This window comes from Frateuria sp. (assembly GCF_035695185.1).
In the GTDB taxonomy this organism is placed as follows: Bacteria; Pseudomonadota; Gammaproteobacteria; order Xanthomonadales; family Rhodanobacteraceae; genus Frateuria_A.
Genome location: NZ_DASSES010000123.1, coordinates 1 through 42,929, shown reverse-complemented (window position 1 = coordinate 42,929; position 42,929 = coordinate 1). Strand labels below are relative to the sequence as shown.

Below are 42,929 nucleotides of genomic sequence, written 5' to 3'. Positions count from 1 at the left end.
GTGCTTGAGGTGGTGGGAGATGTATTCGGTAAGACCGCCCTGCGGCTCGCTTGCCATGTGTCAACCCTTGAATCGAAACGCCAGCAGATGAACCGCGTAAGCAGCCGCCAGCCCCGTGATGGCGGCCAGCGGCGGCAGTTTCAGTTTGATCAGGATCACGCCCATCCCCCCGATGACCGCGATCCACTTGAGGACCATGCCCACCAGCAGCCGGCCCAGCGCCACACCTGCCCCGTGCAACCCGGCGAAGGCCCGCGCGCCAAGCAGCGCGTTGCCCAGCGCCACCACGAGGGCGCCTGCAAGGGCCGCCAAGGCTTCGCGGCGCCCCTGCATCAGGAAGACGAGGCCAACCAGTGCTGCCACGGCGACCTGCCACATCACGATGCGCAGGGCCAGGCGGCGACCGGAGGCTGGACTGTTGAGCACGTGTGTTCCCGCGCGGTTTCGCACCAGGCGTCACCCTTGCAGCTGCGGGCCACGATCCAATCCGCAAAAGTATATCAGCCGGGCATTTGCAGGGACAAGCCGCGGGCGATGCGACATCTTGTCGTGCGGGCGTCCGCGTTCACTTTGGGATGGGGCGCAAGTTCTTGCAGGCGCGTGGCAAAAAAAAGGCCGGACAGCTGTCCGGCCTTGGGGAGTACGGGGCGGGAGGAACAACGGCGCGCGGCAGCAAGCCCTTACCTGGCAGCAGCCTTGCGGCCACCCCCGGCGCTTGCGACAGCCGCGTCGTTGGCAGCCGCAAGCGGCTGCACCAGCGCGCCGAGCGACTCGGCGGTCTGGCGACCCACGGCAGCAACGCCCTGGGTCAATGCCACGGCCTGCTCGGCCTGGGCGCGGCCCAGCGCCACGCCCTTGTCCCACAGGCCACGCAGGGCCTCGGGGTCACGCGCGTCGCCAGCGGCGAGCAGGAAATCGGCGGCGGCGCGGGACTGCTGCTCCAGCGCACCCAACTGCAGGACGGCGACCTGCTCCAGGCCCTTGAGTACCAGCGCCTGCGCCTTGAAGGCGTGGTCGGCGAACTGCCGGGCATAGGCGAACGCCTGGGAATCGAACGGCTTGGTCATGGCATGTCCCTCGCGGGCATCTTGGGGTGGGACCAAAGCCTAACAAAGGAAATTGTGCATTGCAACATCAGACCAGATGAAGCTACGCAATAGCTGCCCGCTTGCTCTTATTGCGCCGCGTCAGAAGCTGCCGCGACTACAGCTGGCGCCCGAGGTGCAGGTCTCATGGACCACCACGCGATCGAGCCCCGGCAGGCGCGGCTCCAGGCGGCGGAAGATCCAGCGCGCGAGCATTTCGCTGGTCGGGTTCTCCAGCCCCTCGATCTCGTTGAGGTAATGGTGATCCAACTGCTCGAACAGCGGAGCGAATGCGGACTTGACGTCGGCGAAGTCCATCACCCAGCCCATGGCAGGGTCCGGTTCGCCTTCGACATGAACCTCCACCCGGAAAGAATGCCCGTGCAGCCGTGCACACTTGTGCCCGGGCGGCACGTTGGGCAGCCGATGCGCCGCCTCGATCTGGAACACTTTATGGATGTGCATGACGAGCCATTGTATGCCCGGCCCACGGCCAGGGCCCGGGCGGGCAAGACTGGTAGGATGCGGGAGGCGCGACGCCGCAGGCGTGGTGGCTATGGGTGGACTCGAACCACCGACCCCAGCATTATGAGTGCTGTGCTCTAACCGGCTGAGCTACATAGCCAAGGGGCGTCGCCGGCGTCGGACGCCAACGGAGCCCGGCAGTGTAATCGGCACGTCCTGCCGGTTCAAGCCTCTTCGCTTTCCAGCGCGGCGCGCGCTATGGTTGACGCCGGGCTTAAGGCCGCTGCATGCGCGGCATGCGGGCTTGAGGAGGCGACATGATCGACGCGGATGGCTATCGCCCGAACGTAGGCATCGTACTGCTGAACGGCGAGGGCCGCCTGTTCTGGGCCCGCCGGGTCAGCCACGACGGCTGGCAGTTCCCGCAGGGCGGCATGCGCAGCGACGAGACCCCGCTCGAGGCCATGTACCGGGAGCTTGCCGAGGAAACGGGGCTTGCACCCGAGCATGTGGAGGTGGTGGCCAGCACCCGCGGCTGGCTGCGCTACCGATTGCCCAACCGTTACGTGCGCCATCACCAGCGGCCTACCTGCATCGGCCAGAAGCAGGTCTGGTTCCTGTTGCGTCTGGTGGGGGGCGAGGACGCGCTCAAACTCGATGCCTGTGACAAGCCGGAATTCGACATCTGGCGCTGGGTCGACTTCTGGTATCCCGCAGGACATGTGGTCAGCTTCAAACGCCAGGTGTACGAGCGGGCGCTGCGCCACTTCGCGCCGCTGGTGGAAGACCTGCTGAGCCTCAAGCTGGGCACGTTGCCTCGCGCCGCGGAGGGCGCCCGGCCCGGCAACCGCGCAGTTGCCTGAACAGCGGGACGGGGATCTGTTTGACAATCATTCGCATTCGCGATGGAATGCGCGCATGTACATCTGCCTCTGCAACGCCGTGACCGACGGCGACATCCGCCGCGCCGTTGCCGACGGCGTCCGCACCTTTCCCGAGCTGCAAGCGCGTACCGGCTGTTCGGACTGCTGCGGTTGCTGCGAACCGGAAGCGCGCGCCACCCTCGACGCCGCGCTGGCGCAGGTGGCGTTCCCGTTGCCGCTGGTCACCGCCTGAGGGGGCGAAGCCCAAACCGCAACCATTCGCGTTTCTTCCCGCGCACGGGCGAGCCCGTATAGTCGCCGGTCGAACCGGATGGAGACCTCCCATGAAAGGCGACGCCAAGGTCATCGAGTACCTCAACAAGGTGCTCTATAACGAGCTGACGGCCATCAACCAGTACTTCCTGCATTACCGCATGTTCAAGGACTGGGGTTACGGCGAGCTGGCCGAGCACGAGTACAAGGAATCGATCGAGGAAATGAAGCACGCCGATCGCCTGATCGAGCGGATCCTGTTCCTCGATGGCCTACCCAACCTGCAGCACCTGGGCAAATTGCGCATCGGCGAGAACGTCCTCGAATGCATCCGGGGCGACCTGGACCTGGAGCTGGCCGCCGCGGTCGACCTGCGGGCGGCGATCGCGCACAGCGAGGGCATTGCCGACTACATCAGCCGCGATCTGTTCAAGACCATCCTCCATGACGAGGAAGAGCACATCGACTGGCTGGAGACCCAGCTCAGTCTGGTCGAGGACATCGGTGCCGAGCGCTACCTGCAAAGCAAGATGGGTAGCTGACCGGCGCATGGAGCGGGCCGGCCGGAGCCCGGCACCACACGCCCACGCAAAGCGTGCGGCCGTTCCTTGACGCTTTCGTCACACTGCGGCTATATCGGTCACCCCAGCAGTTCCGGATTTCCACATGGCCTCACGCCCGCCTCCGCGCTTCGTCGTGCGCCCGCACGATGAGGCCAGCCTGCGCCGCCGCCGGCTGTGGCTGGGCGCGGCCTGGCTGGCCAGCGTGGTGCTGACCGGGATTGTGGTCGGCACGCTGGCCTGGCGCACCACGCCGGCCGCGGTCGACCATCGCGAGGCCAGGCACCTGGCTGCCGAGAACGAGCAACTCAAGCAGCAGGTCGCCAACCTCAAGCGCGCGCAGCAGGTGACCGACATCGCCACGCGCTCGCTGCGCGGCACGCTCACCGAGCGCGACGAGGAGATCAACGGCTTGCGCGCGGACCTAGGCTTCTATTCGCGCCTGGTCGGCGGCAACGCCCCGCGCGAGGGGCTCAAGGTGCAGGAAGTGCAGTTGCGTCCGGTGGCCGGTTCGCACGCCTGGAACCTCGCCCTCAGCCTGACCCAGAACGCCAAGCGGGGCAGCGACGTCAGCGGCACCGTCACGCTCAGCGTGGAAGGCGTGCGCGGCGACAAGGTAGAGGCGCTGGGCTGGTCGCAGCTGGGCGATGCTGCGCAGCGGGACGGCATGCCTTTCCGGTTCCGTTATTTCCAGCAGTTGCATGCGACGTTCATGCTGCCGGCCGACTTCAAGCCGACCCGGCTGCGGCTGCACGTCAAACCAGGGGATGCCGACGCCGTCGACCGCACCGTGGCGTGGAGCGATGCGCTGTCTGGCAACCTCACCACGATCGAAGGGGGAAACTGACCATGCTCAACCGTCGACGCACCGACCGCACCAGCGGCAGCAACGACACCAGCCTGATAGCCCGGGGGACCGTGATCCGCGGCGATCTTCGCTTCAGCGGCGCGCTGCACCTGGATGGACGCATCGAGGGCGCCGTGCTGGCCGAGGGCGAGGACGCGGTGTTCACCCTGAGCGAGCACGGCCAGGTGCAGGGGGACATCCACGTGCCGCATGCGATCGTCAACGGCTCCGTCGAGGGCGACATCCATGCCGGCGAGCGGCTGGAACTGGCGCCGCTGGCGCGGATCACCGGCGACGTGCACTACCGCACGCTGGAGATGGCGGCCGGCGCGCAAGTCAACGGGCGCATGAGCCATCGGGTGGAACCGGTGGCGCGCGAACTGCCCGCCCCCTCGCAGCCGGACGCCGAACTCGACGAGGCCGTACCCGCCTGAATTCCGGCCGCTTGCCGGTATCGGCAGCCTGTTCCGGACTGCGAGGCCCGCCAGGCGCTATCCTTGAGATCGCGCCTTCGCAACCGCACATTCGCCGCATGGAAACCCTCGTCTCGATACCCGACTACCGCCAGGCCGGCGCCCCGCTGGTCTTCACCGAAGCCGCCGCGCGCAAGGTGCACGAGCTGATCGTCGAGGAGGGCAATCCCGCGCTGAAGCTTCGTGTGTACATCACCGGCGGCGGCTGCTCGGGTTTCCAGTACGGCTTCACCTTCGACGAGGCCCAGGCCGAGGACGACTTCGCGCTCGATCGGGAGGGCGTAACGCTGCTGGTCGACCCGCTTTCGCTGCAATACCTCACCGGCGCGGAAATCGATTACGCGGAAAGCCTTTCCGGCGCGCAGTTCGTGATCCGCAACCCCAACGCCAAGACCACCTGCGGCTGCGGCTCCTCGTTCTCGACCTGAGCTGCCGATGGCCGCTGCCGTCACCAACATCTTTGCCGGTCTGAGCCTGGTGCTCGACCGCATGGCCGAGTGCCGCGACCACCAGGCATGGGTCGCCGAGCAGGCCGGCCGTGGCGAGGCGCGCTACCTGCTGCTCGATCCTTCGGGCGACAGCTACCTGCTCCCCGAAACCGACGGCCTGCGCTGGGTCGACGAGACCGAGCGCCGCGAGCTGTTCCCCGATGTGCCCACCAGTCTGCTGGGGGTCGCGCAGGAGCGGCCGCACTTCCTGCTCGCGCTCGACGAAAGCCACCCGTTGGAGTCGCTCGAAGCGCGCCTGGCGGCACGCCGGATCGGCCTGCGCGAGGCGGGCCTGCGCCTGCCTGCCGCCGAGGCGGGGTTGTTCGCCTACGCCAAGGGCCTGGCGCACTGGCAGCGTGAGACGCGCTTCTGCGGCAGCTGCGGCGCGCCCCTGGAGCGGGTTGCCGCCGGCCATCGCATGCGCTGCACCCGCCCGGCGTGCGCACGGCTGCATTTCCCTCGTACGGATGCCGCGATCATCGCGATCGTCGAGCATGAGGGCGCCTGCCTGCTCGGGCGCCAGGCGAGCTGGCCAAGGGGCCGCTGGTCGGCGCTGGCCGGCTTCGTCGAGCCCGGCGAATCGCTGGAAGACGCGGTCCGCCGCGAGGTGGCCGAGGAGGCCGGCGTGCGGGTGGGCGCGGTGCACTACCACTCCTCGCAGCCGTGGCCGCTGCCGGCCTCGCTGATGGTCGGGTTCCTCGCCGAGGCGGTCGATCCGGCCATCCGTCTGCGCGACGGCGAGCTCGAGGACGCGCGCTGGTTCACGCCGGGGCAGATCGTGGAAGGCCTGCGCGAGGGCACTTTCGCCACGCCGACGCGGCTGTCGGTGTCCTACCAGTTGCTGGCGCACTGGTTGCGCGAGCGCGCCGGACTGGAGCTGGACGCGCTTACGACCGCCCCTCGCTAGCGTACCGGCCTTGCGCGATGCGCCCCGGCACGGTGGTCGCGCCGGCTTCCACGCCTGCAGTACAGGCCGACTGTGGCGCTGCCCTAGAATGGCCGGGTCCCCAAGGAGTCTCCGATGGCCCTCAGCCTGCTTGCCGCCCTCATCGCGCTTGGCCTCCTGCACCTGCTACCGCAGCTTGCGCAATGGCGCGGGGACGGCGTGTTCCGTGGCTGGGTGCGGCAGCTGGACGATACCGCCGGGCGTGGCCGCGTGCTGCTGACGCTGGTGGTGCCGGCCGCGCTCTGCCTGCTGCTGGCCGAGCTGCTCGGGCACCTGCCGCTCGGCGGCTTCATGCAGCTGGCTTTCGCGGTGGTGGTGCTGCTCTACGGGCTCGGGCCGCATGCGTTCGAGGCCGACCTGGAGGCCGTCCTGCACGCACCCGATCCAGTCACTCGCCTGGCGGCGGCGCAGCGCCTGGCCGAGCCGGGCGGGCAGGTGGCCTGGAATGCCCACGCCCTGGGGGAAGCCGTGGCGCTCGCCGCACTGCGGCGGCGCTTCGGGGTACTGTTCTGGTTCTTCGTGCTGGGCCCGGCCGGCGCCCTGCTCTACCGGCTGGCGCAGGTGCTGGGCCATGACGACACGCTGGCGCTCGATAGCGCCAGCCGCAGCCACGCGCGCTACGTGGCCAACGCGCTGGACTGGCTGCCCGCGCAACTGCTGGTGTTCACCCTGGCGCTGGTCGGCCACTGGGATGCGGTGATGGCCGCCTGGCAACGCTGGCGCCTGCATGCCTCGCCGACCAGCTGGTACACCGAGGGTCCGGACTTCCTCGCCGCCGCGGCCTGTGCCGACATCGAGGTGGAGATCGAGGCGGGCGACGGCTTCGCCGAGGAGCGCAGTGATCCGCTGCTCGAGCTGGCCCGCATGCGCAGCGCGTTCCTGCGGGCGTTGCTGGCCTGGCTGAGCGTGGTGGCGCTGATCGTGCTCGGCGGCTGGTTTACCTGACGTACGGATCCAGCCAGGGCTGCCCGTCCTGCGGTTCCGCAGTGGGCGAGCGCACGGGCACCTATGCCAGCGTGCCACGCAGTTCGCGTACGCGCGCCTCCAGCGCATCCAGCCGCAGCCGCTCCGGTGCCACCGGCGCATCGACCACCAGTTCGACCCGCGCGCGGAACCGGCGTGGCAGGCGCGCGCGGCCCAGCCGCGTGTCGCGCCGGCTCCATACGCTGCCCCACAACCCGCGCAGCACCATCGGCACCACCGGCACCGGCCGGCGTTCGAGAATCCGCAGCACGCCCGGCCGGAACGGGCCGATCTCGCCATCGCGCGTGAGCCCGCCCTCGGGGAAGATGCACACCAGCTCGCCGGCGGCCAGCGCCTGGTCGATCGCCTCGTAGGCGGCGGCCAGCACCGCCGGATCCTCCTTCTGGCCGGCAATCGGGATGGCTTTGGCGGTGCGGAAGATGAACCGCAGCAGCGGGATGTTGAAGATGCGGTAGTACATGACGAAGCGCGCGGGCCGGCGCAGATGGGCCATCAGCAGCAACGGGTCCATGAAACTGACGTGGTTGCACACCAGCAGCGCCGGGCCTTCTTCCGGCACGTGGCGCATGCCCTCCACGCGCACGCGGTAGAGCGTGTTCACCAGCACCCAGGTGACGAAGCGCATCGGGAACTCGGGCACCAGCGTGAAGATGTAGGCCGCCACCGCCACGTTGAGCAACGCCGCGGCGAGAAAGGTTTCCACCGCATCGAGGCCCAGCGCCCCCAGCGCCAGCCCGAAACCGGCCGCCAGCACGATCAGCAGCGCATTGACGATGTTGTTGCCGGCGATCACGCGCGAGAGCTGGCCGCGCGGCGCGCGCGCCTGCACGAAGGCGAACAGCGGCACCACGTAGAAGCCGGCGAACACGCCGATCAGGGTCAGGTCCAGCGCCACCCGCCAGCTGCCCGCACCACGCAGGAAGGCCAGCCAGTCCAGCCCATGCGCCAGTGCCGCACCGTGCCGCGCGAAAAACAGGTCCACGCCGAACACGGTCAGCCCGAACGCCCCCAGCGGCACCAGGCCGATCTCCACCCGCCTGCCGGACATCCGCTCGCACAACAGCGCGCCCGCGCCGGTACCGATCGAGAACAGCGTGAGCACCAGGGTATTGACCGAGCCGTCGCCACCCAGCGTCTCGCGCGTGTAGTTGGGCAGCTGCGCGATGAGCACGGTGCCGAAGAACCAGAACCAGGAGATGCCCAGTACCGCGTTGAACACGGCCCGGTCGCTCCGCACGATGCCGAGCACGCGGGCAGTCTCGCGGAACGGGTTCCAGTCGAACCGCAGCTCCGGGGCCGTCGCCGGGGCCGGCGGAATGCGCCGGCTCGCCAGGTAGCCGGCCACCGCCACCGCGATCGTCGCAGCCGAGGCGAGCCATGGTCCCGCGCCGGCGATCAGCATCAAGGAATTGCCCGCGATCATGCCGACGAGCATCGCCAGCTGCGTACCCATTTCGACCAATCCGTTGCCGCCGACCAGCTCGGCCGGGTCCAGCGCCTGCGGCAGGATCGCGTACTTGATCGGCCCGAACATGGTGGAGTGCAGTCCCATCAGGAACAGCACCACCAGCAGCAGCGTGGTGTCGTGGGTATGGAAGCCGATCGCCGCCAGCGCCATCGCGCCGATCTCGAACAGCTTCACCGCGCGGATGATGCGCGTCTTCTCGTATTTCTCGGCCAGTTGCCCCGCAGTGGCCGAGAACAGGAAGAACGGCAGGATGAACAGCGCCGGCGCGAGGTTGGTGTAGAGCGACACGCTCCGGTCGCCCAGGCCCATCTGGAACGCCACCAGCATCACCATGGCGTTGCGAAAGGCGTTGTCGTTGAAGGCCCCCAGCGCCTGGGTCCAGAAGAACGGCGCGAAGCGACGCTGGCGGAGCAGGGCGAACTGGCTCATGCGTGCTCCACCGGCGCGGCCGCGCGACCCATGACCGCTTCGAACAGCTCTTCAGGGCGCTTCTTGCCGAAGCGCGGACTCTTTCCGGCCGCCGGCGCGGCCATGGCCAGCCAGGCAAGCACGGCCGCTTTCGCCGTCGGTACCCAGTCGGGGTCGTGGACCAGGCGCTCCTCCAGCTCGTCGAACCCGAGCCACACCACACTGCCTTCGGCATTGTGCTGGATGTGCCGGCGCCCTTCGGCGTCGATCGCACAACCAAGGAACGCCACCTGGACGAAGCCGGTGCTCAGCTCCTCGAGGATCACCTTCGGGGTCGCGTCCTTGATCAGGATCGCGGCCCGCGTTTCTTCGTAGACCTCGCGCACCGCCGTATGCCTGATGTGCTGGCCGTCGCCCTCGCGGCCATCGATTCCCGGTGGCCAATAACCCCCGCCGATGGTGTGCAGGCACGACGGGTAGGTGGCCGAGGTCTCGGCGCGCCGGTGCAAGAGGATGCTTCGCGTCTCGGCGCAGACCACCAGCGCATTGGCGCTGAGCACCCGTGGCGGGTGGCCGTCTTCGGGCAGGGCCCTGAGGGCACACAACTCGGCGTAATCGATCGGGCGCAAATGGAACGACGGCGGGTCGTCCGCCCACATCACCGCGTTGACCACGAGGGCATGCGGGTCGTTGGGCGCCACGTTCCGGAGTTGCTCGCGCCGCCGGTCGGCAAGCTCCCTTGCGCCGGCGCCGAGCGGGTGCCGCGGCAGGATCCGCAGCGCCGGCTCCTCCACGTAGGGGCCGTGCAGGACCGCGAGGTGCCCGAGCAGCCCGTTGATGCGTTCACGATGCCGTGCGCTCAAACCGCCGGCGCGGGAGCCACCTCGTGGCTTCTTCAGACCGTCGAAGTACGCCGGTATCCGTTCGTCCAGGCCCAGCCATTTGACGAGTTTGTCGAGCAGCCACAACACGATATCGACCATACGCTCCTGTCCCTGACGGCCCCGTGCCGCATGGCCCGCGTGCTGGCGCACGTTCGGCCCGAGAATTCCCGATGCACATCCTAGAGGCTGGAGCGGGACGCGGCGACAGGCGACCACCAGCACCGAAGGTGGCCGCTCCAGGCGTGGCGTCCATGCGATCCGTCTTGCCGCCCCGGCACATCGGGCATACCGTTGCGGCGGGGAGGCGCGGAGGTTGGGGCGGACCGTCCATCTGGCGAGGCCCGTTTGCGAAGTCCCCGGCGCTCGTGGCGCCCGCCTACCTGGCGCCTGCGTTCCGAGAGGGGAAGACACCATGGACATGAGCCGGAGATATCTGGTCTGGTCGCTGTGCTATGCCGCCATCGGCATGGGGCTGGGCATCTACATGGCCGCCTCGCACAACCACGGGCAGCTGGTGACGCACGCCCATGTGCTGCTGGTTGGCTTCGTGCTTTCGCTGGTCTACGGGATCATCCACCGGCTGTGGCTGGAAGCCCCGCGCCGCGCGGTCGCGATGACCCAGTTCGTGCTGCACCAGGCGGCGGCCGCCGTACTGCTGGTCGGCCTGTTCCTGCTTTACGGCGGCAAGGCGGGCGAGGACACCCTGGCCCCGCTGCTGGGTATCGGCTCCATCGGCGTGCTGCTCGGCATGCTGCTGATGCTCTACATGGTGCTGCGGCCGGGCACGGCACGCAGCGCCGAGCCGGGCGCGCCGGGCCGCGCGGCCGCCTGACTTGCCGGCCCGGGCGGACTCCGCCGCCCGGGCCCCTGCGCCTAGCTCCGCCGTAGCGCGCGGTGGGCGATGTCGCGCCGGCAAAACGCGCCGTTGAAGTGGATCTTGGAGACCGCTTCGTAGGCGTGCTCACGCGCGGCGGCGAGATCGCTGCCCAGGGCACAGACCGTCAGCACGCGCCCGCCGGCGGTGGCCACGCGGCCCTGCTCGTCGAGCCGGGTGCCGGCATGGAACACCTTCACCGTGGGATCGAAGGCCGCGTCGAGGCCACCGATCGGGTCGCCGCTGCGCACGCGGCCGGGGTAGCCCTCGGCCGCCACCACCACGCCGATGGCCGGACGGCCATCCCACTGGGCGCGGGTGTGGTGAAGCTCACCGTCCAGTGCAGCCTCGATCAGGTCGACCAGATCGGACTTCAGGCGCAGCATGATCGGTTGCGTTTCCGGATCGCCGAAGCGCACGTTGAATTCGATCACTTTCGGCGCGCCGGTCTTGTCGATCATCAGCCCTGCATAGAGGAAGCCGATGAACGGCGCACCCTCGGCGGCCATGCCGCGCAGGGTCGGCTCGATGACTTCCTTGAGGATGCGCTGCTCGACCGCAGGGGTGACCACCGGCGCCGGCGAGTAGGCGCCCATGCCGCCGGTATTGGGACCGAGGTCGCCCTCGTCGCGGCGCTTGTGGTCCTGGCTGGAAGCCATCGGCAGCGCGTGGCTGCCGTCGCTCATCACGATGTAGCTGGCCTCCTCGCCCTCGAGGAACTCCTCGATCACGACGCGGGCCGAGGCGTTGCCGAAAGCGTGGCCGCCGAGCATGTCGTGCAGCGCCTGCTCGGCATCGGCCAGGGTCAGCGCCACCACCACCCCCTTGCCCGCGGCCAGCCCATCGGCCTTGATCACGATCGGCGCGCCGTGCTGCCGCACGTAGCCCAGAGCGGCGTTCAACTCGTTGAATACCGCGTAGCGCGCGGTCGGGATGTTGTGCCGGAGCAGGAAATCCTTGGCGAAGGCCTTGGAGCCTTCCAGCTGCGCGGCGATCGCACGTGGCCCGTAGATGCGCAGTCCGGCGGCACGGAAACGGTCGACCACACCGGCGACCAGCGGCACCTCGGGACCGACGATGGTGAGTTCGATCTTCTCGGCCCTGGCCAGCGCGAGCAGTCCGTCCAGGTCGTTCATCGCGATCTCGGCATTGCGCACGCCGCGCTCGCGCGCGGTGCCGGCGTTGCCCGGGGCGACGATCACCTCGCTGACCCGCGGCGACTGCTTGAGCTTCCACGCCAGCGCGTGTTCGCGCCCGCCGCTGCCGATCACCAGAACCTTCATGCGCGCTCCCGAAGCGTGTGGTGCGCCCCGTGGCGCCGGCGCGCATTGTAGCGGAGCGCCCTCTCTTCCCGGCCCCATCGAGGGAGCGCAAGGGGATGGGCGTCGGCGGTGGATCCGGTTGAACTCCACGCGAGCCCGCCCCGCACCCAACCATCCCCAAGGGGGAGGCGCCTCACCCCGCGATGGTGTGGTGGCGGGCGAGCAGCTCGAGCAGCGCGGCGCGCGGCAGCTTGCCGGTCTCGTTGCGGGGAAGCGCGGCCACCCGGATCAGCGGACGCGGCAGGAACACCGCGTCGACCGCCCGCCGCAGCGCGTCGAGGATGGCGTGTTCGTCCAGCTCCGGCGCCACCGCCAGCGCGGCGATCCGGTGCACACCCAGCGTGTCGCCGTCATCGAGCTGGAACACCACGCCGTCCTGCACGCCCGGTATGGCCAGCAGGCGCCGGGTCAGGTCCCCGAGCGAGGCGCGCTTGCCGGCAATCTCCAGCATGTCCGCCTGGCGACCGCGCAGGCGGAATGCCCGGCCATCGCCCGACAGGCTGACGATGTCGGCCAGCAACCGCGGCGCGTCGAGCTGCGGTGCAGCGACCTGGGTGCCGTCCGGCTGCGGATGGAGGTGGACGCCCGGATAGAGGGTCCAGTCCGCCTCGCAGGTGGTGCGACGGCTGGCGAACACGCAGGTCTCGGTGGAACCGAACACCTCCAGCAGTGGTGCGCCGAAGCGCTGTTCGGCCGCCTGCGCCAGCTCGGTCGGCATCGGCGCGGTGGCCGAGACCATCGCCGCCAGCGGCGGCAGCGCGATGCCCGACTCGACCAGCGCGCGCAGGTGCACCGGGGTGGTCACCAGCACGCGCGGCTCCGGCACCTCGGCCAGGGCGGCGGCGACGTCGGCCGGGAAGAACGGCCGACCGGCATGCACCCCGATGCCGCCCAGCAGCGGCAGCAGCACGCTCATCTCCATGCCGTACATGTGCTGCGGCGGCACCGTCGCGACCGCCGAGAAGCGGTCGCCGACCGCGCCACGCAGCATCGACAGGTTGCCCGCGTTGCTGGCGTGGAAGCTGCGCCAGGTCTTGAGGTTGGCACTGGGCACGCCGGTGGAGCCGGACGTGTAGCCGATCGCCACTACCTGGTCGGCCGGGATCTGCGGCCAGCGCTCGACATCGTCGTCCAGCACGCCCGCGGACAAGACCGGCAAGCGGTGGTAGCCGGCGGGCGCCGGGTCGAGCGGCTGCTCGCCCAGCGCGTAGCTGCCCGGGTGCGCGGCCATCACCTCGTCCACCGCCTGGGGCGCGCGCGAGGAGGGCAGCAGGTTGGTCTGCCCACGCAGCACGATGGCGCAGAAGGCGACCAGGAAGGCGTAGCGGTCCTCGCACAGGTTCACCGCCGCGCCGGCGCTGGGCAGGGTGGCGGCGACCTGGCGCACGTGGGCCAGGAACTGTGCGGCGCTGACCGGCTCGCCGCCGCGCCAGGCCAGCACACGCGCGGGTGTGTCCGCATGCAGCAGTGCCAGGCGCTGCGGCGCCTCGCGCTGGAAAGTGTCGTAAACGATGGCCAAGCCGCTTATCTCCCAGTTCGCCATGCGCCAGACGCACACAGCATGGCGACCGACGCACGGAAGTCGGCGTGAAGCGCGCATGTGCTGCAATCCCGCCGCGAGCCAGCCGGCCCGGGGCGCCCCCCTGGACGCTCAGGACCGGATGATAGCGCCCGTGAGGGCATCGCGGATCACCGTCGGGCGTTCCTGGCCGCCGAGCGGGGCATCGAGCACGCCGTCCAGCGCCTCGCCGAAGTAGTCCTGCACGGCCTGCGCGCTGCGTGCCGGGGGCGAACCGTGGGGGTTGGCGCTGGTCGACACCAGCGCGCCGCCCCAGGCCCGGCACAACGCGGCGGCGGGCTCGTGGGCGGTGACCCGCAGTGCGATGCCTTCGTGTGCGCCGGCCACCCAGGCTGGCACCTCCGCGGTGCGCGGGAAGATCCAGGTGTTCGGGCCCGGCCAGCTCGCCTTGACCTGCGCCAGTACCTCGGCCGGGACCCGGGCCAGGTCGATGTAGCGCTCGACCTGGGCAAAGTCGGCCGCAATCAGCAGCACGCCCTGCGTGGGCGGGCGCTGCTTGAGCGAGAACAGGCGCTCGAAGGCGGCCCGGTCACGCGGATCGCAACCCAGGCCGTAGACCGCCTCGGTCGGATACGCCAGCACGCCGCCGCGCCGCAGCAGCGCGGCGGCGGCATCGCAGTCGGCCAGGGTGAAGCGCGCGGTCATGCTCAGGCGCCGGTCGTCTTTTTCGCCACCGCCTTCTTCACTGCGGTCTTCCCGGTCGCCTGCTTGGCGGCCGTCTTCTTCGCCGCGGCCTTCTTCGCGGGCGCCTTCTTCGCGGCGGCCTTCTTGGGCGCGGCCTTCTTCGTGGCCGGCGCTTTCTTCGCGGCCGCCTGCTTGGTGGCGGTCTTGCGGGTGAAGCGGCCCTTCTTGACCGGTGCGGCGGCGAGCAGCTCCAGGCACTGCGCCTCGGTCAGGTCCTTCGGCTCGGTGTCCTTGGGAATGCGTGCGTTCTTCTCGCCATCGGTGATGTACGGCCCGTAGCGGCCGTTGAGCACCTGCACGCCGTTGCCGAAGTCGGCAATCACCCGGTTGGCCAGCATTTCCAGCTTCTCGCGCACGATCTGCAAGGCGCGCGGCAGTTCGATGGTGTAGGGATCGTCCTCGGCCTTCAGCGAGGCGTACGTGCTGCCCTGCTTCACGAACGGGCCGAAGCGGCCGATGCCCACGCTCACTTCCTCGCCGTTCTCGGCCTGCCCAAGCTGGCGCGGCAGCTTGAACAGCTCCATCGCCTCCTCGAGAGTGATGGTGTGCATGCTTTGCCCCGGCCGCAACGAGGCGAACTGCAGTTTCTCGTCGGTGTCCTTGTCACCGATCTGCGCGTACGGCCCGTACCGGCCCAGCCGTACGGACACCGGCTTGCCGCTCTTGGGGTCGATGCCCAGCTCGCGCGCGCCGGTGGCTTCGCTGCGGTCGACCGACTCGGTCTTCTCCTCGACCTGGGTCTTGAACGGCTGCCAGAAACGCTCCATCAGCGGCACCCAGGCTTCCTCGCCGCGGCTGACCGCGTCCAGCTCGTCCTCCAGCCTGGCGGTGAAGTCGTAGTCGACGTACTGGTTGAAGTGCTGGGTCAGGAACTTGCCCACCGCGCGGCCGACATCGGTCGGCTTGAAGCGACGGTTCTCGAGGAACACGTACTCGCGGTTCTGCAGCACCTGGATGATGCTGGCGTAGGTCGACGGACGGCCGATGCCGTATTCCTCCAGCGCCTTGACCAGGCTGGCCTCCGAATAGCGCGGCGGCGGCTCGGTGAAGTGCTGGTCGGCCAGGATGTCGGCCAGCGCAACCTGCTCGCCCTTGGCCAGGCGCGGCAGGCGACGGCCTTCGTCGTCGTCCTCGGCGCTCTTCTGGTCGCGGCCTTCCTCGTACACGGCCAGGAACCCCGGGTCGACCACGGTGGTGCCGGTGGCGCGGAATGCGGCCGGGCCGCCGGCCGTGTCGGGCAGCTCGAAGTCCACCGACACGGTGTTGAGCGTGGCATGGATCATCTGGCAGGCGACCGTGCGCTTCCAGATCAGCTCGTAAAGCTTGCGCTGCTCCTCGTTGAGGAAGGCGGCGACCTGGCGTGGCGTGCGCATCGCCGAGGTCGGGCGGATCGCCTCGTGCGCCTCCTGCGCGTTCTTGGACTTGGTGCGGTAGACCTGCACGCCGTCGGGCAGCGCGCCGCGGCCGAAGTCGCGCGCGATCAGCGCGCGCAGCTCGTCCGTCGCCTCGTTGGAGAGCGCGGTGGAGTCGGTACGCATGTAGGTGATCAGGCCGACGTTGCCTTCGCTGCCCAGGCTCACGCCTTCGTACAGGCCCTGGGCGATCTTCATCGTGCGGCTGGTGCCGAAGCCGAGCTTGCGTGCGGCCTCCTGCTGCAGCGTGGAGGTGGTGAACGGCGCGGCCGGGCGACGCTTGCGCTCCTTGGAGGTGACGTCGCTGACCGTCAGGTGGCCGCCAGCGGCGGCTTTCAGGGCGCCGCGCGCAGCCATCGCATCGGCTTCGTTGGTGAGGTCGAACTGCTCGAACTTCTTGCCGTTGAGCTTGGTCAGGCGGGCGCCGAAGTCGCCCTCGGCATGCTTGAGCCTGGCTTCCACCGTCCAGTACTCGCGGGCGACGAAGGCTTCGATCTCCTCCTCGCGCTCGACGATCATGCGCAACGCCGGACTCTGCACGCGCCCCGCGGACAGGCCGCGCTGCACCTTGCGCCAGAGCACCGGCGAGAGGTTGAAGCCGACCAGGTAGTCCAGCGCGCGGCGCGCCTGCTGGGCGTCGACCATGTCGTGCGACAACTGCCGCGGCTGCGCCACGGCGGCCTTGATCGCCTTGGGCGTGATCTCGGAGAACACCACCCGGTGCATGCGCTTGCCCTCGGTCAGGCCGCGGTCCTTCAGGATCTCGCTGATATGCCAGGAGATCGCCTCGCCCTCGCGATCCAAGTCGGTGGCGAGGTAGATGTCGTCGGCCGCCTTGGCGGCCTTGGCGATCGCGTCGACGTGCTTCTCGTTGCGCTCGATCACCTCGTACTTCATGGCGAAGCCGTTGTCGGGGTCGACCGCGCCCTCCTTCGGCTTCAGGTCACGCACGTGGCCGTAGGAGGCCAGGACCTGGAAGTCCTTGCCGAGGTATTTGTTGATCGTCTTGGCCTTGGCGGGCGACTCGACGATGAGGAGGTTCTTGGCCATGGGGCGGGGGGTTTCCGGAACGTTCCGTGCCGCCGGCTGGCGGGCACACTCTTTATTAGTTGAGCCATGCGCTCGCCGGGACTGTCAAGCCGGATCGCGTGAAACCGCGACGCGGCGCGGCTTCCGCCGGCACGACCGATATCCGCGCGACCGGCGCCCGTGGGCTAGGCCACGCACTGGTAGCGGTTGCCGGGCAGGCTCTCCACCTGCCCGTCCAGTTCCAGCATCAGCAACATGGAGGACAACGCGGCCGGCTGCAGGCCAGTGCGCGCCGCCAGCTCGTCGAGCGTGGCCGGATCGTGGCCCAGGGCCTCGCGCAGGCGGTGCTGCTCCGGATCGGCCGGCGCCGCAGCGGGAAGCCCATCCGGCGCCGGGACCGCGGCGAGCCGTGCCGCCAGCTCCAGGCCCAGTGCACGTGCCGCGGGGGCCAGCGTCTCGACGAGCTCGGCCGGCTCCTCGACCAGGCGCACGCCCTCGCGGATCAGCCGGTGGCAACCGCGCGCCAGCGGGTTGTGCACCGAACCGGGCAGGGCGAAGACCTCCCGGCCCTGTTCGCCCGCCAGCCGCGCGGTGATCAACGACCCGGACTTCAGCCCCGCCTCGATCACCAGCGTGCCCAGCGACAGCCCGGCGATGAGGCGGTTGCGGCGCGGGAAATGGTCCGCCCGCGGTGGCGTGCCGGGCGGGAACTCGCTCAGCAGTGCGCCGCGCGCCGTGATCGCCTGCGCCAGCGCCTGGTGCTTGCGCGGGTAGACCCGGTCCGGCCCGGTGCCGACGACCGCGATGGTCGGCGCATCGACCGCCAGCGCGGCGGCATGGGCCGCACCGTCGACCCCGTCGGCCAAGCCGCTGGTCACCACGAAACCGGCCTGCGCCAGCGCCGTGGCGAAACGGCGCGCATGCGCCAGCCCGCCCGCGGTGGCGCCGCGCGCGCCGACGATCGCCACCTGCGGGCGCAGCAGCAGCCCGGCATCGCCGGCGACGAACAACGCTGCCGGCGGCTGCGGGATGTGCTCCAGCAGCGGCGGGAAGTCCGCGTCGGTACAGCACAGCAGCCGATGGCCGGGCGCGGCGAGCCAGGCCAGGTCGGCGGCCAGGCGCGCCTCGTCCGGATGCCTGAGCCAGGCACCGGCGGCCTCGCCCATGCCGGCCGGCGCACGCTTCAGATCGGCCAGCACGGCCTCGATGTCGCCCGTCCCCGCGGCGAGCCGCTCGCGCAATGCGGCCAGGCCCAGGCCAGGGGTGCGCAGCAGGACAAGCCAGGCGCGAAGTGCGTCCGTATCACTCATCCGGACAGTTTAGGTTCGCGCCAACGAAAAACGGCGCGGCCAAGGCCGCGCCGTCCTGTCGGGCAACACCGAAGCGGAAGCTACTCGGGCATCACGAGGCGGTCGCCGCGATGCACCGGGCGAAGGCCATCCATCACCAGGCCGTAGCTCACGCGATCGAAGGTGCGGAACACCATCACGTGCCCGATGAATTCCTCCGGCAGCGTGACGTGCTCGCCGCTGCCGCGGCGCCAGCTGCTGCTGGCCACGTCGTCGTGGATCGTCTCTCCGGGCTGGAAGACGGCAAAGGTCTGGCCGTTGTCCACGCCATCCTTCGCGCCGATCGACAGCGCCACGACCTGGCGTGGGCCGGCCGCATCCATCGCGTCGGCGAAGGCGATCACGCGGGCATTGGCCGGCACCGAACGGGGCGCGTGCGGGTAGTAGTAGGGATCATAGGCCGGGCCATCCACGGGCAGCACGCGGTCGCCGCTGCGGATTTCCTGGGTGGCATCGAGCAGCAGCAGGGTGGACGGGTCGCCCGCGCGCAGCGTTTCGGCGGTGCCGATCACGCTGACTTCCACCCCCAGGTCCTCGCCGCGACCGAAGTGGTGGTCATTGCGGAAGTCCTCTTCCCAGGGCGAGTTGACCATCGCCACGTCGCTGTCCATGCCATGCCCGACGATCTCGTTCCCGGCGTCGGCCGGATCGTCCTGCTCGAAGCCGCGGAAGACATGGCTCGGCCGCACGATCACCCAGCGCTGGCCCGGCTCGCTCCTGAGGCCGCGCACGTACAGGTTCTGCCCGACCGCGCCGCGCAGCCGCGCCTCCTCGAAGCCGACCACGTAAGGCGCCGAGCTGAGCTGGCTGGAGTCCATCACGCGCATGTCCTTGAGGAACAGGCGCAACTCGTCCAGCGGAATGGCCGGCACGGCCTGGGCTTCGCGGTGCGCGCTCGGCTCGAGCTTGAGCCGCGGCCCGTTGATGAAGGACAGGTTGAGCACGTCGCCCGGGTAGATCAGGTGCGGGTTGTTGACCTGCGGGTTGGCCTGCCAGATCTCCGGCCACAGCCACGGCTTGGACAGGAACTTGGCCGAGATGTCCCACAGCGTGTCGCCACGACGCACGGTGTAGGTGTCGGGGTGATCGGCACGCAACTGGGCCCCGGCGGCGTACACGGCCACGGTGACCAGCATGCCGGCCAGCAGCCCGATGGACTTCTTGATCATATGCTCAGATTCCCCTACCCCGAGGCTCGGGCGAGTGTAACCGAATGGTGAAGGCCCGCAACCGGGAGCAGTTGGCAAAATCGCCTGCCGCACGGGAGCTTGCCGCCGTACAATAAGGCCCATTCTAGTTTGCGCCGGGGCTTCGGTTACGCCGATTCGCCCGCATCTTGAGGCGCCGAGGTAACCGACATGTCCGTGCTGACCATCCTTGAATTTCCCGACCCCCGGCTGCGCACGCAGGCCGCGCCGGTCACCGCTTTCGATGCCGAACTGAAGCAGTTCGTCGCCGACATGTTCGAGACCATGTACGCCGCCAACGGCGTCGGCCTGGCGGCGACCCAGGTCAACGTGCACAGGCGCGTGCTGGTGGCCGACATGAGCGAGGAGCGCAACCAGCCGCTCGCGCTGATCAATGCCCGGATCGTGGGCAAGGAGGGCACGCAGGTGTACCAGGAGGGGTGCCTGTCCTTCCCGGGCATCTATGCCGACGTCACCCGCGCGCTCAAGGTCACGGTCAAGGCACAGGACGTCGAGGGCAGGGAGATCACCGTCGAGGCGGAGGGTCCGCTGGCGGTGTGCATCCAGCACGAGCTGGACCACCTGGCCGGCAAGGTGTTCGTCGATTACCTCTCGCCACTCAAGCGCAACATGCTGCTCAAGCGGATGGAGAAGCAGCGCAAGCAGGCGGCGAGCGCTTGAGGATCGTCTTCGCCGGCACGCCGGAATTCGCCGTCCCCTGCCTTGAGGCCTGCCGCGCCAGCGGCGCGCAGGTGGTGGCCGTCTACACCCAGCCCGACCGGCCGGCCGGACGTGGCCGCAAGCTTGCGCCCAGCCCGGTAAAACAGGCGGCGCTGGCCGCCGGCCTGCCGGTGGAACAGCCGGAGTCGCTGAAGTCGGCCGAAGCGCAGGCCACGCTTGCCGCCTGCGCGCCGGACCTGATGGTGGTGGTCGCCTACGGGTTGATCCTTCCGCGCAAGGTGCTGGCGATCCCGCGGCAGGGCTGCTGGAACGTGCATGCCAGCCTGCTGCCGCGCTGGCGCGGCGCGGCCCCGATCCAGCGCGCGATCCTGGCTGGCGACACCGAGAGCGGCGTGGACCTGATGCGCATGGAAGCCGGCCTGGACACCGGCCCGGTCCTGCTGGAAAGGCGCACGCCGATCGGTCCGGACGACACCGGCGGGACGCTGCACGACCGCCTGTCGATGCTGGGCGCCGAGGTGCTCGCCGAGGGCCTGCGTCGCACGCTGGCCGGCGAGGTGCTGGTGTCGACGCCGCAGCCGGACGAAGGCGTGACCTACGCGCACAAGCTGGACAAGGCCGAGGCGAGACTGGATTTCGCGCGCCCGGCGATCGAACTCGAGCGAACCGTGCGCGCCTTCGATCCCTGGCCGGTCGCCGAAGGCGCGATCGCCGGCGAGCCGGTACGGATCTGGGCCGCACGTGCAGTCGATCGCCCGCACGATGCGCTCCCCGGTTCCGTGCTCACGGCCAGCCGCGACGGCATCGAGCTGGCTTGTGGCGGTGGCGTGCTGCGGGTGACCGCATTGCAGCGCCCCGGTGGCAAGCGCATCAGCGCGGCCGACTACCTCAACGCCCGCCCCGAACTGCGCGGAGCGGCCAAGTGAGCACGCCGATGCGCCCTCTCCCCCTGCGTTGGTCAACGATGGGGGAGAGGGTCGGGGTGAGGCGTCAAGGCTTGCGGGGGATCGCAGCTGAAGCGTGGGTCCGGAGCAAGCGCCGCAACAGCGGACTTCCGGGCGAGCCCCGGCCCCTCTCCCCGGCGGGGAGAGGGAGCAACGTGGGCGGTGTCGGCAGGGCGGCGGCGCACGCGGGCGGGTGGTGCCCATGACCGACACCCGTGCCCTGGCCGCGACCGCCCTGGCGGAGATCGCGCTGCGCGGCGCCTCCCTGCGCGAGGCGATGGAGCGTCACGCGCCGAAACTGCCCGACCCGCGCGACCGCGCGCTGCTGATGGCCCTGCTGAGCGAAGGCGCCCGCTGGTGGCTGCGCTTCGATCCAGCCCTCGATCGCCTGCTGGCGCAGCCGCTGCGGCGCAAGGAGCCGCAGGTGCATGCGCTGCTGGTGCTCGGGCTGGTGCAGCTGGAGATCCTTGGGCTGCAGGACTACGCCGCCGTGGCCGCCACCGTCGAGGCCACCCGTGCGCTCAAGCGTCCGCGACTGGCCGGGCTGGTCAACGCCGTGCTGCGCCGCTGGCAGCGCGAACGCGCGCAGCTGCTGGTCGCGCTCGACGCCACACCGCCGACGCGCCACGCGCACCCGGCCTGGCTGGCGGACGCCATCGCCCATGACTGGCCGGCCCAAGCCGATGGGGTGCTCGCCGCCGACAACCTCGAACCGCCGCTGATGCTGCGCGCCAACCGCCGCCGCACCACGCGCGGGGGGCTCCTCGAGCGGCTCCGCGCGGACGGCCAGGCAGCCCAGCCGCATCCGTGGCTCGCCGACGCCATCGTGCTGCCACACAGCGGCGACGTCACCCGCCTGCCCGGCTTCGCCGAGGGCCTGTTCGCGGTGCAGGACGGCGCCGCCCAGGTCGCCGCCGACCTGCTCGATGCCCGGCCGGGCCAGCGCGTGCTCGATGCCTGCGCCGCGCCCGGCGGCAAGGCCTGCCACCTGCTCGAACGCACCGACCTGGCGCTGACCGCGCTGGATGCGGATGCCGCCCGCCTGCGCCGGATCGGCCAGAACCTGGACCGGCTCGGCCTGCATGCGCACCTGCAGGCCGGCGATGCCGCCATCCCGGCCGGCTGGTGGGACGGCCAGCGCTACGACCGCATCCTGATCGACGCGCCCTGTTCGGCCACCGGGGTGCTGCGTCGACGGCCCGACGTGCGACTGCACCGGCGCGCGAGCGACATCCCCACGCTGGCCGCGCTGCAGCAGCGCATCCTCGCCGCGCTGTGGCCGCTGCTCAGGCCGGGCGGAAGGCTGCTCTACGCCACCTGCTCGCTGCTGCGCGCGGAGAACGAGGCGGCGGTCCAGTCGCTGCTCGCCACCGCCCATGACGCACAAGCGGTGCCGTTCACCTTGCCGGCGGGCCAGGCCGCCGGCACCGGCTGGCAGATCCTCCCCGGCGATGGCGACCTGGACGGCATGTACTATGCCCTCCTCGAAAAGCGGCTCAGCACCGGGTAAGCGCAGCCCGGTTAACGTTCGCTGCACCGCACGGATCGCCCATGTCCCCTGTCCCCGCCAGCCTGCAGGACCGCCGCCGCTTCTGGCTGCTGATGCTGATTGCCCTGGTGGTGGTCGGCGCCGGCATCGGCTTGCGTGATCCGTGGCCGTCCGACGAACCGCGTTTCACGCTCGCCGCCAAGCAGATGGTCGAGGGCGGCGACTGGCTGTTCCCGCACCGCGGCAGCGAGCTGTACGCCGACAAGCCGCCGGTACTGATGTGGACCGAGGCGGTCAGCTTCGAGCTGGTGCGGAACTGGCGCATCGCCTTCCTGCTGCCCTCGCTGCTCGCCGCGCTCGGCACGCTGGCGCTGATCTACGACCTGGGCCGGCGGCTGTGGGACCGCCAGACCGGCCTGTACGCGGCCGCCGGGCTGTTGCTGGCGTTCCAGTTCGTCTATCAGGTCAAGCGCGCGCAGATCGACCCGCTGGTGATGTTCCTGATCACCGCCGGCAACTGGGGCCTGTTGCGGCACATGCTGCTCGGGCCGAACTGGCGCGCCTACTGGCTGGGCTGCTTCTGCGCCGGGCTGGGCGTGATCACCAAGGGCGTGGGCTTCCTGCCGCTGTTGCTGCTCGTCCCGTATGCCTTTGCACTGCGGCCAGGCTGGAACGGCGTCGTGCGCATGGAGCGCGGCCAGGCGCTGCGCTGGTGGCTGGGCCTGCTCGCCGTACTGGCGGCGATCGCGCTGTGGCTGGTACCGATGCTGCTGGCCGCGCATGCGCATACGGACAACCCGGCCTACGCGGGCTACGTCCGGGACATCCTGTTTCACCAGACCGCCGATCGCTACGCCAAATCGTGGGGACACATCCACTCGCCGCTGTACTACCTGCCGATCGTGCTGTTCAGCTGGTTGCCGCTGTCGCTGACCTATCCGGGCACGCTGCCGCGCTGGTGGCGCGCACTGAAGGCGAAGGACGCGCGCCTGATGCTGCCGCTGGCGTGGGTCGCGCTCGTACTGGTGTTCTTCTCGATCCCGGCCGGCAAGCGTGACGTCTACATCCTGCCGGTACTGCCGATGGTCGCGCTGGCCAGCGCGCCGTTCCTGGGCGAGCTGCTGCAGGCGCGCTGGCTGCGTGGCGCAGGACTCGGGTTCGTCGCGCTGTTCGGCACCTTGTTGCTGGCGGTGGGTGCCTACGCGCTGCTCGCGCACCCGCCGTTCGCCACCCAGTGGGCCGAGCGACGTGGTTTCGACGGCGGCGCGCCGGCGCTGTTCGGCTGGCTGGCGGCCATTGGCGCGGTGCAGCTGGCGCTGGTGGCTGGCCTGCGCCTGCGCGGTGCTGTCTGGGCGGTCGCCGGCGGCATGGCGGCGCTGTGGCTGGGCTGGAGCATCGGCATTGCGCCGCTGCTCAACGACTCCAGTTCCGCCGCCGGCCTGATGGCCCGTGTGCGCACGCACCTGGGCCCCGGCGACCAGCTCGGCCTGGTCGCCTGGAAGGAACAGAACCTGCTGATGCTCGACCGCCCCGCGGTGGACTTCGGCTTCGCCCAGCCATGGCCGCGACAGTACGCCGACGCGATCGCCTGGCAGGCGAAGGACCCGGCGCACCGCTGGCTGTTCGTGCAGGAGCCGGCCATGGGTGACTGCGTGCGCCGCACGCACGCCATCCACCTGGGCCACGCCAACCGCCGGGAGTGGTGGCTGTTCAAGGCCGACGCGGTGATCCCCGGCTGCGTGCCGGCGGGCGTGCCGTCCGGCGACGACGACAACGACGGCCTTTGACGGGCGTTCGCGAACCAGGACCTGTCGTGCCCCCAAGTACCGTTTCCGAACCCTTCTCGCCGCCGCTGGACCGCCTGCGCGCCGGCCTGCTGCATGCGGGCCGCTGGTGCGCCGTCGCAAGCCTGTTCGCCGCGCCGCTGAACAAGCCCGCCACCAACATCGCCATCGGCCTGAGCCTGCTGCTGTCGCTGCTGGGCACCGATGTGCGCCCGCGCTGGCAGGCCGCCGTGTCGCAACCGGTGGTGCGGGGCGCATTGGCGTGGTGGGTCGTGCTCATGCTGAGCGCCCTGCATGCGTGGTACCTGACCTCGCAGTTCCCGTCGCTGGGCACGTTCGTCTGGGCTTGCTGGTACCCCCTGTTGTTCGCGTCCCTGCTGACGACACGGATGTGGCGGCACCGCGCCTTCATCGCGTTCTGCCTCGCGGTCGGGCTGGTCATGCTGGTGTCCTACGGCATGGGGGCCGGGCTGATTCCGCAGCGCGAGCTGGTCGCGTCGGTACCGGCCATGCGCAACACGGTCTTCAAGGAATACACCCAGCAGGGCCTGTCCACCCTGATCTTCGCCGCGATGGCGCTCGCCTTCGGCATGGACAGCCCGAAGCGGAGTGTCAAGGCGACCCTTTACGCCCTCGCGCTGATCGCGGTGGCGAACGTGGTGTGGATGCTGGAAAGCCGCACCACCTACGTGACCCTGATCCCCCTCCTGGTGTTCTGGGCGTGGCGACTGCTGGCCAGGGAGCAGCCGACCTGGAAGGCGTTCGCCGGTACCTGCGTGCTGGTTCCCGCCGCCGTGGCGGTGCTGGTGTCCGTGCCGCCGGTGCGCGAGCGGCTGCTGCAGTCGGTGTCGCGCGAAACGGCGCTCTATCTCAACGACCACCAGCCCACCGCCACCGGCATCCGCCTGGAGCTGTGGCAGCACACGGTGCCCATCATCGAATCGGCACCGGTGTTCGGCCATGGTCTGGACCAGTGGGAGCCGCTGTACCTGCAGACCCTCTCCCCGGCGCGGGCAGGCAGCGGGTTCGTCATGGGCCACCCGCACCAGGAAATGCTCCTGATCCTGGCCGAACAGGGGGCCGCGGGGTTGCTGGTCTACCTGGCACTGCTGGGCGCCCTGGCCTTCTATGTGCTGCGGCTCGAGCCGCCCGAACGCGACTTCTACATCAGCCTGCTCCTGGTCTACCTGACCGCCGGGCTGGCGAACTGCCTGTGGGCCGATTTCACCCACCGCCACGTTTTCATGCTGTTGCTGTGCTGCATTCCCCCCGCGAAGACCCGACCCCGTGCACTGCGAACCCACGCCCCCGGCTGACCTGGACCAGGTAACGGTCGTCAGCGTCACCTACCAGAGCGAGCCTGTCGTCGAGGCGATGGCGCGCACCCTGAAGCCGTTTCCGCATGTCGTGGTGGTGGACAACGGGAGCTCCGATGCGACCGTGCCCCGCTTGCGGCAGCTGTTGCCCGGGGCCACTGTCATTGCGCGGACGCGCAATGCCGGCTTCGGGGCGGCGAACAACCAGGCGATGCAGGAGGTCACGACTCCATTCGTGCTGCTGCTCAACCCCGACTGCGAGATCGCGCCGGCCACCGTGGCGACGTTGCTTGCCGCGCTCGAGCGCTATCCGCAGGCCGGAGTGGTGTCCCCGCAGACCTGGCAGAGCGACCGCGCGCCGCAGATGTGCTGTCGCCCGGCCTTCTTCGAACCCCATCCCGGCGGTCCCTACCGGGTGCCCGACGGCATCTGCAGCACCCGCTGGCTGCGCGCGAGCTGCCTGCTGATCCGCAGCGACGCGTACCGGCAGATCGGTGGTTTCGACGAGCGGTTCTTCCTCTATTACGAGGATGACGATCTCTGCCTGCGCATGCAGGAAGCCGGCTACGGCTGCCTGCTGGAGCCGGCCGCCAACGTACGCCACGCCGGTGGCGGATCATCCCGGCCCAGCTGGCGGACCACCTTCCGCAAGCACTTCCACTACGCGCTGTCCCGCCACCTGGCCATCGGCCGCTATGTCGGCCGGCCGGCGGCCCGCCGCTATCTGCTCAAGACCCTGTGGGGCGCACCACTGGCAGCGCCGCTCTACCTGTTGCTGTTGCGGCCTCACTACGCGCTCAAGTGGCTCGCCTGGGGCTGCGCGATGTGGTCCCATGTCCTGCATCCCAGGCGCGACCGCGCCGCCTGACGCATCCCTCGCGTCCGGCGCCCGCATCACCGGCCCGGCGCAAGCGCGCGCAAGCGCCACGCACTGCAGAATGCCCCTTCACGACCACGGGCCGACCCGATGAAACGCCGCTACCTGCTGTTCGCCGAATTGTCGTACGCCTTCGAAATCCTGCGCCCGTTGCAGGAAGCGGCCTGGCGCCGGGGCGACGAGGTCGCCTGGTACCTCAACGGGCCCGACCCGGGCCAGCTGCAACCGGGCGAACGCCTGCTGCGTACGGTGGCCGAGGTGAAGGCCTTCGCACCCGACGCCGTGCTGGTCCCGGGCAACGAGGTGCCGCCGTTCTTTCCCGGGCTGAAGGTGCAGGTGTTCCACGGCCTGGGCATCGAGAAGAAGGGCCACTTCCGCATCCGCGGCATGTTCGACCTGTTCTGCACCTTCGGCCCGCTGACCACCGCTCCGTTCGAGCGCCTGGCCCGGCAGCACGGCTGGTTCAGGGTCGTGGAGACCGGCTGGCCGAAGACCGACCCGCTGTTCGGCCCGGCCCACGACCCGGCGGCCGGCAGCGACGCACACATCCTGTACGCTCCCACCTTCAGCCCTTCGCTGACCTCCGCCCCCTTCCTGGCCCCGGTCATCGCGGACATCGTGGCGCGCCGGCCCTGGCGCTGGACGGTGAAATTCCATCCGAAGATGGACCCGGAACTGGCCGCGCCGCTGCGCGCCATCCGCGCCGACAACTACGCCATCGCCGAGGGCGAACAGCTGCTTCCGCTGCTGCGCGAGGCGACCGTGATGGTCACCGACACCTCCTCCGCGGCCGCCGAATTCATGTTGCTGGGCAAGCCGGTGGTCGCCTTCCGCAACCGGGCCCCCGGGCCGCACCTGGTCAACATCAGCGAACCGGCGCAGCTGGAGGGTGCGCTGGCCGCCGTACTCGAGGGACGGGATCCCTCCCTGGAAGGCCGCGAGCGCTATGCGGCCGACATGCACCCCTACCGCGACGGGCGCTCGAGCGAGCGGGTACTCGACGCCGTGGAGCGGATGCTCGAGCACCCGGACACGGGCCTGAAACGCAAGCCATGGAGTCCGCTGCGCCGGTTCAGGTACTGGCGCCAGCTGCGCTGACCCGGCCCCGCGACGCATCCACCGGCCCACGCACGACAGGAGCGGGGGCGGCAGGCGATACTTGCGAAATGCGCAAAGTGATCCTCACCTACGGCACCTTCGACCTGTTCCACGTCGGCCACCTCAACCTGCTCGAGCGGCTGAAGGCGCTGGGTGATTACCTGGTCGTGGGCGTGTCGACCGACGAGTTCAATGCCGGCAAGGGCAAGCAGACGATCGTGCCCTTCGAGGACCGGCTGCGCATCGTGCAGGCGATCCGCTGCGTGGACCTGGCGATCCCCGAACAGTCGTGGGCGCAGAAGGTCGAGGACATCCGCCGGTACGACGTGTCGGTCTTCGGCATGGGCGCGGACTGGAAAGGCAAGTTCGACGAGCTGGAGCAGTACTGCGAGGTGGTGTACCTGCCGCGCACCGAGGGCATTTCAAGCACCAGCCTGAAAGGACTGCTGCGCGTACTGGACAAGACCCACGTGGACGAGCTCAAGCAGGCGCTGGGCATCATCTCGGCGATCGTCGAACGCTTCGATTGAGGCGGCTTGCGCTGCCAAGGTATCCGCAATGCAGACCCTTCCCCTGACCCTGGTCGTGATGACCCACAACGAGGCGGCGACGATCGCGCGCTGCCTGGACAGCGTGCCGTTCGCGGCCGAGAAGCTGGTGGTCGATTGCGGCAGCACCGACGCCACCTGCGAGATCGCGCGCGCGCATGGCGCCCGCGTGGTTCACCAGGATTGGCTCGGCTTCGGCCCCCAGCGCAACTTCGGCACCACCCAGAGCGCGCACGACTGGATCCTGGCGCTGGACGCCGATGAATTCCTTTCGCCGGCGCTGGCCGGCGAAATGGCTCAGGCCTTGCCGGGGCTGATGGCCTCCGACGTGGCCGTCGGCGTCCTGCGGCGACGCACGCTGTACATGGGCCGGCCGATGCGCTGGTACCGGCCGATGGTCGGCGAGAAACTGGCCCGGCTCTACCATCGCGGGCGGGCACGCTGGCGCGACGTGCGCGTGCACGAGTCGCTGGAATGGCGCGGGCGGCAGGTGCTGTTCGGGGCTCCTTTCGAGCACGTCAACAACCCGACCCTGGTGCACAAGGGCCTGAAGGTGCTGCGCTACGCCGAGCTGAAGGCACGCGACTGGCACCAGCGCGGCCGCGCCCCGCGCATGTGGGACTGCCCGCTGGTCTTCGCCAGCACGTTCATCAAGGACTACCTGTTCCGGCTGGCCTGCCTGGACGGCTGGCGCGGCTTCATCGTGGCGCAGACCAATGCCGCCTACGCGGTCTACAAGCGGATGCGCTACTACGAAATGTGCCGCAACCCCGACTCGGTGGCCCTGGCGCAGACGGCACTCGCGCGCCACCGCCTCGACCGTTGACCGGCGGCCCGGTCCCCACCGGCTAGAATCGACCCGTTTTCCCGACCCGAGCCGCCCGTGCCGCCCAACGCCTACCGTCGAACCGAACACCTGCGCGCCCTGTGGCCCTGGCTGCCGTTGTGGGCGGCCGCGGCGCTGCTGGCCATCTTCTCGCATGGCCCGATGCCGCTGTACTCGACCCGCACGCTGGCGGTGGCCTGGGAGATGTGGCACCACGGCCACTGGCTGGTGCCGTTCAACAACGGCGAGCCCTATAGCGAGAAGGCGCCGCTGCTGTTCTGGATGATCCACGCCGGCTGGCTTGCATTCGGCGTCACCGACGTGTGGCCACGCGTGCTGGAGGTGCTCTTCGGCGGCACCCAGCTGGTGCTGCTCGCGGCACTGGCACGGCGGCTGTTTCCGGACCGCCCGTGGGTGGCGCGGGCCGCGCCGTGGATGTTGCTGGCGCTGGCCTACGCTTTCCTGTTCGGCCTGCAGATCATGTACGACGTGCTGCTGGCGGTGTGGTCGCTGGCGGCGCTGCTGTGCCTGACCCGAACGGGCACGCGTGACGAACCGCGCTGGTGGCTGTTCGGCCTCTGCCTGGGCTTCGGATTGCTCACCAAGGGGCCGGTGATGGCGCTGCACGTGGTGTTCCCTTGGCTGCTCGGGCCGCTGTGGAACGACTGGGCCAACCAGCATCGTGTGCGCTGGTACGGGCGCGGGCTGCTCGCCTTCCTGCTCGGTTTCGCCATGCTGCTGGCGTGGGCGCTGCCGGCCGGCTTCAGCGGCGGCGAGGCCTACCGCCAGCGGTTGTTCTTCACCCAGACCGCCGGCCGCGTGGTGCATGCGTTCGACCATGCGCGCCCGCTGTGGTGGTACGTGCTGGCACTGCCGCTGCTGATGTTCCCGTTCAGCGGCTGGCCGCGCGCCTGGGTGGCGCTGGCCATGCTGCGCCGGCCACTGGACGCCGGCGTGCGCTTCGCGCTGTGCTGGGTGGTGCCGGTGTTCGTCACCTTCTCGCTGATCAGCGGCAAGCAGCTGTACTACCCGCTGCCCGAATTCGCCGGTGCCGTGCTGCTGCTGGCCGGCGCCATCGCGTTGCTGCGCGAGCGGCATCCGGCATTGGCGTCCAACGGCTGGCTGGGCACCTGGCCGCTGGCACTGGGTGGCATCGCCTTTGGCGTGTTCCTGTTCGTGCTGCCCTGGCTGGTGGCGGCCGGCCGGCTGCACGGCGCGTGGTTCGATACCACCGCGGCGTACAGCCGCTTCTTCGCCGTGGTGTTCCTGCTGCTGGGGGCGCTGCTGCTGCTGCGCAGCCGCGGCGAGATGCGCCGGCTGGCGTTCGCCGGACTGCTGGGCACGCTGGCGATCAACACGCTGTTCACCCTGACCCTGTGGCCGCGCTACGACCTGACGCCGACGACCCGGCTGCTGGGTGCCGCCGACGCGCAGGGCCGTGCGATCGGCTACGCCGGGGTGTACGAGGGCCAGTTCCATTTCGCCGGCCGGCTCGACCGGCCGATCGTCGAGTTGCACGGCAACGACGCGATCGCCGCCTTTGCGCGTGCCCATCCCGACGGCCTGATCGTCACCCATCCGAGCCGGCTCGACGCGGCGGCGGTGCGCTATCCGTTGCTGGCGCAGCCGTTCCGCTCCACCTGGGTGGTGGTCTGGCCGGCAACCTCGCTCGCCGACCTGCTCGCCGGCCACCGGCCACCCGAGCCGGCCCAGCCCACGCGTGTGTTCCCCAATCCCGACGGCCGCGCGCGTTCGCTGCCATGAGCGCCGCGCTGATCGCCAGCCTGCGTGCGCAGTGCGGCGGTCCGCGCGACGGTGCCCTGCTGCGTTTTTCGCTGGGACATGCCTTGCTGGGCGAGGGGCAGGCCGCCGAGGCCGCCGAGGAACTGCGCCGGGCGCTGGCTTTCGACCCCGCCTATTCGGCAGCCTGGAAACTGCTGGGCAAGGCCTGCCTGGCGATGGACGACCGCGCCGGCGCCGCCGATGCCTGGCGCCAGGGGATCACCGCGGCAAGCCGGCGCGGCGACAAGCAGGCAGAGAAGGAAATGACCGTCTTCCTGCGCCGGCTCCCGTGAGGGTCACCCGCGGCAGCGGCGCCTCGGCCCGCCATCCGCCCGCCGCGGCACGCCGTCAGCGGCGATAGGGGTCGGGCAGGCCGTGCCCGGACCAGCGGTGGTAATGCCACTGGTACTGCACGAAGGCGCGCTCCACGCAGGCTTCCACGCCCCGATTGAGCGCTGCGCAGGCTTGCCTGGGATCGGCATCATCCAGCCCCGGGGGCGCCGGCAGCAGATGGATGCGGAAACCCTCCCCGCGCGGCAACCGCTCGGCGAAAGCGAACAGCACCGTGGCACCGGTACGCGCGGCCAGTCGCGGCAGCAGCACCATGGTCAGTGCGTCGCGGCCGTAGAACGGTGCCAGTTCGCCTTCGCCGGCGCGCGGCTTCTGGTCGGGCAGGATGCCGATCGCACCGCCGGCGGCAAGGCGCTTGTACAGCGTGCGCACGCCCGCGCCCTCGGCGCGCACCTGTTCGGGCGCCAGTGCGCCGCGCACGCGCCGCAGCAGGGGCTCGATCGCGGCAAGGCGCGGCGGCCGGTACAGGATCGCCATCGGCATGCGGCTGCACAGCCAGTAATTGAGCAACTCCCAGCACCCCAGGTGCGGCGCGGCGATGATCACGCCCTTGCCCGCGGCCACCGCGGCCTCCAGCAGCTCGGCACCCCGCACCTCGCGCACCATGGCCAGCGTCTTTGCCGGGCCGGCGCCCCACACCTTGGCGATCTCGGTGATCGACTTGCCGCCCTCGGCCATGGCCTGGCGCAGCAGCGCGGCGTGCGCCGGCCGGTCCAGCCCCGGCCGGGCGATCGCCAGGTTGACCGTGGTGTCGTGCGCGGTGCGCCCGTGCAGCCACAACGAAAGCCGACCCAGCGCCCCGCCCACGGCATGGAGCAGGCGCAGCGGGAGCAACCCGAACAGGCGCAGCAGGAGGTAGAGCAGGTAGATGTCGGGGCGCATGGAGGGTTGCCGCTTGCCGCGCTCTCGGGCGCTAAGGTAAAGGGAACGCCGGCCTGGCCGTTAAGCGCAGGACCAGGACGCTCCGCCGTTCTTGCCTATTCTTGCAGGGAACGCCCTGTCCACGCCCGCCGCCACCCATGATCAGCCTCATCCAGCGCGTGCTCTGTGCCAGTGTCGATGTCGACGGCACCACAGTGGGCGCGATCGGGCCCGGCCTGCTCGCCCTGGTGGCGGTGCAGCCGGACGACGGCGAGGTGCAGGCCCGGCGCATGCTGGAACGCCTGCTGGGCTACCGTGTGTTCGCCGACGAGGCCGGCCGGATGAACCGCTCGCTGGCCGACACCGGCGGCGGGCTGCTGCTGGTCAGTCAGTTCACGCTCGCCGCGGACACGCGCTCGGGCATGCGCCCGAGCTTCACCCGCGCCGCCCCGCCGGAGCATGGCCAGCGCTGGTTCGAGCGACTGGTGGAGCTGGCGCGCTCCACGCACAGGGGCGGGGTGGAAATCGGGCGCTTCGGTGCCCATATGGAGGTCAGGCTCGTCAACGACGGCCCGGTCACCTTCTGGCTTGAAGCGCCCTGATCCGGGCCCTGCGATTCGATGGCACCCGACACGCACCGTCCCACGCAAACGCCTGTCTGGCGCGATTTTTGCGTGTAGGGCGTGAGAAAATTCTTCCCTTTAAACTGGTCAAAAAAGCGCCACATCGCTATACTGATCGGTTCCTGCATCCGCGGCGGTAGGTATGAACAGCAAAGCTCCCGAGCAACAGTCCGAAATCAAGGCGCTCATTTCCAAGGGCCTGGAACAGGGCTACCTGACCTACGCCGAGATCAACGACCACTTGCCCGATGACATCGTCGATCCGGAGCAGATCGAAGACATCATGGCGGTGCTCAAGGGCGTCGGCATCGAGGTGCACGACGCCGCCCCGGACGCCGACCCGCTGGCCGACAACGCGCCCGGCTCCGGCAACGACGACGAGGCCGCCGCCGAGGAAGCGGTCGCCCTGCTCTCGGCCGTCGACGCCGAAGTGGGCCGCACCACCGACCCGGTGCGCATGTACATGCGCGAGATGGGCACGGTCGAACTGCTCACCCGCGAGGGCGAGATCGCCATCGCCAAGCGCATCGAGGAAGGCCTGGCCCAGGTGCAGACCGCGCTGGCCAGCTTCCCGCTGACCATCGAGCTGCTGCTGGAGGAATACGACCAGCACCTGGACGGCAAGCGCCGCCTGTCCGAGATCCTGGCCGGCTTCGCCGACCTGGAGCAGCTGGCCGACGAAGCACGCGCCGAGGCCGAGGAAGCGGCCGCCAACGGCGAGGTCGTCGAGTCCGACGAGGACGAGGAAGAGGACGACGACGACAGCTCCGAGGAAGAAGAGGCCGGCCCGACCGGACCGGACCCGGAGGAGGTCAAGCGCCGCATGGAACTGCTGCGCGACTACTACGCCAAGTTCCAGAAGGCCGCGCCGAAGGCCACCGGCATCACCGACAAGAAGATCGTCAAGCTGCGCGACCAGATGGCCGAGGAATTCCTCAAGCTCAAGCTGCCGTCCGCGCTGATCGACAGCTTCGTGCGCAAGCTGCGCGAGGTGGTCGGCGACATCCGCCACCACGAGCGCGTGCTGATGGACATCTTCGTCAAGCAGGTGAAGATGCCCAAGGCCGAGTTCCTGAAGACCTTCCCGAGCAACGAAGGCAACGTCGAGTGGGCCGCCGAGCTCTCGCGCAAGCGCCAGAAGTGGTCGCCCAACGTCAAGAACCATCGTGAGTCGATCGATGCCGAGCAGGAAAAGCTCGCCGCGATCGAGAAGAAGCTGTTCCTGCCGCTGACCGACATCAAGGAGATCAACCGCGCGATGTCGATCGGCGAGGCCAAGGCCCGCCGCGCCAAGAAGGAGATGGTCGAGGCCAACCTGCGCCTTGTGATCTCGATCGCCAAGAAGTACACCAACCGCGGCCTGCAGTTCCTGGACCTGATCCAGGAAGGCAACATCGGCCTGATGAAGGCGGTCGACAAGTTCGAATACCGCCGCGGCTACAAGTTCTCGACCTACGCCACCTGGTGGATCCGCCAGGCGATCACCCGCTCGATCGCCGACCAGGCGCGCACCATCCGCATCCCGGTGCACATGATCGAGACGATCAACAAGCTGAACCGCATCTCCCGCCAGATGCTCCAGCAGTTTGGCCGCGAGCCGACGCCGGAGTAACTGTCCAAGGAGATGGAGATGCCCGAGGACAAGATCCGCAAGGTGCTCAAGATCGCCAAGGAACCCATTTCGATGGAGACCCCGATCGGCGACGACGAGGACTCGCATCTGGGCGACTTCATCGAGGACACCAACGCCTCCTCGCCGATCGAGTCGGCCACCGAGACCGGCCTGATGGAAACCGTGCGCGACGTGCTCGCCGGCCTCACCCCGCGGGAAGCGAAGGTGCTGCGCATGCGCTTCGGCATCGACATGAACACCGACCACACCCTCGAGGAAGTCGGCAAGCAGTTCGACGTCACCCGCGAGCGCATCCGCCAGATCGAGGCCAAGGCGCTGCGCAAGCTGCGCCATCCGAGCCGCTCGGAGCAGCTGCGCTCGTTCCTCGACCTCGAGTAAGCACGCGCCTCACGCACCACCACGACGCCCGCCTCGCGCGGGCGTCGTCGTTTCCGGCACGCGTAGCGCCGCGCGTTGGCTCCGCCGCAAGCTGCCGCTACCATGCACTCCCGCCTGCAACGGGCGGCGCACCGCACACGGGCCTATAGCTCAATGGTTAGAGCAGGGGACTCATAATCCCTTGGTTCCAGGTTCGAGTCCTGGTGGGCCCACCAATCGCGTCCGCGCGTGCGAACTCCGTACGGCTGGCGCTCCCTCCACCTGCGCCAACAACCAGGCGCCAGACATCCACCGCGGCCTACCAGCGGACGCCTTCTTCAGGTGGACCGGCCACCGCAAAGGCCACGCTCGCCCACGCGCCGTCCGGCGACAACGCGGTAAGTGCATGGCGGCCAGGGCGTGCCAGGGTCAAGGTGATGGCCCCTTCGCCCCGCGTGCTGCCCTGTAGGCGGCCGTCGAGCAACCACTGCACGGTGCCCTGGCCGCCGAGTGCGCGCACCGAGAGGCGCAGCGGGTCGGTGCTGTTGGGTGCCTGGCGCAGCAGGCTGCCTTCGCGCAGGCCGCTGATGCGAATCGGAACGGCCACGGCGAGCGAATCCGGCGCGCAGCCCGGCGCCAGCGCGGGCAGGGCGGAGGCGGTGCGATCGGCGGCATCGAGCCAGGATGTTGCGAGGGTCGGCCAGCGCGCGAGGGTGAGGCGGCGTTCGCGGGCGGCGTGGCAGCCGGCGCTCAGGCGTCTGCCTTTCATGTCCACGCGTAGTTCGATGCGGCCGCTCATCCAGGCGCCGGGGTCGCGTTCGGCGAAGGTGGGCGGCAGCGCTCCGTCGAGGCTCCAGGCGGTGCGGCGCTGCCGGCAGAGACTAGCGTCCGTGCTCGCGGCTGGCTCTCCCAGCGGCCAGCAGATGTCGATGGCGCGCACGTTGGCCGGACGTGGCGCGTGCACGCCGCCGCGCGCGGGCAGCATGTCGGTGAGCTGGAACAGGAGCGGCAACGCGGTGACGGCACCGTACTGGCCGGGCGAGGGCGTGCCGTCGGGACGGCCGATCCAGACGCCAATCGTCCAGCGGTCGGTGACGCCGATCGCCCAGGCGTCGCGATAGCCGTAGCTGGTGCCGGTCTTCCAGGCGACCGCGGCATGGCGATCGATACTGCCTTCCAGCGGCGCGCCTTCGACGCCCGCCGGATTGCTGGCGAGGATGTCGCGGATAATCCAGGCCCCGCCGGGCGAGAGCAGGCGCCGGGGGCGCATCGGTTGCTCGGGGGTGTAGCGCGGGGCCCCGGCGACGCCGCCATTGGCGAACGCGCTGTAGCCGCCGACCAGGTCTTCCAGCTTCGCCGCAGTGCCGCCGAGGATGATCGACAGGTTGGGCCGCGCGCCCTCGGGCAACTGCAGGTCGACGCCGCCGCTGGCCAGCCGCGCGACGAAGCGGTTGGGCCCGACGCGGTCCAGTACGTCCACTGCCGGCACGTTGAGCGAGCGCTGCAGCGCCTGGCTCACGCTCACCGGGCCGCTGAACGCCTCGTCGAAGTTGCCCGGGTGATAGCCGCCGAAGTCCTGCGGCGCGTCGACCAGCAGGCTTTCGGAGGTGACCAGCCCGTCGTCCAGCGCCAGGCCGTAGAGAAAGGGCTTGAGCGTGGAACCCGGCGAGCGCGGCGCGCGCACCATGTCGACGTGGCCTGCGCGTTCCGGGTCGGCGAATTCGCCGGTGCCGATATAGATGCGCGCCTCGAGCGTGGCGTTCTCCACCGCGAGCACCGCCACCGAACTGCGCGGCGGCAGCCGGGCGAGATAGCTGGCGACGTGGTCCTCGGCGGCGCGTTGCAGGTTCGCGTCGATGGTCGTGACGATGCGCCGCGCGCGCGGCCGCTGCCGATGCAGGCGCTCGGCCAGCAACGCGGCGGTGAGCGGGGCGCGCAGCGAGCGCGCGACCACCGGCTCGATGGCCGCATCGCGCACCTGCCCGGACGTCCAGACGCCCTCGTCGCGCAGCCGGCGCAGCACCTTGTCGCGCGCGGCGCGCGCCGCCTCCGGATGGCGGTCAGGTCGCAACCGGCTTGGCGCCTGTGGCAGCACCGCGAGCAGCGCCGCTTCCGCGCGCGACAGGCGGCCCGCGCTTTTGCCGAGGTAGGCCCACGAGGCGGCCTCGACGCCTTCGATGGTGCCGCCGAAGGGCGCGTGGTTGAGGTACAGGTCGAGGATCTGGGTCTTGTCCAGGTGCGCCTCGAGCTGGAGTGCGCGGAACATTTGCCTGAACTTGCCACCGACGCTGTGCGGGATCGGCTCGATGATGCGCGCCACCTGCATGGTCAGCGTGGAGCCGCCCGAGACCACGTGACCGTGCAGCGCGCCCTGTACCGCGCCGCGCAGCAGCGCGTAGGGGTTCACGCCGGGGTGGCGGTAGAACCAGCGGTCCTCGTAGGCGAGCAGCGCCTGGCGATAGAGCGGCGAGACCCTGGCCGCGGTGGTGGGGTAGCGCCACACGCCGTCGCTGTCGGCGAAGGCGCGCAATGGGGTGCCGTCGCGGGCGAGCACGACGGTGCTGCCGGTGTCGGGGGCCGGCAGCGGGAGCGGGAACAGTCGGTCGAGGACTAGCGCGGCGAGCAGGAGCCCGCCGGCGGCCAGCGCGGCGGCGCGCAACCAGCGTTTGAGTCTCGACCGGCCGGCTTGTGGCGTCTTGCTCATGCGGGACGGCCCTTCGACTTCGGCCTGCGGCCTACGCTCAGGACCAACGGCATTTCCCACCGTTCGCGGCGAGCGCAGCCCGCGCAAGCGCGCGAAGTCGAAGCACATGCGCTAGCTCCCACCCCACCGACCCCGCATTTCACGGGCGCAGCAGCCGACACCAGTGCAGGCGGGCGCCCGGCCTCATGGCTCGACCACCGTGACCCTCGCCGGCACCGACTTGCCGATTCCGCGCAGCGCCGGCCGATACATGTCTTCGGCCAGCGGCGGCGGCACCGTGTAGGTGCCGGGCGTGACCGCACGGACCAGGTAGAACACGTGCGCGGCATCGCCGCGGCGAAGGTGCAGCGCGGCGGCATAGCGGTCGTCCCGGTATTCCTCGTGCACCAGGTCGGCGGCACCGCTGTGCTGCTGCATGTCGATGCCGTCGATGACCACCCCTTCCCACTGCTGCGCGCCGCCGAGGTTGAGGTTCTCCACTTCCAGGCCACCGGGCAGCAGGTCGGTGACCAGCGCGTCGGGCATGTCGGTACGCGCCTCCAGGGTCAGCTCGGCGATCAGCGTGTCGCCCTCCTTCAGCGTGCCGCCGGTCCACGGCTTGCCGTCGGTGGTGAAGTAGCTGCGGCGCACGTCGACCTGGCGGTCGTCGGCGGCGGGCGGCTGTTGCGGGATGCCCGCCACGTCCAGCGTGGCGAATACCGTGCCGGTGCCGGCCGGCTGCACGCTGACGCCGCCTTTCAGCTCGGCAAGTGTGAGTTCACGCGTCCACAGGCGCTGGTCGGCCGGGGCGGCTTCGCTCTTGCCGCCGATGGCGAGGGTAGCCGCCAGCGGCGCACCGTTGCCGGCGTCGAAGGCGCGCGCCACGCGGGCGATCGCCACCTGTTCCTGAGTCGAGAGGTAGGACCACGACCAGTGGTAGTACGGCACCTCCTGCTTGTTGGCGTGGTCGCGCGCGCTGGCGTTGCGCGCCCAGTCGACCAGCCTGGCGTCGTACGCAGGCTTGGCCAGTCCGTAGCGGTGGGTGAGCGCGACCATCAGCGCCAGGTCGCGCAGGTCGGAACCGTAGTCACCGACGTACCAGGGCCGCTCCTTGTTCCAGGCGAAGGCTTCGTCGATCGCCTGCTGTGCGCGTCCGGTATCACCCATCAGCTTGAGCGCGATACCAAGGTGCACCAGCGGCAGCGGCGCGACCAGCTTGTCGCGGTCGTGGTCGAAGATCGCGCGCAGCGTTCCCAGCGGCGCCCGGTTGACACGGGCCAGCACGAAACCGGAGTAGGCCTCGTCGGCGATGCGCAGGTGGTCGTGGTGTTCGTAGCTGTAATACGGGTGGCCGCCGCCGAGCAGGTCGTCGCTCAGGCGCTGCAGGGATTTCTGCAGCACCTCCTGTGGCACGGCGAAGCCTTCCTCGCGCGCATCGAGCATGAAGTCGACCACGTACGGCGTCATGAAGGTCTCGATCGGACTGGTGCCGCCCCAGAAGCTGAAGTGGCCGTTGCTCGCCTGGAACGAGGCGATGCGGGCCAGCGCGCCGTCGACCGCGGCGCGACGCACCGGCTCGCTGGTCGGCAGGCCGAGCGCCTTGGCGGTGGCCGGGTCGAGAATCAGGGCGGCGTAGCCCTTGCTGGTGGTCTGCTCGATGCAGCCGTAGGGGTAGTCGAGCAGGTGGCGCAGCGCCGAGCCGTAGGGCAACGGTGGCAACGTGCTCAGGGTGAGCTGGGCGCGCACGGTCGGTTCGAGCAGGCCGGCGACGGCGCCGGCGTCCAGGCGGGCGGGCTTGCCGGGCTCGATCGCCATCGGCACGGTCTGCTGTCGTTCGGGCCAGGCCGGGCGCACGGCGAATTCGAGGTGGCGATCGACGCTGAAGTCATTGAGGGTGGCGTGGATGTCCAGCTTGGCGACTGCCGCGCCCGGGCTCGCGGTGACCGGCATGGTGAGCGTGGTGCCGGCGCCGTCCTTGAGCGCCACCTCGCGGGTGGCATCGCCAATGGAGATCGGACCGGAGCCTTTGACCACGACCTTCGCGGTGCCGTCATGGCCGGAGAGGTTCTTCAGGTCCACGCTGATGCGCGCCTTGTCGCCTGCGGCCATCACGCGCGGCGTGCCCGGCTCGATCACCAGCGGTGCGCGCACGGTGACCGCGCCCTCGGCGTTGCCGAAACGGTCGGCGCTCCAGGCCAGCGCGGCCAGGCGCAGGCTGCCGTTGAAGTCGGGCACCTGCACGCGCAGCGTCGCCCTGCCCTGCGCGTCGAAGGCGACCGGCGCGGCAAACAGGTCGACGATCTGCACCTTGGGGTTCAACCTCGCCGCGTGCGGCAACGCCGGGCCGCTCATGTCGCCGCCGTAGCGCAGCGTTGCCTCGGCACCGTCCATCGCCTCGATGATGCGGCTGTAGAGATCGTAGGCATCCACGCTCAAGGCGCGCTTGGCGAACATCCAGGCCCAGGCGTCGGGCACCGGGTAGTCGGTGATGTTGATGACGCCCTGGTCGACCGCCGACAGGGTGACGTAGGCGCGCGTGTTGGCGAGATCCTTCGCCTGCACGGTCACCTCGAGCGGCTGGCCCGGGCGCATCAGCGACAGGGCGTTCAGCGTGAGCGGAATGCGCCGCTCGTTGCGCTCCATCGCGACGTGCTCGACGCCGAGTGCGCGGGCGGGCGTGGTGTGTTCGTCGGCCTCGCCGCCGCGGAACACCAGCGCGGAGACGTAGACGTCGTGGCGCTCCCAGTCCCTCGTCACGGGAATCTCGAACGTACTGCCGGCCTTCGCATCGATGTCTCGGACATAGAGCAGATGGTCGGACTCGACCAGCAACAGCCCAGGGCCGTCATGCGGCGGCGTCACCGTGACCTTCATGGTGTCGCCGGCGCGGTAGCGCGCCTTGTCCAGCTGCAGCTTGACCTTGTCCGGGCGCGCCTCCTTGCCGAGGTTCTCGTCCTCCCAGCTCCAGCCGGCGAAGAACGGGAACACCGTGGTGAGTTGCGTCTCCGGGTCGGAGACCTCCAGCCGGTAGCCGCCCCACTCCACCGGGAACTCGACGTGCACGCGCTGGCCCGCGGCGACATCGACGTCCTTCTCCTCGATCAGCTGCAGCTGCTGGTGCGCGTCGGAGGTCCAGCCGTCGCCATGCTCGTACAGCCAGTAGAAGTCGCGCAGCTCGCGCTGCAGCCGTACCTTCAGGTGATGCCCGGCGACCAGCTTGCCGTCGACGTCGGCGCGCAGGATTTCGAAGCCGGCCTGGCCTTCGCTCTCGGCACCTTGCTTGGGATCGAACAGCGGACGCACGCCGACCAGCTGCGGCGCCGGCCAGTACACGCGCTTGAGCAGGCGGGTGACGGCGCGTCCGCCGGTCTCGTAGACGCTGCCCGAGAGGGTCACGGCGAGCGGCACGACCGGCTTGACGTCATCCGGCAACGCGATCGGCTGGGCGAGCCTGCCCTGCGCGTCGAGCCTGGCGTCGAGCACGTCGTTGGCGCTCTTGGGCAGGTCCAGCGTGGGGTCGCCGAAGAACGTGTCCTTGAGGTTGTCCAGCGGATGCACCTCGGGCGCCACCAGCAGCTTGGCGGTGACACGATTGCCGTCGGCCGGCGCGCCGTAGAGATAGCTGGAGGCCACCTCGAGCTTGAGCGGCTCGTCCGGGACCAGCCGCGCCTGCGGGCTGTCCAGCGTGAGCTTCAGCCGCTCGGGCAGGAACTCCTCGACGTGGAACGGGAACGCCTCGACCGCCTCCTTCGCCGCAGGGTCCAGCCGGAATTCCAGCTGCCACAAGCCGGTCGGCGCGTCGGCCGGGATCGTCTGGGAGAGCGCGTAGTAGTCGAGGTCCGAGGGCGCGAGCTGCCGGTCGGCGAGCGCGCGCCCGTCGGGCTGCTTCAGGCGCACGAACAGCGATTGCGCCTTCATCGGCTTGCCGTCGAAATCACGCAGCAGCGCCGACACGCGCAGCGTTTCCCCCGGCCGGTACAGGTCGCGGCCGGACCAGGCATAGACCTCGAACGGCGCCTGCTTGCGGCCGGTCACGTCGAAGTTGGAGACGTCCAGCGCCGGGCGGTTGAACGGCAGCACCGAAACGTCGTCGCCACGGCGGGCGATCAGCACGTCGGAGGGATTGAGCCTGTAGGCGATCAGCGCATTGCCGTCGCCGTCGGTGGTCGCCTTGAGCCGCGCCTGCCCGTCCGCCCCGTCGATTTCCACCGCCACGCCGTCCACCGGCGAGCCGTCGCGCAGCGAGGCCACGTGCAGCAGCGCGTTGTCGCGGTACGTGCGCAGGTGCAGCCCCAGGTCACTGACGAAGAAGATCGCGCTGTCGTAGCTGCCCTTGAAGGTGCCGCCCTGCTTGACCACCGCCATGTACACGCCCGGCCGCTGCAGTTCGCGCACGCGCTGCACCGGCAGGTAGGTCACGGTGCGTTCGTTGTCGTCGCCGCCCAGGGTGTAGTGGTTGGCGTAGACCGAGTCGGCCATGTCGGTGATCGGCCGCTTCACGCGGTGACCGTGCTCGCACACGTCCCAGCGGTTGATCTCGTGGTCGAGCTCGTAGCTGTCGCGGTGCTTGTTCGACGGATAGGCGCAGTAGAGATCCGACAGCGCATCGTCGTGCACGCGGAAGAACTCCACGTCGGCGTCGTGCACGTTGACCGACACCAGCGGCAGCCCGCGGCTGCCGCGCGCCGGCAGCACGCTGCCGTGCGAGGCGAAGCCCACCGCCGGCGGCACGCTGCCGGAGTAGATGTCGCGCTTGAGCTCGCGGCCCAGCGTGCGGCCATCGGCGGCCAGCAGGCCGGCTTGTACCCGCACGGCGTAGTGGGTGTCGGGCTGCACGAAAGGAAAGCGCAGCGTCCTGCCGTCATCGTCCAGGCTCCAGCTGCCGCTGACCGGTTCGCCATGGCCACCGGTGACCGCGAGCTGGCGGTCAAACGGCTGCGCTGCCGCGAGCGGGGCACTGAAGCGCAGCACCAGTGCGGCGCGCGCGTCACGCAGGTCGGCACCGGCCGAGGCCAGGGCGAACGCCGCCTTGCCGGCCCCCGGCGCTTGCGTCGTCGTGCTGCCGGCGGGCGCGCCTTGCAGCGCCGGCCGGTCCTGCGGGGACCGGTCGCAGCCGGCCAGCAAGGCCCATCCGAGCAGGGCCAGACACAACCCGACCTGGCGCGGCCAGCGCGCCACCGACACATGCCACATGACGATCCCCTTTCCTTGAGGTGCATGCGCATTATGGCCGGGTTTTCTGGCGCGGCAGGGGCGGCCGGCAGACCGCCGGCGGGCGCCGGACATCAAGCCCCGGTCACCGTCGCCCATGGGCGGGGCTGACGCTTTCAGGCGATCGCGGCAAGCACCTGCGCCGTCCCCACCACCGTGGCGAATTCGTCCTGCAGGTCGCTCAGCGCGGCCGCGTGGACCTCCTCCGCCGGCCGCAGGCGGCCGTCCAGCGCGGGCCGCGCGAAGGTGGCGCAGGCGTCGGCGACCAGGTAGGTGTCGAAACCCAGGTTGCCGGCCATGCGCGTGGTCGTGGAGACGCAGTGGTTGGTGGTCAGGCCGGTGATCACCAGCGTACCGACGCCGCGCCCGCGCAGGTCCGCTTCCAGCCGCGTGCCGATGAAGCCGCTGTTGACCGTCTTGTGGTGCACCGGCTCGCCGGGCCACGGCATCGCCTCGGGCTTGGCGCGGTGGCCGGCCGTGCCGGGACGGAAAGCCCCGTCCGGCGCGGTGGAGTCGTGCTGGATGTGGATCACCGGCCTGCCGGCGGCTCGCCAGGCCGCCAGCAGGCGGGCGATGTTGGCCTCTGCCTGGGGGTTGTTGCGCTCGCCCCAGCGGGGATCGTGGAAGCCCTCCTGGACGTCGATCACGAGCAGGGCAGTGGAGGCGGGCAGTTGCATCTGGGCGT

General features: G+C 70.0%; 36 protein-coding genes, 2 tRNA genes and 1 pseudogene. 23 read left to right on the top strand and 16 right to left on the bottom strand.

The features are described 5' to 3' along the window. Nucleotides 1–60 precede the first annotated feature (60 nt). From VFH59_RS10260 to VFH59_RS10245, 4 genes are all read right to left on the bottom strand, one after another. On the bottom strand, nt 61–426 hold the full coding sequence (locus VFH59_RS10260) for a hypothetical protein (RefSeq protein WP_325164796.1): 366 nt from the start codon (nt 424–426) through the stop codon (nt 61–63). Between the two features lie 254 nt (nt 427–680). Beyond that, nucleotides 681–1,067, bottom strand: a complete 387-nt coding sequence (locus VFH59_RS10255; protein ID WP_325164795.1) for a phasin family protein — start codon at nt 1,065–1,067, stop codon at nt 681–683. A gap of 120 nt (nt 1,068–1,187) precedes the next feature. Then, nucleotides 1,188–1,550 (bottom strand): 6-carboxytetrahydropterin synthase QueD, encoded by a 363-nt coding sequence (gene queD / locus VFH59_RS10250; RefSeq protein ID WP_325164794.1) that lies wholly within the window; start codon nt 1,548–1,550, stop codon nt 1,188–1,190. Between the two features lie 83 nt (nt 1,551–1,633). Continuing rightward, a tRNA-Met gene (locus VFH59_RS10245) sits at nt 1,634–1,710 on the bottom strand. A 157-nt stretch (nt 1,711–1,867) separates the two neighbouring features. Between VFH59_RS10245 and VFH59_RS10240 the strand changes: the two genes are divergently transcribed. The 8 genes from VFH59_RS10240 (at nt 1,868) to VFH59_RS10205 (ending at nt 6,945) form a co-directional block, all read left to right on the top strand. After that, nucleotides 1,868–2,413 carry an RNA pyrophosphohydrolase gene (locus VFH59_RS10240; RefSeq protein ID WP_325164793.1) on the top strand — a complete coding sequence of 182 codons (546 nt, stop codon included), beginning with the start codon at nt 1,868–1,870 and terminating at the stop codon, nt 2,411–2,413. 55 nt (nt 2,414–2,468) lie between these two features. Further along, nucleotides 2,469–2,666, top strand: coding sequence for a (2Fe-2S)-binding protein (locus VFH59_RS10235; protein WP_325164792.1), 198 nt, complete (start codon nt 2,469–2,471; stop codon nt 2,664–2,666). 91 nt (nt 2,667–2,757) lie between these two features. Then, nucleotides 2,758–3,228 carry a bacterioferritin gene (gene bfr, locus VFH59_RS10230; protein ID WP_325164791.1) on the top strand — a complete coding sequence of 157 codons (471 nt, stop codon included), beginning with the start codon at nt 2,758–2,760 and terminating at the stop codon, nt 3,226–3,228. A 124-nt stretch (nt 3,229–3,352) separates the two neighbouring features. Beyond that, on the top strand, nt 3,353–4,093 hold the full coding sequence (locus VFH59_RS10225; protein WP_325164790.1) for a DUF6776 family protein: 741 nt from the start codon (nt 3,353–3,355) through the stop codon (nt 4,091–4,093). Nucleotides 4,094–4,095: 2 nt separating this feature from the next. Beyond that, nucleotides 4,096–4,527 carry a polymer-forming cytoskeletal protein gene (locus VFH59_RS10220; RefSeq protein ID WP_325164789.1) on the top strand — a complete coding sequence of 144 codons (432 nt, stop codon included), beginning with the start codon at nt 4,096–4,098 and terminating at the stop codon, nt 4,525–4,527. 98 nt (nt 4,528–4,625) lie between these two features. Further along, nucleotides 4,626–4,994 carry an iron-sulfur cluster insertion protein ErpA gene (gene erpA, locus VFH59_RS10215; RefSeq protein ID WP_325164788.1) on the top strand — a complete coding sequence of 123 codons (369 nt, stop codon included), beginning with the start codon at nt 4,626–4,628 and terminating at the stop codon, nt 4,992–4,994. Nucleotides 4,995–5,001: 7 nt separating this feature from the next. Then, a complete protein-coding gene (gene nudC, locus VFH59_RS10210) occupies nt 5,002–5,961 on the top strand; it encodes an NAD(+) diphosphatase (RefSeq protein WP_325164787.1) in 960 nt (319 codons plus the stop codon). A 114-nt stretch (nt 5,962–6,075) separates the two neighbouring features. After that, nucleotides 6,076–6,945: a beta-lactamase induction protein gene (locus VFH59_RS10205; protein ID WP_325164786.1), complete on the top strand. Its 870-nt coding sequence runs from the start codon at nt 6,076–6,078 to the stop codon at nt 6,943–6,945. 61 nt (nt 6,946–7,006) lie between these two features. Here the strand turns inward: VFH59_RS10205 and VFH59_RS10200 are convergent, their stop codons facing one another. Together VFH59_RS10200 and VFH59_RS10195 are read right to left on the bottom strand one after the other, a co-directional pair. Further along, nucleotides 7,007–8,881, bottom strand: coding sequence for an MFS transporter (locus VFH59_RS10200; RefSeq protein WP_325164785.1), 1,875 nt, complete (start codon nt 8,879–8,881; stop codon nt 7,007–7,009). After that, entirely contained in the window at nt 8,878–9,966 is a 1,089-nt protein-coding gene (locus tag VFH59_RS10195) for an NUDIX domain-containing protein (protein WP_325164784.1), read from the bottom strand. Before VFH59_RS10195 ends, VFH59_RS10200 begins: the two co-directional genes overlap by 4 nt. 196 nt (nt 9,967–10,162) lie before the next feature. Here VFH59_RS10195 and VFH59_RS10190 point away from each other — a divergent pair, with 196 nt between their 5' ends. Then, nucleotides 10,163–10,576 carry a TonB-dependent receptor gene (locus VFH59_RS10190; protein WP_325164783.1) on the top strand — a complete coding sequence of 138 codons (414 nt, stop codon included), beginning with the start codon at nt 10,163–10,165 and terminating at the stop codon, nt 10,574–10,576. 41 nt (nt 10,577–10,617) lie between these two features. Here VFH59_RS10190 and purD read toward each other — a convergent pair whose 3' ends face one another. The 6 genes from purD to VFH59_RS10160 form a co-directional block, all read right to left on the bottom strand. Beyond that, nucleotides 10,618–11,901, bottom strand: coding sequence for a phosphoribosylamine--glycine ligase (gene purD, locus VFH59_RS10185; RefSeq protein ID WP_325164782.1), 1,284 nt, complete (start codon nt 11,899–11,901; stop codon nt 10,618–10,620). Between the two features lie 172 nt (nt 11,902–12,073). Beyond that, on the bottom strand, nt 12,074–13,459 hold the full coding sequence (locus VFH59_RS10180; protein WP_325164781.1) for an AMP-binding protein: 1,386 nt from the start codon (nt 13,457–13,459) through the stop codon (nt 12,074–12,076). Between the two features lie 132 nt (nt 13,460–13,591). Next, nucleotides 13,592–14,164, bottom strand: coding sequence for an L-threonylcarbamoyladenylate synthase (locus VFH59_RS10175; protein ID WP_325164780.1), 573 nt, complete (start codon nt 14,162–14,164; stop codon nt 13,592–13,594). 2 nt (nt 14,165–14,166) lie between these two features. Beyond that, on the bottom strand, nt 14,167–16,665 hold the full coding sequence (locus VFH59_RS10170) for a DNA topoisomerase I (protein WP_325164779.1): 2,499 nt from the start codon (nt 16,663–16,665) through the stop codon (nt 14,167–14,169). A 164-nt stretch (nt 16,666–16,829) separates the two neighbouring features. After that, nucleotides 16,830–17,954: a DNA-processing protein DprA gene (dprA, locus tag VFH59_RS10165; protein ID WP_325164778.1), complete on the bottom strand. Its 1,125-nt coding sequence runs from the start codon at nt 17,952–17,954 to the stop codon at nt 16,830–16,832. A gap of 80 nt (nt 17,955–18,034) precedes the next feature. Continuing rightward, nucleotides 18,035–19,162: a LysM domain-containing protein gene (locus VFH59_RS10160; RefSeq protein ID WP_325164777.1), complete on the bottom strand. Its 1,128-nt coding sequence runs from the start codon at nt 19,160–19,162 to the stop codon at nt 18,035–18,037. A gap of 189 nt (nt 19,163–19,351) precedes the next feature. Here VFH59_RS10160 and def point away from each other — a divergent pair, with 189 nt between their 5' ends. The 11 genes from def to VFH59_RS10105 all read left to right on the top strand — a co-directional run bounded on the left by def (nt 19,352) and on the right by VFH59_RS10105 (nt 30,818). Next, complete coding sequence (gene def, locus VFH59_RS10155) at nt 19,352–19,861, top strand: peptide deformylase (protein ID WP_325164776.1); 510 nt, start codon at nt 19,352–19,354, stop codon at nt 19,859–19,861. Continuing rightward, the gene (gene fmt / locus VFH59_RS10150; protein ID WP_325164775.1) at nt 19,858–20,787 is read left to right on the top strand and encodes a methionyl-tRNA formyltransferase; all 930 of its coding nucleotides are present in this window, start codon (nt 19,858–19,860) and stop codon (nt 20,785–20,787) included. The genes def and fmt overlap by 4 nt, the downstream gene beginning before the upstream one ends. A 220-nt stretch (nt 20,788–21,007) precedes the next feature. After that, complete coding sequence (rsmB, locus tag VFH59_RS10145) at nt 21,008–22,315, top strand: 16S rRNA (cytosine(967)-C(5))-methyltransferase RsmB (RefSeq protein ID WP_325164774.1); 1,308 nt, start codon at nt 21,008–21,010, stop codon at nt 22,313–22,315. Between the two features lie 41 nt (nt 22,316–22,356). Further along, nucleotides 22,357–24,081 carry a glycosyltransferase family 39 protein gene (locus tag VFH59_RS10140; protein WP_325164773.1) on the top strand — a complete coding sequence of 575 codons (1,725 nt, stop codon included), beginning with the start codon at nt 22,357–22,359 and terminating at the stop codon, nt 24,079–24,081. A gap of 26 nt (nt 24,082–24,107) precedes the next feature. After that, nucleotides 24,108–25,394, top strand: a complete 1,287-nt coding sequence (locus VFH59_RS10135; protein WP_325164772.1) for an O-antigen ligase family protein — start codon at nt 24,108–24,110, stop codon at nt 25,392–25,394. Beyond that, entirely contained in the window at nt 25,366–26,262 is an 897-nt protein-coding gene (locus VFH59_RS10130; protein ID WP_325164771.1) for a glycosyltransferase family 2 protein, read from the top strand. Before VFH59_RS10135 ends, VFH59_RS10130 begins: the two co-directional genes overlap by 29 nt. 99 nt (nt 26,263–26,361) lie before the next feature. Continuing rightward, on the top strand, nt 26,362–27,369 hold the full coding sequence (locus VFH59_RS10125) for a CDP-glycerol glycerophosphotransferase family protein (protein WP_325164770.1): 1,008 nt from the start codon (nt 26,362–26,364) through the stop codon (nt 27,367–27,369). Nucleotides 27,370–27,437: 68 nt separating this feature from the next. Continuing rightward, nucleotides 27,438–27,899, top strand: coding sequence for an adenylyltransferase/cytidyltransferase family protein (locus tag VFH59_RS10120; protein WP_325164769.1), 462 nt, complete (start codon nt 27,438–27,440; stop codon nt 27,897–27,899). A 28-nt stretch (nt 27,900–27,927) separates the two neighbouring features. After that, on the top strand, nt 27,928–28,743 hold the full coding sequence (locus tag VFH59_RS10115; protein WP_325164768.1) for a glycosyltransferase family 2 protein: 816 nt from the start codon (nt 27,928–27,930) through the stop codon (nt 28,741–28,743). 57 nt (nt 28,744–28,800) lie between these two features. After that, nucleotides 28,801–30,507, top strand: coding sequence for an ArnT family glycosyltransferase (locus VFH59_RS10110; RefSeq protein ID WP_325164767.1), 1,707 nt, complete (start codon nt 28,801–28,803; stop codon nt 30,505–30,507). Then, nucleotides 30,504–30,818 (top strand): tetratricopeptide repeat protein, encoded by a 315-nt coding sequence (locus VFH59_RS10105; protein WP_325164766.1) that lies wholly within the window; start codon nt 30,504–30,506, stop codon nt 30,816–30,818. The genes VFH59_RS10110 and VFH59_RS10105 overlap by 4 nt, the downstream gene beginning before the upstream one ends. Nucleotides 30,819–30,873: 55 nt before the next feature. Here VFH59_RS10105 and VFH59_RS10100 read toward each other — a convergent pair whose 3' ends face one another. Continuing rightward, nucleotides 30,874–31,758 (bottom strand): lipid A biosynthesis acyltransferase, encoded by an 885-nt coding sequence (locus VFH59_RS10100; RefSeq protein ID WP_325164765.1) that lies wholly within the window; start codon nt 31,756–31,758, stop codon nt 30,874–30,876. A 137-nt stretch (nt 31,759–31,895) separates the two neighbouring features. On the opposite strand from VFH59_RS10100, the gene dtd reads away from it, so the two are divergent. The 3 genes and pseudogenes from dtd (at nt 31,896) to VFH59_RS10085 (ending at nt 34,586) form a co-directional block, all read left to right on the top strand. Beyond that, nucleotides 31,896–32,339, top strand: a complete 444-nt coding sequence (gene dtd / locus VFH59_RS10095; protein WP_325164764.1) for a D-aminoacyl-tRNA deacylase — start codon at nt 31,896–31,898, stop codon at nt 32,337–32,339. Nucleotides 32,340–32,502: 163 nt separating this feature from the next. Continuing rightward, nucleotides 32,503–34,371 (top strand): annotated as a pseudogene (gene rpoD, locus VFH59_RS10090) (RNA polymerase sigma factor RpoD). Between the two features lie 139 nt (nt 34,372–34,510). After that, nucleotides 34,511–34,586, top strand: a tRNA-Ile gene (locus VFH59_RS10085). Between the two features lie 83 nt (nt 34,587–34,669). On the opposite strand, the gene pbpC is transcribed toward VFH59_RS10085, so the two are convergent. The 3 genes from pbpC to VFH59_RS10070 all read right to left on the bottom strand — a co-directional run. Then, nucleotides 34,670–37,054, bottom strand: coding sequence for a penicillin-binding protein 1C (gene pbpC, locus VFH59_RS10080; RefSeq protein WP_325164763.1), 2,385 nt, complete (start codon nt 37,052–37,054; stop codon nt 34,670–34,672). A gap of 183 nt (nt 37,055–37,237) precedes the next feature. Then, nucleotides 37,238–42,226: an alpha-2-macroglobulin gene (locus VFH59_RS10075; protein ID WP_325164762.1), complete on the bottom strand. Its 4,989-nt coding sequence runs from the start codon at nt 42,224–42,226 to the stop codon at nt 37,238–37,240. 134 nt (nt 42,227–42,360) lie between these two features. Then, nucleotides 42,361–42,929 (bottom strand): cysteine hydrolase family protein (locus VFH59_RS10070; RefSeq protein ID WP_325164761.1); only part of this gene is annotated, 569 nt, incomplete at its 5' end.

Bases quoted from the DNA above. Each gene is read 5' to 3' on its own strand.
- VFH59_RS10175 (WP_325164780.1), bottom strand. From the start codon at position 14,164: ATGACCGCGCGCTTCACCCTGGCCGACTGCGATGCCGCCGCCGCGCTG.
- VFH59_RS10105 (WP_325164766.1), top strand. From the start codon at position 30,504: ATGAGCGCCGCGCTGATCGCCAGCCTGCGTGCGCAGTGCGGCGGTCCG.
- VFH59_RS10140 (WP_325164773.1), top strand. From the start codon at position 22,357: ATGTCCCCTGTCCCCGCCAGCCTGCAGGACCGCCGCCGCTTCTGGCTG.
- VFH59_RS10240 (WP_325164793.1), top strand. From the start codon at position 1,868: ATGATCGACGCGGATGGCTATCGCCCGAACGTAGGCATCGTACTGCTG.
- VFH59_RS10170 (WP_325164779.1), bottom strand. From the start codon at position 16,665: ATGGCCAAGAACCTCCTCATCGTCGAGTCGCCCGCCAAGGCCAAGACG.
- VFH59_RS10190 (WP_325164783.1), top strand. From the start codon at position 10,163: ATGAGCCGGAGATATCTGGTCTGGTCGCTGTGCTATGCCGCCATCGGC.
- pbpC (WP_325164763.1), bottom strand. From the start codon at position 37,054: ATGAGCAAGACGCCACAAGCCGGCCGGTCGAGACTCAAACGCTGGTTG.
- VFH59_RS10120 (WP_325164769.1), top strand. From the start codon at position 27,438: ATGCGCAAAGTGATCCTCACCTACGGCACCTTCGACCTGTTCCACGTC.
- VFH59_RS10225 (WP_325164790.1), top strand. From the start codon at position 3,353: ATGGCCTCACGCCCGCCTCCGCGCTTCGTCGTGCGCCCGCACGATGAG.
- queD (WP_325164794.1), bottom strand. From the start codon at position 1,550: ATGCACATCCATAAAGTGTTCCAGATCGAGGCGGCGCATCGGCTGCCC.
- def (WP_325164776.1), top strand. From the start codon at position 19,352: ATGTCCGTGCTGACCATCCTTGAATTTCCCGACCCCCGGCTGCGCACG.
- VFH59_RS10200 (WP_325164785.1), bottom strand. From the start codon at position 8,881: ATGAGCCAGTTCGCCCTGCTCCGCCAGCGTCGCTTCGCGCCGTTCTTC.
- VFH59_RS10125 (WP_325164770.1), top strand. From the start codon at position 26,362: ATGAAACGCCGCTACCTGCTGTTCGCCGAATTGTCGTACGCCTTCGAA.
- erpA (WP_325164788.1), top strand. From the start codon at position 4,626: ATGGAAACCCTCGTCTCGATACCCGACTACCGCCAGGCCGGCGCCCCG.
- VFH59_RS10205 (WP_325164786.1), top strand. From the start codon at position 6,076: ATGGCCCTCAGCCTGCTTGCCGCCCTCATCGCGCTTGGCCTCCTGCAC.
- rsmB (WP_325164774.1), top strand. From the start codon at position 21,008: ATGACCGACACCCGTGCCCTGGCCGCGACCGCCCTGGCGGAGATCGCG.
- VFH59_RS10255 (WP_325164795.1), bottom strand. From the start codon at position 1,067: ATGACCAAGCCGTTCGATTCCCAGGCGTTCGCCTATGCCCGGCAGTTC.
- VFH59_RS10160 (WP_325164777.1), bottom strand. From the start codon at position 19,162: ATGATCAAGAAGTCCATCGGGCTGCTGGCCGGCATGCTGGTCACCGTG.
- purD (WP_325164782.1), bottom strand. From the start codon at position 11,901: ATGAAGGTTCTGGTGATCGGCAGCGGCGGGCGCGAACACGCGCTGGCG.
- VFH59_RS10100 (WP_325164765.1), bottom strand. From the start codon at position 31,758: ATGCGCCCCGACATCTACCTGCTCTACCTCCTGCTGCGCCTGTTCGGG.
- VFH59_RS10075 (WP_325164762.1), bottom strand. From the start codon at position 42,226: ATGTGGCATGTGTCGGTGGCGCGCTGGCCGCGCCAGGTCGGGTTGTGT.
- VFH59_RS10115 (WP_325164768.1), top strand. From the start codon at position 27,928: ATGCAGACCCTTCCCCTGACCCTGGTCGTGATGACCCACAACGAGGCG.
- dtd (WP_325164764.1), top strand. From the start codon at position 31,896: ATGATCAGCCTCATCCAGCGCGTGCTCTGTGCCAGTGTCGATGTCGAC.
- VFH59_RS10220 (WP_325164789.1), top strand. From the start codon at position 4,096: ATGCTCAACCGTCGACGCACCGACCGCACCAGCGGCAGCAACGACACC.
- bfr (WP_325164791.1), top strand. From the start codon at position 2,758: ATGAAAGGCGACGCCAAGGTCATCGAGTACCTCAACAAGGTGCTCTAT.
- VFH59_RS10235 (WP_325164792.1), top strand. From the start codon at position 2,469: ATGTACATCTGCCTCTGCAACGCCGTGACCGACGGCGACATCCGCCGC.
- dprA (WP_325164778.1), bottom strand. From the start codon at position 17,954: ATGAGTGATACGGACGCACTTCGCGCCTGGCTTGTCCTGCTGCGCACC.
- nudC (WP_325164787.1), top strand. From the start codon at position 5,002: ATGGCCGCTGCCGTCACCAACATCTTTGCCGGTCTGAGCCTGGTGCTC.